Origin of the sequence: Aeromonas diversa CDC 2478-85, assembly GCF_000819805.1 — a bacterium.
GTDB classification, from domain to species: Bacteria; Pseudomonadota; Gammaproteobacteria; order Enterobacterales; family Aeromonadaceae; genus Aeromonas; species Aeromonas diversa.
Genome location: NZ_CDCE01000021.1, coordinates 113539 through 171209, shown reverse-complemented (window position 1 = coordinate 171209; position 57671 = coordinate 113539). Strand labels below are relative to the sequence as shown.

General features: G+C 62.1%; 54 protein-coding genes and 1 riboswitch (2 of these 55 only partly in view). Of the genes, 23 read left to right on the top strand and 31 right to left on the bottom strand.

Translation table 11 applies throughout. The features are described from left to right. Positions 1–505: the 5' portion of a LysR family transcriptional regulator gene (locus BN1121_RS07890; RefSeq protein WP_005355693.1), read on the bottom strand. It extends 371 nt beyond the left edge of the window; the window shows 505 of its 876 coding nt (coding positions 1–505); its start codon is at positions 503–505; its stop codon lies off the left edge, out of view. 92 nt (positions 506–597) lie between these two features. Here BN1121_RS07890 and BN1121_RS07885 point away from each other — a divergent pair, with 92 nt between their 5' ends. Further along, the gene (locus BN1121_RS07885) at positions 598–1812 is read left to right on the top strand and encodes an MFS transporter (RefSeq protein ID WP_005355694.1); all 1215 of its coding nucleotides are present in this window, start codon (positions 598–600) and stop codon (positions 1810–1812) included. On the opposite strand, the gene BN1121_RS07880 is transcribed toward BN1121_RS07885, so the two are convergent. The 6 genes from BN1121_RS07880 to BN1121_RS07860 form a co-directional block, all read right to left on the bottom strand. After that, a complete protein-coding gene (locus BN1121_RS07880; RefSeq protein ID WP_005355695.1) occupies positions 1800–2336 on the bottom strand; it encodes a VOC family protein in 537 nt (178 codons plus the stop codon). The two genes, BN1121_RS07885 and BN1121_RS07880, sit on opposite strands and share 13 nt — an antisense overlap. A gap of 3 nt (positions 2337–2339) precedes the next feature. Then, entirely contained in the window at positions 2340–3104 is a 765-nt protein-coding gene (locus BN1121_RS07875; protein ID WP_005355698.1) for a hypothetical protein, read from the bottom strand. A 129-nt stretch (positions 3105–3233) separates the two neighbouring features. Continuing rightward, positions 3234–3959, bottom strand: coding sequence for an oxygen-insensitive NADPH nitroreductase (gene nfsA, locus BN1121_RS07870; protein WP_005355701.1), 726 nt, complete (start codon positions 3957–3959; stop codon positions 3234–3236). A gap of 72 nt (positions 3960–4031) precedes the next feature. Further along, positions 4032–5012 carry an AbgT family transporter gene (locus BN1121_RS07865; RefSeq protein WP_268744123.1) on the bottom strand — a complete coding sequence of 327 codons (981 nt, stop codon included), beginning with the start codon at positions 5010–5012 and terminating at the stop codon, positions 4032–4034. Next, positions 4910–5593, bottom strand: a complete 684-nt coding sequence (locus BN1121_RS20255; RefSeq protein ID WP_268744124.1) for an AbgT family transporter — start codon at positions 5591–5593, stop codon at positions 4910–4912. Before BN1121_RS20255 ends, BN1121_RS07865 begins: the two co-directional genes overlap by 103 nt. Before the next feature lie 138 nt (positions 5594–5731). Continuing rightward, entirely contained in the window at positions 5732–7681 is a 1950-nt protein-coding gene (locus tag BN1121_RS07860; RefSeq protein ID WP_043157766.1) for a putative bifunctional diguanylate cyclase/phosphodiesterase, read from the bottom strand. 140 nt (positions 7682–7821) lie between these two features. Here BN1121_RS07860 and BN1121_RS07855 point away from each other — a divergent pair, with 140 nt between their 5' ends. From BN1121_RS07855 to BN1121_RS07840, 4 genes are all read left to right on the top strand, one after another. Further along, positions 7822–8505, top strand: coding sequence for a DUF2982 domain-containing protein (locus tag BN1121_RS07855; protein WP_043597560.1), 684 nt, complete (start codon positions 7822–7824; stop codon positions 8503–8505). A 75-nt stretch (positions 8506–8580) separates the two neighbouring features. Further along, on the top strand, positions 8581–9474 hold the full coding sequence (locus BN1121_RS07850) for a LysR family transcriptional regulator (RefSeq protein ID WP_005355709.1): 894 nt from the start codon (positions 8581–8583) through the stop codon (positions 9472–9474). A 70-nt stretch (positions 9475–9544) separates the two neighbouring features. Beyond that, positions 9545–10567, top strand: coding sequence for a response regulator (locus BN1121_RS07845; protein WP_005355711.1), 1023 nt, complete (start codon positions 9545–9547; stop codon positions 10565–10567). A gap of 8 nt (positions 10568–10575) precedes the next feature. Then, a complete protein-coding gene (locus BN1121_RS07840) occupies positions 10576–10998 on the top strand; it encodes a PAS domain-containing protein (RefSeq protein ID WP_005355714.1) in 423 nt (140 codons plus the stop codon). A gap of 28 nt (positions 10999–11026) precedes the next feature. On the opposite strand, the gene ltaE is transcribed toward BN1121_RS07840, so the two are convergent. The 7 genes from ltaE to BN1121_RS07805 all read right to left on the bottom strand — a co-directional run bounded on the left by ltaE (position 11027) and on the right by BN1121_RS07805 (position 17479). After that, positions 11027–12037 (bottom strand): low-specificity L-threonine aldolase, encoded by a 1011-nt coding sequence (gene ltaE / locus BN1121_RS07835; protein ID WP_005355717.1) that lies wholly within the window; start codon positions 12035–12037, stop codon positions 11027–11029. Between the two features lie 123 nt (positions 12038–12160). Continuing rightward, complete coding sequence (maiA, locus tag BN1121_RS07830) at positions 12161–12796, bottom strand: maleylacetoacetate isomerase (protein ID WP_005355720.1); 636 nt, start codon at positions 12794–12796, stop codon at positions 12161–12163. 31 nt (positions 12797–12827) lie between these two features. Beyond that, complete coding sequence (locus BN1121_RS07825) at positions 12828–13817, bottom strand: fumarylacetoacetate hydrolase family protein (protein ID WP_005355721.1); 990 nt, start codon at positions 13815–13817, stop codon at positions 12828–12830. Then, a complete protein-coding gene (locus BN1121_RS07820) occupies positions 13818–14963 on the bottom strand; it encodes a homogentisate 1,2-dioxygenase (RefSeq protein WP_005355722.1) in 1146 nt (381 codons plus the stop codon). Then, positions 14956–16029 (bottom strand): 4-hydroxyphenylpyruvate dioxygenase, encoded by a 1074-nt coding sequence (gene hppD / locus BN1121_RS07815; RefSeq protein WP_005355723.1) that lies wholly within the window; start codon positions 16027–16029, stop codon positions 14956–14958. The genes BN1121_RS07820 and hppD overlap by 8 nt, the downstream gene beginning before the upstream one ends. Before the next feature lie 182 nt (positions 16030–16211). Then, positions 16212–16838 carry a haloacid dehalogenase-like hydrolase gene (locus BN1121_RS07810; protein WP_005355724.1) on the bottom strand — a complete coding sequence of 209 codons (627 nt, stop codon included), beginning with the start codon at positions 16836–16838 and terminating at the stop codon, positions 16212–16214. Continuing rightward, positions 16835–17479, bottom strand: a complete 645-nt coding sequence (locus tag BN1121_RS07805; protein ID WP_005355725.1) for a TIGR01621 family pseudouridine synthase — start codon at positions 17477–17479, stop codon at positions 16835–16837. Before BN1121_RS07805 ends, BN1121_RS07810 begins: the two co-directional genes overlap by 4 nt. A 141-nt stretch (positions 17480–17620) precedes the next feature. On the opposite strand from BN1121_RS07805, the gene BN1121_RS07800 reads away from it, so the two are divergent. The 3 genes from BN1121_RS07800 (at position 17621) to BN1121_RS07790 (ending at position 21479) form a co-directional block, all read left to right on the top strand. Beyond that, a complete protein-coding gene (locus BN1121_RS07800; RefSeq protein WP_005355727.1) occupies positions 17621–18571 on the top strand; it encodes a hypothetical protein in 951 nt (316 codons plus the stop codon). A 171-nt stretch (positions 18572–18742) separates the two neighbouring features. Then, the gene (locus BN1121_RS07795; protein WP_005355729.1) at positions 18743–19933 is read left to right on the top strand and encodes an amino acid aminotransferase; all 1191 of its coding nucleotides are present in this window, start codon (positions 18743–18745) and stop codon (positions 19931–19933) included. 112 nt (positions 19934–20045) lie between these two features. Beyond that, complete coding sequence (locus BN1121_RS07790) at positions 20046–21479, top strand: NAD(P)/FAD-dependent oxidoreductase (RefSeq protein WP_005355731.1); 1434 nt, start codon at positions 20046–20048, stop codon at positions 21477–21479. 63 nt (positions 21480–21542) lie between these two features. On the opposite strand, the gene befA is transcribed toward BN1121_RS07790, so the two are convergent. From befA to BN1121_RS07760, 6 genes are all read right to left on the bottom strand, one after another. After that, entirely contained in the window at positions 21543–22316 is a 774-nt protein-coding gene (befA, locus tag BN1121_RS07785; RefSeq protein WP_005355733.1) for a beta cell expansion factor BefA, read from the bottom strand. A 287-nt stretch (positions 22317–22603) separates the two neighbouring features. Continuing rightward, entirely contained in the window at positions 22604–23029 is a 426-nt protein-coding gene (arsC, locus tag BN1121_RS07780) for a glutaredoxin-dependent arsenate reductase (RefSeq protein WP_005355735.1), read from the bottom strand. A gap of 14 nt (positions 23030–23043) precedes the next feature. Continuing rightward, complete coding sequence (gene arsB, locus BN1121_RS07775; protein ID WP_005355737.1) at positions 23044–24084, bottom strand: ACR3 family arsenite efflux transporter; 1041 nt, start codon at positions 24082–24084, stop codon at positions 23044–23046. 42 nt (positions 24085–24126) lie between these two features. Then, the gene (gene arsA / locus BN1121_RS07770; protein ID WP_043597558.1) at positions 24127–25869 is read right to left on the bottom strand and encodes an arsenical pump-driving ATPase; all 1743 of its coding nucleotides are present in this window, start codon (positions 25867–25869) and stop codon (positions 24127–24129) included. Positions 25870–25878: 9 nt separating this feature from the next. Next, the gene (arsD, locus tag BN1121_RS07765; protein ID WP_043158075.1) at positions 25879–26241 is read right to left on the bottom strand and encodes an arsenite efflux transporter metallochaperone ArsD; all 363 of its coding nucleotides are present in this window, start codon (positions 26239–26241) and stop codon (positions 25879–25881) included. Position 26242: 1 nt separating this feature from the next. After that, positions 26243–26608, bottom strand: a complete 366-nt coding sequence (locus tag BN1121_RS07760; RefSeq protein WP_005359327.1) for an ArsR/SmtB family transcription factor — start codon at positions 26606–26608, stop codon at positions 26243–26245. Positions 26609–26808: 200 nt separating this feature from the next. Between BN1121_RS07760 and BN1121_RS07755 the strand changes: the two genes are divergently transcribed. Continuing rightward, complete coding sequence (locus BN1121_RS07755; protein ID WP_005359321.1) at positions 26809–28263, top strand: SulP family inorganic anion transporter; 1455 nt, start codon at positions 26809–26811, stop codon at positions 28261–28263. Positions 28264–28340: 77 nt separating this feature from the next. Here BN1121_RS07755 and icd read toward each other — a convergent pair whose 3' ends face one another. Beyond that, complete coding sequence (icd, locus tag BN1121_RS07750) at positions 28341–29594, bottom strand: NADP-dependent isocitrate dehydrogenase (protein ID WP_005359319.1); 1254 nt, start codon at positions 29592–29594, stop codon at positions 28341–28343. 188 nt (positions 29595–29782) lie between these two features. On the opposite strand from icd, the gene BN1121_RS07745 reads away from it, so the two are divergent. From BN1121_RS07745 to BN1121_RS07715, 7 genes are all read left to right on the top strand, one after another. Further along, positions 29783–30583 (top strand): pseudouridine synthase, encoded by an 801-nt coding sequence (locus tag BN1121_RS07745; RefSeq protein ID WP_152424736.1) that lies wholly within the window; start codon positions 29783–29785, stop codon positions 30581–30583. A 4-nt stretch (positions 30584–30587) separates the two neighbouring features. Beyond that, a complete protein-coding gene (locus tag BN1121_RS07740) occupies positions 30588–31037 on the top strand; it encodes an NUDIX domain-containing protein (RefSeq protein WP_005359315.1) in 450 nt (149 codons plus the stop codon). A gap of 97 nt (positions 31038–31134) precedes the next feature. Further along, on the top strand, positions 31135–32238 hold the full coding sequence (gene mnmA / locus BN1121_RS07735) for a tRNA 2-thiouridine(34) synthase MnmA (protein ID WP_005359313.1): 1104 nt from the start codon (positions 31135–31137) through the stop codon (positions 32236–32238). Positions 32239–32262: 24 nt separating this feature from the next. Then, entirely contained in the window at positions 32263–32877 is a 615-nt protein-coding gene (gene hflD / locus BN1121_RS07730; protein WP_005359312.1) for a high frequency lysogenization protein HflD, read from the top strand. 35 nt (positions 32878–32912) lie between these two features. Then, positions 32913–34283, top strand: coding sequence for an adenylosuccinate lyase (gene purB / locus BN1121_RS07725; RefSeq protein WP_005359311.1), 1371 nt, complete (start codon positions 32913–32915; stop codon positions 34281–34283). A gap of 63 nt (positions 34284–34346) precedes the next feature. Further along, entirely contained in the window at positions 34347–35477 is a 1131-nt protein-coding gene (locus BN1121_RS07720; protein ID WP_043597555.1) for a ribosomal protein uL16 3-hydroxylase, read from the top strand. Between the two features lie 137 nt (positions 35478–35614). Continuing rightward, the gene (locus tag BN1121_RS07715) at positions 35615–35998 is read left to right on the top strand and encodes a hypothetical protein (protein WP_005359309.1); all 384 of its coding nucleotides are present in this window, start codon (positions 35615–35617) and stop codon (positions 35996–35998) included. Between the two features lie 80 nt (positions 35999–36078). On the opposite strand, the gene tyrA is transcribed toward BN1121_RS07715, so the two are convergent. From tyrA to glpT, 6 genes are all read right to left on the bottom strand, one after another. Further along, positions 36079–37206 (bottom strand): bifunctional chorismate mutase/prephenate dehydrogenase, encoded by a 1128-nt coding sequence (tyrA, locus tag BN1121_RS07710; RefSeq protein ID WP_005359305.1) that lies wholly within the window; start codon positions 37204–37206, stop codon positions 36079–36081. Between the two features lie 57 nt (positions 37207–37263). Beyond that, positions 37264–38340 carry a 3-deoxy-7-phosphoheptulonate synthase gene (locus tag BN1121_RS07705; protein ID WP_005359303.1) on the bottom strand — a complete coding sequence of 359 codons (1077 nt, stop codon included), beginning with the start codon at positions 38338–38340 and terminating at the stop codon, positions 37264–37266. Between the two features lie 258 nt (positions 38341–38598). Beyond that, the gene (gene glpQ, locus BN1121_RS07700; RefSeq protein ID WP_043158068.1) at positions 38599–39675 is read right to left on the bottom strand and encodes a glycerophosphodiester phosphodiesterase; all 1077 of its coding nucleotides are present in this window, start codon (positions 39673–39675) and stop codon (positions 38599–38601) included. A 77-nt stretch (positions 39676–39752) separates the two neighbouring features. After that, positions 39753–41240 (bottom strand): glycerol-3-phosphate dehydrogenase, encoded by a 1488-nt coding sequence (glpD, locus tag BN1121_RS07695; RefSeq protein ID WP_005359299.1) that lies wholly within the window; start codon positions 41238–41240, stop codon positions 39753–39755. Between the two features lie 221 nt (positions 41241–41461). Next, complete coding sequence (locus BN1121_RS07690) at positions 41462–42220, bottom strand: DeoR/GlpR family transcriptional regulator (protein WP_005359294.1); 759 nt, start codon at positions 42218–42220, stop codon at positions 41462–41464. Positions 42221–42317: 97 nt separating this feature from the next. Further along, the gene (glpT, locus tag BN1121_RS07685; RefSeq protein WP_005359288.1) at positions 42318–43658 is read right to left on the bottom strand and encodes a glycerol-3-phosphate transporter; all 1341 of its coding nucleotides are present in this window, start codon (positions 43656–43658) and stop codon (positions 42318–42320) included. A 466-nt stretch (positions 43659–44124) separates the two neighbouring features. On the opposite strand from glpT, the gene BN1121_RS07680 reads away from it, so the two are divergent. Further along, positions 44125–44973 carry an MIP/aquaporin family protein gene (locus BN1121_RS07680; protein WP_005359286.1) on the top strand — a complete coding sequence of 283 codons (849 nt, stop codon included), beginning with the start codon at positions 44125–44127 and terminating at the stop codon, positions 44971–44973. A 38-nt stretch (positions 44974–45011) separates the two neighbouring features. Then, positions 45012–46514: a glycerol kinase GlpK gene (glpK, locus tag BN1121_RS07675; RefSeq protein WP_005359284.1), complete on the top strand. Its 1503-nt coding sequence runs from the start codon at positions 45012–45014 to the stop codon at positions 46512–46514. 52 nt (positions 46515–46566) lie between these two features. On the opposite strand, the gene BN1121_RS07670 is transcribed toward glpK, so the two are convergent. Next, the gene (locus BN1121_RS07670; RefSeq protein WP_005359282.1) at positions 46567–47373 is read right to left on the bottom strand and encodes a DUF2726 domain-containing protein; all 807 of its coding nucleotides are present in this window, start codon (positions 47371–47373) and stop codon (positions 46567–46569) included. A gap of 186 nt (positions 47374–47559) precedes the next feature. On the opposite strand from BN1121_RS07670, the gene BN1121_RS07665 reads away from it, so the two are divergent. From BN1121_RS07665 to ppx, 3 genes are all read left to right on the top strand, one after another. Beyond that, positions 47560–48072: a glycine cleavage system transcriptional repressor gene (locus BN1121_RS07665; protein ID WP_005359279.1), complete on the top strand. Its 513-nt coding sequence runs from the start codon at positions 47560–47562 to the stop codon at positions 48070–48072. A gap of 65 nt (positions 48073–48137) precedes the next feature. Continuing rightward, positions 48138–50210 (top strand): polyphosphate kinase 1, encoded by a 2073-nt coding sequence (gene ppk1, locus BN1121_RS07660; protein ID WP_043597552.1) that lies wholly within the window; start codon positions 48138–48140, stop codon positions 50208–50210. Continuing rightward, positions 50200–51690 (top strand): exopolyphosphatase, encoded by a 1491-nt coding sequence (gene ppx, locus BN1121_RS07655; protein WP_005358997.1) that lies wholly within the window; start codon positions 50200–50202, stop codon positions 51688–51690. The genes ppk1 and ppx overlap by 11 nt, the downstream gene beginning before the upstream one ends. A gap of 60 nt (positions 51691–51750) precedes the next feature. Here ppx and mgtE read toward each other — a convergent pair whose 3' ends face one another. Further along, positions 51751–53094 (bottom strand): magnesium transporter, encoded by a 1344-nt coding sequence (gene mgtE / locus BN1121_RS07650; RefSeq protein ID WP_005358993.1) that lies wholly within the window; start codon positions 53092–53094, stop codon positions 51751–51753. A gap of 115 nt (positions 53095–53209) precedes the next feature. Continuing rightward, positions 53210–53379: riboswitch (M-box (ykoK) riboswitch) on the bottom strand. 308 nt (positions 53380–53687) lie between these two features. Between mgtE and pseB the strand changes: the two genes are divergently transcribed. Next, positions 53688–54692, top strand: a complete 1005-nt coding sequence (pseB, locus tag BN1121_RS07645) for a UDP-N-acetylglucosamine 4,6-dehydratase (inverting) (RefSeq protein ID WP_005358990.1) — start codon at positions 53688–53690, stop codon at positions 54690–54692. Then, the gene (gene pseC, locus BN1121_RS07640; RefSeq protein WP_005358988.1) at positions 54689–55828 is read left to right on the top strand and encodes a UDP-4-amino-4,6-dideoxy-N-acetyl-beta-L-altrosamine transaminase; all 1140 of its coding nucleotides are present in this window, start codon (positions 54689–54691) and stop codon (positions 55826–55828) included. Before pseB ends, pseC begins: the two co-directional genes overlap by 4 nt. Positions 55829–55993: 165 nt before the next feature. Here the strand turns inward: pseC and BN1121_RS07635 are convergent, their stop codons facing one another. Further along, positions 55994–57160 carry a nucleotide sugar dehydrogenase gene (locus BN1121_RS07635; protein WP_043597549.1) on the bottom strand — a complete coding sequence of 389 codons (1167 nt, stop codon included), beginning with the start codon at positions 57158–57160 and terminating at the stop codon, positions 55994–55996. A gap of 11 nt (positions 57161–57171) precedes the next feature. Then, positions 57172–57671 carry the end of an NAD-dependent epimerase gene (locus BN1121_RS07630; RefSeq protein ID WP_043597546.1) on the bottom strand. 514 nt of this gene lie beyond the right edge of the window, so only the last 500 of its 1014 coding nucleotides appear in the window; the start codon falls outside the window, past its right edge — the gene reads right to left on this strand; it ends in the stop codon at positions 57172–57174.

Sequence of the window (57671 nt, the reverse complement as noted above, 5' to 3'; positions counted from 1 at the left end):
CCACGGCGACCATCTCCTCACGCACCAGCCGGGCGCCCACCAACTCGGCGGGCAGGTCGGAGGCGATCAGGATCGCCAAGTCCAACTCCCCGGTCGCCATGCGTGACAGCAGATCCCGGGTTCCGGCCTCGTCCACCTCGATGCGTAGCCCGGGGAAGCGATGTTTGAATGCCATCAGGATGGGAGGGAAAAAATAAGAACCCATCATGAAGGGGATGCCGATACGCACCTCACCCCGCACCAGACTCTTGAGCTCCTCCATCTCCCGCTCGGCACGCTCGGCTTGCTGCAACAGTCGCCTGGCATGGGTCAGCAGTACCTCCCCCTCCGGGGTGATGCGCACCCGGCGATCCTGGCGCTCGAACAGCTTGAGCTCGAGGCGCTGCTCCAGGCGGGCGATGGCCATGCTGACAGCAGATTGAGCCACGTGATGGCGCTGGGCCGCGGCGGTAAAGGAGCCGGTATCGGCCACGGCGACCAGATAGGTGAGTTGCTTCAGATCCATCCATCACATCCTGTGATGATTAACATCATTTAAATATATTATTTTTATGACGACGTGCCCACTACCCTGTGCACAGCGACAGGAGACATCACATGATCGATCAAGGAACTCGGCACTGGTGGCGCGCCACCCTCGCCCTCGGGCTGGGCTCGTTTCTCGTTTTTCTCAATCTCTACCAGGCTCACCCCTTACTCCCCTTACTGGCCGCCCAGTTCACCATCCCCCCCCTCGAGGCGGGAGCGGCCCTCTCGGCCACCACGGCGGGTCTGGCACTCGGTCTACTGCCCATGGCCAGGATCGCCGATCGTCACGGGCGACGCCTCGTGATGCTGGCCACGCTCTCTGGCGCCATCACACTCTCTATGCTGATCTCCTCGCTCGACAACTTCAGCTGGTTGCTGCTGCTGCGTTTTGTCCAAGGGATCCTGTTGGCCGGCCTGCCCGCGACGGCAGTCGCCTATATGGGTGAGGAGTTCAGTAAACGCGCACTGATCAGCGCGGTGGGGATCTACATAGCCGCCAACTCCCTTGGAGGCATTGCCGGCCGGGTGGTGGCGGGTCTACTGGCAGGCGCGCTGGGAAGCTGGCAGCAAGCCTTTCTCGGGATTGGCCTCATCAGCCTGCTGCTTCTGCCTCTGGTCTATTGGTTATTGCCACCCCAACAGGGCTTTCGTCCAGCCAGTGCACGCCCGGGCGAGCTGGTCATGGCGCTGCGCCAACACCTTGGCTCACCGCTACTGGTGGGGGCCTATCTGATTGGCGGCCTCAACTTCATGGTCTTTCTCAACCAATACAGTTACCTCACCTTTATGCTCAGCCACCCCCCCTTTAGCTTGCCAACCCAGTGGCTTGGTCTGCTCTTTCTGACCTACCTGAGCGGCACCCTGGCCTCTTCTCTGAGCGGGCGCATCAACCGCCAGCTAGGTACGGCGCACACCATGGCCGGCGGCATCATCATCATGATAAGTGGCGCTCTGCTCCTGCTATTGGGCTCTCTGGCGGGGATCCTGGGTGGACTGCTGGTGGCCAGCTTCGGCTTTTTCTTGACCCATGCCAGCGCCAGCAGCTGGGTAGGACAGCACGTGAGGGAGCATCGTGCCATCGCCTCCTCTCTCTACCTTATCGCCTACTACCTGGGGGCCAGTCTGGGTGGGCTCTACCTCCACCCCTTCTGGGAATGGGGTGGGCTCAGGGGCATGGTCATCGGCATGGTGCTGGTGTTGCTGCTGACGCTGGGGAGCAGCCTCTTTCTTGGCCGCTACAAGCCCGAGGCGCCCGCTTCCCATCCCAAGCCTCAGCCCCAATAGGCCTCGGGCACAGGGACCACCTCCCCCCGAGCCACCTCGTCGGCGATCACCGAATCCAGCGCTTGCAGATGGAATTTCACCTGCCCTCCCCCAAGGGTCAGCGCTATGTCGGGGTTACGAAGGCTGTGCTGATTATCGGTGCGAAACGCACACTGAGGATGGGTTGCGATCAAGCCCTCAAGCGAGGGAACCACCAGCTCGATATGTTCGAGACCGCTCTGATGACAGCGACCCGGCTTGGGGGCGGCCAACTCGATACAGGGCACAGTGACAGCCCCGGCCAGCACGGGTTGATGGTATCGATAGGTGGCAATCGGGCGCCCACCTATCATGCCCTCCACCAACAGCGTGCCCTCCTGCTTGAGTAAGGCTCGCAGATGCAGGTACTCCTGATTGCTGGCGGCGCGATAGCAGAGGTGATCGACCGGGTAAGCCGCCTCTATACCCAGCTCGGCGAGCTGCGCGAGGAGCAGAGAAACAAAGGGGCCTTGCGGCCCCAGAGTAGCATCGAGAGGATGAGACATGGACTACCACTTCTTCTTGGGTTGAAACAGAACATCGAGCTCGTCGGCCTCTTTGTCCTTGATATTTTGCAGCTCTTTCTGGCTTTCGCTTTGCAGCATGTTGTCCAAGTCCTGGATCGCCTGGCGCATGTCCTCTTCCCGAGCGATCAGATAGGCGTCCTTGTCTGACACATTGCCCAGCACAGTCAACCCCTTGAGCAGCATTTGGCGGCAGGAGCCAAACTGCCCGTTCGCCTGGGCTTCGCGCGCTCTCTGGGTCAGGTTGGCGATATTCACCTTCAGCTGCATCAACTCGAGACGGCGATCTTCTTGTGCAAATCCCTGAGGGTCTATCTTCCCCTTGTTGTGCTCCACCCTCAATACCGCCCGCATCTTCTTGACCGTCTGCAACATCTGAATGGCCTGGCGATCCGAATCAGGGGCCCGGAAGGAGTCATCCGGCGTGCGATAGTTCTCCTGCACATTGTTGATCTGGCTCTGGGTATCGGCGATACGCTGCTTGATCTGGGCATGGCCAGGAGAGGCCTGTGCAATGGCGCGGTAGGCATCGAGAATGCGATGTTGCAGGATCAGCACCAGCGCCTTGGTAAACGGGAGCAGATTGACGTTGAGCAAAATAGCCTCAGTCTCATCGGCGATAGCCTTGTAGCGAGCTATGGTGGCACGCTTGTCGGACTCGACCTTCTGTTTGTACTGCTGTACCACGTTGTAGGCGATCACCAGAAACAGCAGTGCGCCTATCGACAGCAGTACCAAGGTTAAAATCATGACGTTCCTCGTTCAGACTTTGTCCTAATCATTTGATCCTACAACATGAAGTCTGCTTTCGGTAGCCCGGTCTAACCAGGTGGAGAGAAGACCCTTCTCTCCATCGGCTCCAATCGCCCGCTTCTTGAGTCACTTGAGTAAAAAACCCTGCTTTTGCAAGCTGGCCTGCATAAATGGGCGCGACTCCTTACCCAATATGCTGCGGATCTGTCCACTCCAGCTCTGGCTCTTCTGGTTGCGGCTTCGACTCTGATAGTAGGCCACCATGTCAGCATCGTATTGGGCCAACAGCGCCTCATCGAGCCGGGCGGGATAACGGTTCTCATGGACCACCAGGGCGCGAGGCAGGCGCGGCTTGCGCTCGGGCTGCTGGGCCGGATGACCAAGACAGAGCCCAAAGAGAGGAAACACCTCCTGTGGCAGGGCCAACGCCTCGACCACGTGATCCGGATGATTACGCAGTCCACCGATATAGACACCGCCTAACCCCATCGACTGGGCAGCCAACAGGGCATTCTGCGCCATAAGAGCCCCGTCGATGGCCCCGATCAGCAGCTGCTCGGTAAACCCCGTCTTGGCCTCGGGGGCCACGACACGATGGCGATGATAGTCGACGCAGAAGACCAGAAACTCGGCCGCATCGGCCACATAGGGCTGCTCACCGGCCAAGGTGGCCAACCGGGCACGCAACGCGGGGTCTGTGATGCGCAATATCGTGGTGGTCTGCAGAAAACTGGAGCTGGCAGCGCTTTGAGCCGCGGCAAGAATCTCGTCGAGCTGGGTCGGGGAAATCGCCTCGCCGGTAAACTTGCGAATGGAGCGATGGTTGAGAATGAGTTCGACAACGGAATTCATGATGGTCTCCTGAAGGCGTCACGCCACTCTACCCAAAAAAACGGGGAGACCCAAGTCTCCCCGTCTGCCGCATCAGGGTGCGGGATAGGTGTAGGGTGCCTGTAATCCCAGCGGGAAGCCCAGCGCCCAGTAAGTCAGCAGGAACAGAGTCCAGCTCACCAGGAAGGCAATGGAGTACGGCAGCATCATGGAGACCAGGGTGCCAATGCCGGTGCTCTTCACATAGCGCTGGCAATAGACCACCACCAGGGGGAAGAAGACCATCAGGGGGGTGATGATGTTGGTGGAGGAGTCACCGACGCGATAGGCCGCCTGGGTCAGCTCGGGGGAGATACCCACCGCCATCAGCATGGGAACCAGGATCGGGCTGATGAGCGCCCACTTGGCAGAAGCCGAGCCTACCACCAGATTGACGCACGCAGTCAACAGGATCATGCCCACTATGGTCACCTGGCCGGGCAGCGCCATGGCCTGCAGCACCTCGGCACCGGCCAAGGCCAGCAGGGTCCCCAGATTGGAATCCCCAAACGCCTTGATAAAGAGCGCGCAGAAGAAGGCCATTACCATGTAGGAGCCCATCTTGTTCATGGTGGCCGACATGGCATCGATCACATCCTTGCTCTGCTTGAACGTGCCGGCGGCAAAGCCGTAGACGATCCCCGGCAGCACAAACAGCAGGAAGATAAGGGGCACGATGGACTTCATCACAGGGGCGGCAAAGGTCGTCAGGGAGCCATCGGCCGCACGCAGGGGAGAATCGGCAGGCCAGAGGGCGGCAACCAACACCAGCAGGCCCATCAACATGGCCAGACCGGCACGGTTAAAGGCGCGGCTCTCCTGCTCGCTAAAGCGCCCCATATCGGCACCGCTCTCGAGATCCTCATCGAGTTTCACCGACTGCAGACGCGGTTCGACGATCCGCTCGGTGACGTACCAGCCGACCAGAATGATCAGCAGGGAAGAGGCCCCGGTGAAGATGATGTTACACAGGGTATTGACCATGTAATTGGGGTCAAGCAGCTGGGCCGCCGTCTGGGTGAAGCCTTGCAGCAACGCATCCCCCCCGAGGGGAGGAAGTTGGCGGCGAACCCGCCAGAGACGCCGGCAAAGGCCGCGGCTATGCCTGCGAGGGGATGACGTCCCGCCGCGTGGAAGATGATGCCGCCGATGGGAATGACCAACACATAACCCGCATCCGCCGCCGTATGGCTGACGATGGCCACCAGGATCAGCATGGGGGTCAGCAGGCGCGCCGGCGTAACCCGCAGCAACTTCTTAAGACCTGTGTCGATAAAGCCGGATTGCTCGGCCACACCGACCCCCAGCATGGCCACCAGCACGATACCGAGCGGTGCAAAGCTGGTGAAGGTGGTCACCATGTTGGCCAGAAAATCGGCCAGCGCCGCACCGGTCAACAGGTTGTTGACCACCACGGCCTCACTGGTGCGCGGGTTGACCAGATCAAACTGAAACTGGGCGAGGATGGCTGAGGCGACCCAGACCAACCCCAGCGCGTAGATGAAGAGCATGGCCGGGTCGGGCAGCTTGTTACCGGCTCGCTCAATTCCATTGAGAAAGCGGTTCAGCCACCCCTTGGGGGAGGATGAGAGGGAACTAACCTCGGTGTGTTGCATCGATCCTTACTCCATGACGATGTGAAACAAATAAAGGAGCAGGGAGAGTACCAATTTCAATCCATGATTAATAATGATAACGCTCAAATCAGTGCAATATTACGATACAAAAAACCACTATTGTGACAAAAGACAGGCTTAACACCCATTGAAAGCGTCGATGGTGAAGTTGCCGGCATCGCTCTCAACCATGAACCCCTTCGCCTCAAGCTCTGCCGCCGTGAGCGGATGGCTGATGAGATAACCCTGAATACGGTGACATCCCTGAGCCCTGAGCTCGACCAACTCTTCATCGGTTTCGACCCCTTCCGCTATGATATCCAGCCCCAGACTCGCCGCCATGGCGGCCGTCGCCCGGATCACCGGCAGATTGAGGCCAACCACGAAGGAGCGATCCAGCTTGATCTCGTTGATGGGCAGGCAGTTGAGGTAGGACAGGGAGGAGTAACCGGTACCAAAATCATCGATGGAGATGTTAACGCCCAACTCGCCCAGCGCTTCGAACACCTTGCGCGTCCCCTCCATGTCCACCATCAACACGGTTTCGGTCAACTCCAGCGTCAGCAGTTGGGGGGCGATGCCGTGGCGTGCCAACTCGGCCGCCACCCAGGCCGGCAGATCGGCAGAAATCTGCATGCCCGATAGGTTGACCGCCAGCGGCATGGCCAGACCGAATCGCTCGCGCCAGCTCACCATCTGGGACAAGGCCGAACGCAGCACCCACTCTCCCAGCTCCCGGATCAGCCCCATCTCCTCGGCCAGCGGGATAAACTCGGCCGGCGAGACCTGGCCCAGAATGGGACTGTGCCAGCGCAGCAATACCTCACATCCGATGACCCGCGACGAGCGCAGATCGACCTTGGGCTGAAAGGCCAGGGAGAGCTCCCCTCGCCCGGCCGCCTTGGCCAGAAACTGTTTGACGGTCAGTTTGCGATGCAGCGAATGCTGCAGGTTAGGCGTAAAGCGCTGCCAGGTGAAGCGGCCGAGGTGCTTGGCCTGATACATGGCCATATCGGCGCGCGTGATGAGGTTATCCCCATCATCGGCGTCGTCGGGGTAGAGGGCTATGCCGATACTCCCCCCGATCGTCACCTCGGGCAAACCACTCAGGCTAAAGGGCCTGGCCATCTGCTCCAGCATGAGGTCGGCGAAGCGGTGCGCGCGCTCGGTGTCGCCTCCCAGCGGCACCAGCGCCGTAAACTCGTCTCCCCCGAGGCGCGCCAGCTCTACATCGGAGGGGCAGATCTCCTTGAGGCGACCCGCCACCCGCTCCAGCAGGCGATCTCCGGCACGATGACCGAAGTTGTCGTTGACCAGCTTGAAGTTGTCGAGATCCATGAAGAGCAGAGCAAAACGCGCGCCCATGCTGCAGTTGACCTCCAGGGACTTCATCAACCCATAGCGGTTGAGCAGGCCTGTCATGTAGTCATGTCGGGCGAGATGGCGATGCTCCAGCTCTTCGAGCTTGCGGGCGGTAATGTCGCGCAGGGTGAGCAGGATCTGTGAGCGTTGCTGCACATACCTAAACTGCAATTGGAACCAACGCATCCCTTTGGCCGTCCGCGCCTCCCCCTCACACACCAGCTCCTCCTTAAGCCTCAGCTTACGGTAGAAGTGCTCGTCGCCCCCCCCGTACAGCTGATTGAGCTCGCGGATCTGGGTGCCGAAACACTTCTGGAAGTAGTGGTTGGCGCTGATGAGCTCTCCCCTGTCGTCAAACAGGCAGGCGAGGGTGTCTCCCTGCACCATGGCCGCCTCGTGACTCAGGGTTTCAGCATCGAGCACCGCCTCACCGACCATCATCAGCCGTTCGGCAATCTCGATGCCCGAGAGACGCAGATAGACCTTTTTACTGATCCCCTTGGGGGAGATGCTCCACCACTCGCAGAAACTGCGTCCACTCTGGAACTCACGCAGATAGCGCTGCAACAGGAGGTCAACGGCGGGAGCCATTTCAAGGGAGAAATCGCGCTGCTGGAGCTCGGCGAGGGAGTCGGCCTCCCAGACCGCAAGCGCCGCCTGATTGGCCCAAAAAATACGGTGTTCCTGAATGTCATAGATCCAGATTGGCGTATGCAGCAGATCCAGCGTGCTCAAACTTCTTTCGTCAAACGGCATTATCGATGTGTCATGTAAGTCGGCGCCAGCACAGTGGGATAGGTCCCCATGTCTGGCACATGGGGCAATCACGCATTAGTGTTTAGATACCTGGTAGAAAGAGGTCTGCCATGACGACCCTACACATTTCCCCCCTGACGAAGCGAAACGGGATCTCTTTGACCCTGCTTGGTCTGCTCGTTACCAGCATCATGATTTTTATACTTTTTTTTCTCGAAGAACAACTTATTGTGGCCGTTATCAGCCTGTTACTGGTCGGTGTATGCTGCACATTCATCGGTCTTCTCAAGTTGCTCGAGCCCAGAGTGAGCCTCTCTTTGTGCCACGATTGCCTGCAATATCACCATAAATGGGGTGGATGGGTACTCAAATGGCGAAACATTCAACGCTTTGACCGCCCGTCGGTTAGAAAAGGGCTTACATGGCACCCTCTTCCTTATATCGGCATTCGCATTCACAATTATGACGAATTTTTGACGTGGGTCACACCCAGGCTTGCCGTGCACCTGCTGACCGAGCAGCGCTCGCTGCTCATCGCGTTACTCCATCACGAGCAGGAATGTGACAGCGGCGGATGCTTGCTCGAGGAGGAGTTGTTTGAAGATAGCCACTACCGCTCCGCCAACGGGCGCCTCTATCACGGGGTAGTGGCCATGTTTGCCAACCGCATGGCCCGGCTAAGGATCCTCACCGGCCTCGATCTGCTGCTCCCAGAAGGCAGCCTGGATCGGGAGCCGGACGACTTCCTCCGGTTGCTGCGCGACTACCAGCGCACCCTTCCCCAGATCAATTAAAAGCCAGTTAATGCTTGCCAAGGGTAACCTGAAAACCTAGATTCAGCCGTTTGGTGCATTTGATTGTTGTTGCCCATGAAGCACATCGAAGAGTTTTATCTGTTCGTCAAGGTCATTCAGGAGGGAGGCTTCTCCCATGCGGCCGCCGCCCTGGATATCCCGACCGCGACCATCAGTCGTCGTATTACCCAGTTGGAAGAGCAGTTGGGCACACCACTGCTGCATCGCTCCACGCGCAAGCTGCGTCTGACCGACGAGGGCCTCCATTACTATCAGCGATTGTGCGGCCCGCTGCAGCAGCTGGAGCAGGCCACGGGCGAGATCCACTGCAACAAGCAGGAGCTGGGGGGGCTTATCAAGCTCGCCGCCCCTATCTCGGTCTCCAATACCCTGCTCATCGACTTGCTGGCCGAATTCAGCCGGGCCTATCCCCAGATCCGCTTCGAGCTGGAGCAGACCAACGACCACCAGCAGCTCTTCGACAGCCAGTGGGATCTGGTGCTCTTCAGTGGTGATCTGCCCAAACGGGTCGCCCATGCCCGCAGCCTCGGCAAGATCCAGTATGCCCTCTATGCCTCGCCGCTCTATCTGGAGCAGCATGGCACCCCGAGCCATCCCCATCAGCTGATCGATCACGCCCTGATCTACTGCTGGCCCTACTCCACTTGGCAGCTGCGCCACAGCGATGGCGAGACGGTCGACATCAATCAACCGGGCCGCCTCTCGGTCAGCCAGTCCCAGGCGGCCGTGCTGGCTGCCTGCAACCACCTGGGGATCATCAATGCGCCACGGCATTCGGCACAAAATCGCCTCAAGCGCGGGCAGCTGGTACCTGTATTACCCGACTGGCGCGCCGGAGAGCGAGCCTTCCACCTGCTGGTCAACAACCCTGACTTCGCTCCTCTGCGGGTACGCCTGCTCGAGGAGTTCATCCACAAGCGGGCACTGCGCTATAACCAACCCGTCTGATCCGGGTTGCGCCCCGGCGATGGCTGGCCACACTAATATAACGCCCCCTCTCCGCCAATCAGGGATAACCATGAATGTATTGATTTGTGACGACTCGGGGTTCGCCCGCAAGCAGATGGCCCGGGCACTCCCCCCGGACTGGCCGGTGACAGTGCACTTTGCCGAGCACGGTGTGGCCGGGGTGGAGCAGATATTGATGGGGCACGGTGAGGTGATCTTTCTCGACCTCACCATGCCCGAGCTCGACGGGTATGGCGTGTTGGAGGCCCTCAAGCGCGAGGGGATCAAGTCCAAGGTGATCGTGGTCTCGGGTGATATTCAACCCGAGGCGCACCAGAAGGTGATGAGCCTGGGTGCCATCGACTTTATCAAGAAACCGGCGACGGCCGAGCAGATAGCGGCCCTGCTTCGCCAGCACGGTCTGTGGCAACCGGGCGGCCAGCCCCCCGCCCCCGCAGTGGTACAAGAGGAAGCGAGGCCTCAAGAGAGTAGCGGCCTGCTGTTGGGTCCCGAGACACGGGACGCCTATCAGGAGATCGCCAACGTGGCCATGGGTCAGGCGGCAGACCTGCTGGCGCGCCTGCTCGACGCTTTCATCGTGCTCCCCATCCCCAACGTCAACGTCCTGGAAGTGTCGGAACTGCACATGGCGCTCAATGCGGCTGCCGATCAAGACACCCTCTCCGCCGTCTGCCAGGGCTTTATCGGGGCCGGTATCGCCGGTGAGGCGCTGCTCCTGTTCCACGACTCCAGCTTCAACGACCTGGCCCGGCTGATGAAGATGGAGGGAGCGCTGGATCGCCGCGCCGAGCTGGAGCTGCTGATGGACACCGCCAACGTGCTGATTGGGGCCTTCTTGCGGGGGTATGCCGAGCAGCTCGACACCCCCTTCAGCCAGGGCCATCCCGTGGTACTGGGCCAGCACAGGCCCATCAAGGAGCTCATCCACACCAACCAGAGCCGTTGGCGCCGTACCCTGGCCATCGAGATCAACTATCGGGTGGAAGGGTACGCCGTCCAGTGTGACCTGCTGCTGCTGTTCACCGAGGATTCCATCACCACCATGAACAACAAGATCATGCACATGCTGTAGGAGCCGCCATGGATATCAGGGAATTTCACTGGTTGATGAACATTGTCCAGAATCTGGATGTGGGCCTGGTGGTGCTGGACCGCGACTTCAAGATCCAGGTATGGAACGGCTTTATGGAGAGTCACAGCGGCCGCTTCACCCACGAGGTGCGCGACGGCAACCTGTTCGAGCTGTTCCCCGAAGTGGACCGCAAGTGGCTCGAACGCAAGGCCAACATGGTCTTCAAGCTCAACAACCGCGCCTTCAGCACCTGGGAGCAGAAACCCTACCTGCTGCGTTTCTCCAACTACCGCCCCATCACCGGGGCGGCGCCGCACATGTTCCAGAATCTGACGCTGGTACCGCTCGCCGACTTCGGTGGTCAGGTGAGCCACATCGCCATCATGATCTACGACGTCACCGACGAGGCCATGCTGGCCAGCCAACAATAGAAAGGGGCGCCATCGGCGCCCCTCCTCTTTACCCCTCCAGCAACTCGGTGAAGGCGTCGATCACCTCCTCCACATCGTCGTCGCTGATCTGCAGATGGGTCACCAGCCGCAAGAGCCCATACCCCGAACAGAGGATGCCGCGCTCGCGCATAAAGGCGCTCACCTCGGCCAGATCGCGCCCGGCGATGCGCAGGAACAGCATATTGGTCTGGGCACTCTCCACCTCGACACCGGGGATCGCCGCCAGCCCCTCGGCCAACCGTGCGGCGCGGCGGTGATCGTCCGCCAGCCGCGCCACATGGTGCTCGAGCGCGAACTGACCCGCCGCCGCCAGCATACCGGCCTGGCGCATGCCACCCCCGACCATCTTGCGCAGGCGGCGCGCCCGGGCGATCAGCGCCTGCGACCCCACCAGCACGGAGCCCACGGGGGCACCCAACCCCTTGGAGAGGCAGATAGAGACAGAATCGAAAGGCGCGGCTATCTCGCGCGCCGAGCGGCCGCTGGCGACGGCCGCATTGAACAGGCGTGCGCCGTCCAGATGCAGCGAGAGCCCCTGCCCTTTAGCCCAGGCGGTCACCTCGGCGAGATAGTCCGCCGACAGCACGCGTCCGTTGTGGGTGTTCTCGAGGCACACCAGGCGCGCCTGAGCGAAGTGGGCATCGTCAGGCGCCACCGCCGCCTGCAGGGCCGCCAACGGCAGCTGGCCATCTGCCTGCATGGCAATGGCCTGCAACACCACAGAGCCGAGCACGGCACTGCCGCCCGCCTCATAGCGGTGGATGTGGGCATGACTACCGACCAGCGCCGCCTCACCGCGCTGACAGTGGCTCATGACGCCGAGCAAGTTGGACATGGTGCCGCTCGGCACGAACAGGGCAGCCTCCTTGCCGAGCAGCTCGGCGGCATAGACTTCCAGCTGGTTGACGCTTGGATCCTCCCCGTAGACATCATCTCCCACAGGGGCATGGAGCATCACCCGACGCATGTCGTCGGTGGGCTGGGTGACCGTATCACTTCGTAAATCGATAAAACGCATAGATCCCTCCTTGCTGGCGCAACGACGTTACAAAGAGAGGAGCCCACTGGCAAGGGGCGAACGGCGGGAATGTGAGATAAAACGGCGGGGCCCTATGGCCCCGCTCGCGTGAAAGTGCACTCATTACTGGGCGTCTGGCTGCCGCTCGGGGGCGGCGTCGGCGAACGCCTGCAGGGCCATGCAGTTATCATGGATCCGCTGGATATTGGGAAACTCGGAGATATCCATGTTGTAGCGACGGGCATTGTAGACCTGGGGCACCAGCATGCAATCCGCCAGGGTCACCTCGTCACCCACACAATAGATACCGCTGCAGGCCGACAGCATCTGCTCGAGGGCGTGGAAGGTCTCGCGGATCCAGTGAAGGTACCAGGTCTCCTGCTGCGGTGGGCGCACCCCGAGCTCGCTCTCGAGGTAGTTGAGCACCCGCAGGTTATTGAGGGGGTGCACGTCACAGGCGATCATGCCGACAATCTGGCGTACCCGCGCCCGCTCCTGCGGGAGCGAGGGGAGCAGCGGATAGGCCGGATAGGTCTCGTCCAGATACTCCATGATGGCCACCGACTGGCCCAGACCCCAGTCTCCGTCCACCAGAAAGGGCACCAGCCCCTGAGGATTGAGACGGCGGTAGCTCTTCTCTCCCTGCTCCCCCGTCCGCAGATTCACAGGAATCTGTTCATAGGCAATCCCCTTGAGCCCCAACACGATCCGCACCCGGAACGAGGCAGACGAGCGCCAATATCCATACAGCTTCAACATAAGATACCTCAATGTCGCGGGCTACCCCGCCCTAGCGCGGCTCATAGGGCCGCACCTCCTGCTCGATGCGACCGAAGATCTCCTCGCCGGACTCGTTTCGCATCGCGATGGCAACTTTATCACCAAAGCGAAGGAAAGGCGTAGAAGCCGCACCTGAATCCATGATCTCGAGCATCCTTCGCTCGGCGATGCACGACGCGCCGGCGCTGCGATCGTAGTTGGAGACAGTCCCGGAGCCGATGATGGCCCCGGCTCCCAATGGTCGGGTGCGGGCGGCATGCGCAAGCAGGGTGGGGAACCCGAACGTCATGTCGACACCGGCGTCGGGGGCGCCAAACAAGGCGTTGTTGAGCCAGGTCTCGAGCTTGAGGTGCACCTTGCCCCCCTGCCAGGCATCCCCCAACTCGTCCGGGGTCACCGCCACCGGCGAGAAGGCGCTCGACGGCTTGGACTGGAAGAAGCCAAATCCCTTGGCGAGCTCTCCGGGAATGAGGTTTCTCAGGCTCACGTCGTTAACCAGCATCAGCAGCTTGATGTGGCCGAGGGCCGCCGCCTCGCTCACCCCCATGGGCACGTCGTCTGTGATGACCGCCACCTCGGACTCGAAGTCGATGCCCCAGGCTTCGTCGGCCATCAGGATGGGATCGCGCGGGGCGATGAAGCTGTCGCTCCCCCCCTGGTACATCAGGGGATCGTGCCAGAAGCTCTCGGGCATCTCGGCGCCGCGGGCCTTTCGCACCAGCTCCACATGGTTGACATAGGCACTGCCGTCCGCCCACTGATAGGCGCGCGGCAGGGGGGAGAGGCACTGGGCCTCGTCAAACGCAAAGGCATCGGCCACGGCGCCGTCACACAGGGCGCGATAGACCTGCTCCAGACGCGGGGCCAGGATGGCCCAGTCGTCGAGGGCCGCCTGCAGGGTCGGGACGATCGCACCCACCCGGCAGGCACGGCGCAGATCCCGGCTCACCACCACCAGCTCCCCATCACGACGGCCATTTTTCAGTGTCGCCAGTTTCATTTATTTCTCCTTGCTCTGGCGCTGCCAGCTGTTGACGTATTCCCGGTTCTCAACCCGCTCGCACACCTCGCCCAGCATCAGGGCATCCCGGGTGTCGAGCATCACGGCCACCTCGTCGGTGAACTTCTTGGCATAGGCCTGCCCCGCGGCGAAGGCCTTGGGATGGGGACCATGGGTGAAGCCGGCCGGGTGGAAGGTGAGCATGCCCTTCTCGATGTTGTCGCGGCTGAAGAAATCCCCCGCGTGGTAGAAGAGCACCTCATCGAAGTCATCGTTGTTGTGGTAGAAGGGCACCTTGAGGGCCCCCGGATCGCTTTCGATGGGGCGCGGCACGAAGGTGCAGACCACGAAGCGGCTCGCCACGAAGGTGGTGTGAGCCGACGGCGGCAGGTGATAACGGTGGCTCATCAGGGGACGAATATCGCGCCAGTTGAGGCGCACCACGCAGAGATCCCCGTGCCAACCGATGGCGTCGAGCGGGTTGAAGGGCCAGGTGACGACCGAGACCTGGCTGTGGCGCTTTATTTGCAGCGACCAGGACTCCTCGCTCTGCTGGGCGAGGAAGGCGTCGTCGATGGCCGGCACCCCGAGCGCAGCGGGATCGAAGATGGCGTGGTTACCCACCAGCCCCTTCTCCGGCAGCTGGAAGCTGTCGTTGGTCGCCTCTATCATCAGCACAAACAGGGGGGCGCTCGGCTCGAGACGCCACATGGTGCCGCGCGGGATCAGCAGGTAGTCCCCTTCCGAGAAGCTTAAGTGCCCATAGTCGCAATAGAGATCCCCCGCGCCTTCGTGGATGAAGAGCAGCTCGTCCCCATCGGCGTTACGCACCAGAAACGGCATGGGCTCGGCGAGGCGCCAGACTCGCATCTTGCAGTGGGGGTTGCTGAGGATATCCGGCACCACCCAGGGAGAGAGGGCGCGGCTCTCTTCCTTGAGACCATTGAGGTCGAGCAGGCGCGGGCGCAGGGGGCCCTCCCAGCTCACCCAGTCGGTCGGGGCGTGGCGATGGTGGATGTGGGAGGCGGGCCCGAAGAAACCGCCGCGCCCCAGCTCCCGCTCGTAGATCCCCTCCTCGGGAAAGTCGGCGTGGGCCTGGCGTGAGCAGACCCCCTCACGGTGGGGGAAACTAATCCATTTACGCATCGCTCAGTACCCCGCGGCGGATCTGGTCCAGCTCAATCGATTCAAACAGGGCCTTGAAGTTGCCCTCACCGAATCCCTCGTTGCCCTTGCGCTGGATGATCTCGAAGAAGACCGGACCGATGACGGTGTCGGTGAAGATCTGCAGCAGGATGCCATCCTTCTCGGGTGCCCCGTCGATGAGGATGCGCAGCTCGCGCAAGGCGTCCAGGGGTTCACCGTGGCCCGCCACCCGCTCGTCCACCTGCTCGTAGTAGGTCTCCGGGGTCGGCATAAAGCCGGTGCCACGGCCGCGCAGGGTGCGAATGGTGTGGTAGATGTCGCGAGTGCCGAGGGCGATGTGCTGGATCCCCTCTCCCTTGTACTGGCGCAAGTACTCCTCGATCTGGGACTTGTCGTCCGCCGACTCGTTGATGGGGATGCGGATCTTGCCGCACGGAGCCGTCATGGCGCGCGAATGCAGGCCCGTCAGCTTGCCTTCGATGTCGAAGTAGCGGATCTCGCGAAAGTTGCCGACTCGCTCGTAGAACTGGGCCCACAAGTCCATGTTGCCGCGATAGACGTTGTGGGTCAGGTGGTCGATCTCGGTCAGCCCCGCATCCACAGCGGCCATGCGCGCCTGCCAGTCCGGGTAGAAGACAAAATCCACCTCGTAGATGGAGCCCTTATCCCCGTAGCGATCCACAAAGGCCAGGGTACTCTCGCCGATGCCGTAGATGGCCGGGATGTTGAGCTCCATCGGCCCTATCTTGCCGACAAACGGCTTGGCCCCCTGGGCTAGGGCATGGCGCTGGGCCTTGCCGGCATCGGCCACCCGAAACGCCATGCCGCACACGCTCGGACCATGCTGCTCGGCGAAGGCCTCGGCCTGGGAGTGGGGCTCGGCGTTGATGACGAAGTTGATGTCGCCCTGGCGATAGAGCCAGCACTGCTTGTTGCGATGCTTGGCGACTTCGGCAAAGCCCAGAGAGGCAAACAGCTGCTTCAAGGCATCGATGCCGGCGGCCGAGGGGGCCGTGTATTCCACATACTCGAACCCGTCGGTTCCCAGGGGGTTGTAATCAGTCATGGGTGGCTCCTCTTCCCTATGTTAACGGTTTGTTTCATTAGACCGTCATCATCGGGAAAAGGAAGAGCAGGGCATGCCACTCTGACTGGCAGCGGCCCCTCAAGATGTAAAGAAGATGTTACTTTGGCCCGCGATAACGCCATCACCCGCGGTTATCCTGTCAGCATTTGATGACAGAGGGCTCAACGCCAGTGACGCGCCGCCAGGCGGGGCAGCCGCTTGCACCCGCGCGCCAAGCGCCCCGGCGAGGGGTTGATGAGCCAGGCCTCACGCCCCAGGGCGAGCAGGGGGAGATCCGAGAGGGCATCGGAGAGCGCCAGTTCGGCGCAGCCACTCTTCATGCCCGGCAGCAGATCCCGTTTGGCCACCCCGAAACTGTAGTGGCGCGGCACTATGGCCCCGAGAGAGAACCCCATGCGACTGCCGAGCACCCGCCCCACCCGAAGGCCGCCAAGCTGATGACAGAGCCTGCGCCGCACCAGGGCGCGCGGTGAGGCACTCACCACCCAGACCCTCCCTCCCTCTCGGGCGAGCAACTCCCTGGCCTCGGTAAAGAGCGGCGCCTCGCGCCGGGCATAATCCGCCACCCAGCGCCGCCAGGCTCTCCCGTCGGCCCCCAGGGTGGTACACCACCAGAGCAGCCACACCGCCTTGGGGCGGGAAAGCAGCCCGAGCAGCAAGAGCAGGGGGCAGAGCAACAGCACCAGGAGCAGGGGCCAGCACCGGGTGAGGAGGATGTGGCGCAGCAGGGCCCCATGGCTGTCCCCCGCCGTCAGGGTGCCGTCATAGTCGGCCAGGATCAGGTTCACGGGGCGAGAGCCTCGATGGCGGCGCGGGTCTCGGGCAGCAAGAAGAGTTCACCCCACTCGGGGGACGAGACGAAGTCAAAGGTTTCACCGCCGTGCTCGAACCCCAGGCGCCAGGCGTGCAGATAGCCGCGATCGGCGGGGGTGCCGCCGTAGCGCTCGTCGCCGAGGATGGGGGCGCCGACGCTTTTCAGGGCGACCCGGATCTGGTGGGTCTTGCCGGTCTCGGGGCGGATGCGAAACAGGCGCAGCCCCTCGCGCACCAGGGTCGAGTCGAAACGGCTGATGGCGGGATTATCCAGGGTGCGGGTCAGCATCCAGCTGCCGCCTCTCCCCTTCTTCATGTCCCCCCTGATGAGCCCCTGCTTCTTCAAGGGGCGCCGATCGGAGAGGGCCAGGTACTGCTTTTTCATGCGCCGCTCGGCAAACCCCTGACTCAGGGCACGGTTGGCCTGTGGGTGGCGGGCCAGCAGCAGCAGCCCCGAGGTCATCTTGTCGAGTCGGTGCACCGGGTAGAGCTCGAGCCCGGTCGCCTCGCGCACCAGGGTGACGATGCCGGGGGCGCCGTCCTCCTCGTGCATGCCGATCCCGGGCCCCTTGTCGATGAGCAAAAAGTCGGGGTGGCGGATCAGTTCACGAAACATACGGACTCCGAAATGGCGGAAAAAAGGGATTGTACGGGGAAGGTGCGGCGGCCACAAATCGGCGCCGGATCACGCACTGGCCGCCTCCCCCTTGCGTCCCGAAGAGGGGTCAGTAGAGTAGTGCGCTGGTTTGGAGGGACTATGACCAACATCGACTTCTCTTCCGGCATGCTCAAGGAGGTGGCCGAGCAGCTGATGGCCCAACCGGCCGTGCTGATCCGCTCGCGCAACCTGCAGCCACTGGTGAGCCTGATGCTGGAAAACGGCCTGCTGCTGACCCACTCACCCCACCGCTACGGGCTGACCGAGGCGGGCCGGCGCTACCTCACCCGGGCCCTGGCCCTGGGGCAACTCGAGCAGGCCCCTCAGGATCCGGAGGAGTGGCTCCACGAGCAGGGGCTCACCCTGCCCACCCCGGTCAATCTGCGCCTGCTGGCCGCCCTCTATCGGCGCCAGGGGCGTCATCCCCTCTTTACCCCTGACGAGCAGGTTCGCCTGGCCGAGCGGGGGGTCGAGACCAGCCAGGACAGGGTGGTGCGCCTGCGCGCCTCCCTCCCCTTGAGCCTCTTCTTCGCGGGAGGGCGCCTGGTCGATGGCGCCCCCCTACTTGAAACCCTGGGCGAGATCGCCCTGCCCGAGCGCACCCTGCCAGGCTTGGGCAAGCTCATCAGCAACGGGGAGCCCATGGCGCGCCTCATCACCACGGACAGAACCGGCGTCTTCACCACCCTGCCCCTGCCGCCGGCCACCCTGCTCGCCTGGTTGCCTCCGGGTGGACAGGATCTGATGGAGCACCTGTGCGCCGCCCTGCCCGCCGCCGTGAGCTGGAGCCACCTCACCGACCTCGATCCGGCCGGGCTCGAGCGCACCCGCACCCTGGCCGAGCGCACTGGCCGTCCGCTGGCCTGCTGGCTACCCACCGACCTGAGCGCGCACCTGCGCCACTACGGCAAGCCGCTGGAGGGCGCCAGCTGGGAGCCCAGCCGCCTGCCGCGCCCCCTGCTGGCGCGACTCACCCCCCTCATCGAGCAGGGACTCACCCTGCCTGCCGAGCTGCTCGCCCTGGCCCGTCACTGGGACGCCGTCGGCTAATCCGGATTAGTTTCAAGGCGCCCCACGCACGGGCGCCGTACAGCGCTTTTCCCCCTACTTCGGCAGTGGTATAAAGAAGCGACCGAGGCGTCCGCACGGCAGTTGGGGCGGGCGCCTCTGTTTGCCTCCAAGGACCGCCCCCACTACCACAACAGAATTACAGGGATCATCATGTTTGAAAAGGTTGTAGCCGCCCCCGCAGACCCCATTCTTGGCCTCACCGAAGCGTTTCGCAGCGACGAGCGTGAGCACAAGATCAATCTGGGTGTCGGCATCTACAAGGACGAATCGGGAGCCACCCCCATCCTCAAGTGCGTCAAGCAGGCCGAACAGAAACTGCTGACCGACGAGAAGACCAAAAACTACCTCGGCATCGAGGGCAACCAGGAGTACGCCCGCATCGTGCAGGGGCTGCTGTTTGGCAAGGGGGCCGAGCTCATCGCCTCGGGCCGCGCCAAGACCGCCCAGGCACCGGGCGGCACCGGTGCCCTGCGCATCGCCGCCGAGTTCATCGCGCGCAACCAGCTCGCCAAGACCGTCTGGATCTCCGACCCCACCTGGGCCAACCACGTCAGCGTGTTCCAGGCCGCCGGGCTCGAGGTGAAGTGGTACAAGTACTACGACGCCGCCAGCAAGGATCTCGACTTCGCCGCCATGCAGGCCTCCCTGCGCGAGGTCGAGCGCGGTGACGTGGTGCTGCTGCACGGCTGCTGCCACAACCCGACCGGCATCGATCCCACCACCGCCCAGTGGGAGGCCCTGGCCGAGCAGAGCGCCGCCGCCGGCTGGCTGCCCCTGTTCGACTTCGCCTACCAGGGCTTCGCCCGCGGCATCGAAGAGGACGCCGAGGGGCTGCGCATCTTCGCCCGCTCCCACGGCGAGCTGCTGGTCGCCAGCTCCTTCTCCAAGAACTTCGGTCTCTACAACGAGCGGGTCGGCGCCTTCACCCTGGTTGCCGCCAGCAAGGCCGTGGCCGACACCGCCTTCACCCAGGTCAAGACCGTCATCCGCGCCAACTACTCCAACCCGCCCTCTCACGGTGCCGCCGTGGTGACCACCGTGGTCAATGATCCCGCCCTCTACGCGCTGTGGGTCAGCGAAGTGGCCGAGATGCGCGAGCGCATCCGCGAGATGCGCGAACTGCTGGTGGCCAAGCTGGCCGAGCGCGGCGTGAGCCAGGACTTCTCCTTTATCGCCCGCCAGAACGGCATGTTCTCCTTCTCCGGTCTCTCCAAGGAGCAGGTGGCCCGCCTGAAGGAAGAGTTTGCCATCTACATCGTCGGCTCCGGCCGGATCAGCGTGGCTGGCATCACCCGCGCCAACATCGATCCCCTCTGCGACGCCATCGCCAAGGTGCTGTAAGCCCCCCAAGATGAGCCAAGCAGGTCCGCCCGGTGCGGACCTGCTTTTTTTGCTTGGTCCGGGTCTCCCCTCCCAGTAGGGTGATGCAAACAGTCGAAACGGAGTTCGCTGCATGTCCCACACCCTGGCTGACACCCTCTGGGCCCACACCCTGGGGGAGCCCCTCACCCCTCGCCCCCCTCTCACCCGGGATCTCCACGTCGACATCGCCATCATAGGTGCCGGTTACTCGGGTCTGTGGAGCGCCTTGCGGCTCAAACGGCGAGATCCCTCCCTGCGCATCGCCCTGCTTGAGGCCGGGATCGCCGGCGAAGGCGCCTCGGGACGCAACGGGGGCTGGCTCATGGGCGGCTTCTCGGGCGATCTGAGCTATCTGGCCATGCTCGACGGGGAGCGGCGCGAGCAGGCACGGCGCCTCATTACCGGTACCGTGGCCAGGGCGGCAGCCGAGATCGCAGAGCTCGGGATCGAGTGCAGTCTCGTGCACGGGGGCAACCTGCATGTGGCCGCCCGCTACCCCGAGCAGCGCCTGCGCCTCGAGGAGGAGCTGGCCACCCTGCGCCAGGCCGGTTTCGGGGAGGAGGATGTGCGGCGCCTCGAGGGCGCTCAGGCGCGAGAGGCGCTCGAGCTGCCGGGCGGCGATCTCGCCCTCTACACCCCTCACTGCGCCCGAGTCCATCCCCTCAAGCTGGTGCGGGGCCTGGCAAGGGCGGTGGAGGCGGCCGGCGTCTCCCTCTACGAGCAGAGTCCGGTGTTAGGCCTCTCCCCGGGGAGAGTGCATCTCAAGGAACATACGGTACGCGCCGGGGTGATCGTCTCGGCACTGGAGGGGTATCAGCGGCTGCTTGGGCTCGATGAGGGCGCCACCCTGCCGGTGCAGAGCCTGCTGCTCGCCACCGAGCCCCTGAGCGAGTCCCAGTGGCAACGCATTGGCCTGCATCGCCATGAGACCTTTGCCGACGCCTCGCGCCTTATCACCTATGGCCAGCGCAGCGCCGATGGGCGCCTGGTGTTTGGTGCCCGCGGCGGTTATCGCTTCGGGGGCCGAGTCAGGACCCGTTTTCCCTTCACGCCGAGGCACCTTGGCGACGCGCCCAAGGGGGATGAGTTCGATCTGCGCGCGGATCTGCTGGCCGCCCTCTTCCCCCACCTCGCCGGGGTGGCCATCACCCATGGCTGGGGGGGAACCCTGGGAATGGCACGCCGCTTTCGCCCCCACGCCCTGTTCGACCCCCGCCTCGGGCTCGCCACCCTCGGCGGCTACGGGGGCGAAGGCGTGGGCGCCAGCCTGCTCTTCGCCGACACCTTGAGCGAGCTGATCCTGGGCGGCGACGGCTCGCTCGCCACCCAACCCTGGGCCTATCGCGGTGCCCTCACCACCCATCTCAGACGCTGGGAGGCCGAGCCCATCCCCTGGCTCGGCTACGGTGCCATCTCGGGGCTGTTCCAACTCGAGGAGCGGCTGCTGCGCCGTCCAGTCAGGCCCTCCCTGCCCCTCAAGCTGGTCACCCCCCTGGCCGATGCCCTGGAGGCACTGATGCAGTAGCATCGAGGGCGATGGCAACAGGCCCTGTGCAAGTCGAGAGGGCGGCCATGGCCGCCCTCCTGCTTAACGAGTGAGATCCTTGTCCACCCAATATTTGGAGCCCGAGATGTTGGCATCGAGCAGCAGCCCCTTCTCCCCGATCTGGTAGATGGCCATGCCGCCATTGTACTTGCCCTTGAGCTCGGCACTCTCCTTGCCCGCCACCACCCCCACCTCGGAGGTCGCCTCCCACCCCTGGGTGACGAAGCGCTCGAAGGTCTCGCGGCTCTCGAACAGGATCACCTGCTGATAGAACTTGCCGCCAAAGCCGGCGGCGAGCCCGGCGCCAAACATCTTCATGTAGGTGTGTTTGCCACTGTGGCGATCGACCGCCACCCCGGCCCCCTGATTGGTGTGCAGCATCAGGGAAAACTTGCGCGAGTCGAACACCGCATAACCATAGGCCTTGTCAAACAGCAGCTTGGCCGAGGGCTGCTCGTTGAAGAGGCGCACCAGGGCGGTGTCGGCCATGGTGTCGAGGGCCGTGCGCGCCTGCTCGGGGGTCTTGGGCTCGAGCATCTCGTCGAGCTTCTTGTCCGCCACCGTCAGCCACTCCTTGCCCTTGGCGACGCTCTGATCGGTCCACTCACCGGCCTGGTTGTAGGCGCTGGCGCCCCAGCTCGAGATGGAGGCCCAGGTCTGTTTGGAAAAATCCGAGACGTTTTGCCACGCCTCCTTGCCGGTCTCGCTCAGGGCGTCGCCGAGCTGGCCCGCCGCCGACTTGATCTTGTCCCAGTCCGCATGGCCCGGTGTCGCCACCAGCGCCATCAGCAGCAGGGTCAGGGTGCGCATCTTCATGGCTCTCTCCGTGTCAGTTGCCCGCAAGGGCGAAAGGGGTCACGCTCTCCAGCATACACGCCGCTGGGGGCTCGCCCCAGCCAAAGCGGTCTCTTATGATGCCCGGCCAACCGGTTTCGCGAGGAAGATCCCCTGCTCACCTTTCGCGGCCGCGAACCTGCGCTTATTGTCGCCAGGTTTCCTGTCTCAGCCCTGAACCGGGAGCCCCTCTCGCCGGTCTTTTTGCGCCATGCGCCCGCCGCCAAAAAAGAGGGAGGCCCATGCCTCCCTCGCGCTTCCCGTGTTGCCTACTTCAGGCGCTTGCCGTGCGCATCGACCACCTGCTCGCCGTCCTCCTTGGCGAAGGCCCCTTTTTGCTGATCGGGGAGCAGATCGAGCACCCGCTCGGAGGGACGGCACAGGCGCGTTCCGAGCGGGGTGACCACGATCGGGCGGTTGATGAGGAGGGGGTGGGCCAGCATGGCGTCGATCAACTCGTCGTCGCTGAAGCGATCCTCGGCCAGTCCGAGCGCCTCGAAGGGGGGCACATTCTGGCGCAGCAGGGCGCGCACCGGGATCCCCATGGCGGCAATCAGCCCCACCAGGGTGGCGCGATCGGGCGGGGTCTCCAGGTAGTGGATGACGGTCGGCTCGACGCCGCTGTTGCGGATCATCTCGAGGGTGTTGCGCGAGGTGCCGCACTCGGGGTTGTGATAGATGGTGATGGATGTCATGACAGGAGTCTCAGTTAACGGGATTGTTCGTACCAGGCCTTGCTGCGATTGACGATGCGCACCACCAGCAACATGACCGGCACCTCGATGAGGACGCCGACCACGGTGGCGAGCGCCGCCCCGGAGTGAAAGCCAAACAGGCTGATGGCCGCGGCCACCGCCAGCTCAAAGAAGTTCGACGCCCCGATAAGGGCCGAGGGGCCGGCCACCGCGTGCTGCTCACCGACGGCGCGATTGAGCCAGTAGGCGAGCCCTGCGTTGAACAAGACCTGGATAAGGATAGGCACGGCCAGCAGCGCGATCACCAGGGGCTGGGCCAGGATCTGCTCCCCCTGGAAGGCAAACAGCAGCACCAGGGTGAGCAGCAGGGCGGCCATGCTCCAGGGCTGGATCCGGGTTAGCAGGGGCTCCAGGGTGCCGCGAGCCAGGGCGCGTCGGCGCAGCCACTGGGCCAGGATCACCGGCACCACGATATAGAGCAGCACAGAGGTGAGCAGGGTATCCCACGGCACAGTGATGCTGGAGACACCGAGCAGCAGCGCCACCAGAGGGGCAAAGGCCACCACCATGATGAGATCGTTGAGCGCCACCTGGGAGAGGGTGAAGTAGGGGTTGCCGTTCACCAACCGGCTCCAGACAAACACCATGGCGGTGCAGGGGGCGGCGGCGAGCAGGATCAGCCCCGCCACATAGCTGTCCTGCTGATCCGCCGGCAGCAGATCGGCAAACAGGCCGCGAATGAAGAGCCAGCCCAGCAAGGCCATGGAGAAGGGCTTGACCAGCCAGTTGATGACGAGCGTCACCCCGATCCCCTTCACGTGCTCGCGCACCTGGTGCAGGGCCGCGAAGTCGATCTTGATGAGCATGGGGATGATCATCACCCAGATGAGCAGGCCGACCGGCAGGTTGACCCGGGCCACCTCGAGGGCGCCGATGGCCTTGAAGAGCGTGGGCAGCCCCTGACCCAGGGCGATGCCGACCAGGATGCAGAGGGCCACCCAGGCGGTGAGGTAGCGCTCGAAAAAGCCGATGGGGCTGGCAGAGGGGTGAGACATACAGACTCCGTATTGAGGGGGGGATCCCCCCTGGACTTAGGGTTAAGTAAGGGCAAGCAGGGCCGCAGTGCCAACCGGCTCGGCCACCTGCAGCGGCACGCTGGCCGCACGCTGGCTCTGGGCCGTGACCGCCGCCAGTTGCGGCCGCTGGGCGCATGCGCGCAGCCGCAGCAGGGGCGCGCTCACCGTGGCCGGCAGCACCTGATTGACCAGCCAGCCCCAGGGCTCGATGCCGGCGCGGCGCAGGTCGGCCTGCAAGGCGGCCGCCTCCAGCACCGGGGTGGGCTCGGGCAGGGTCACGATCAGCACCTTGGTACGCGCCGGGTCCTGCAACTGCATCATGGGGGTGGTGAAGTGCAGCCCCTTGCTGCCCATCTGGCGCGCCACCTCCCTGTGGTAGGCGCCGGTGGCGTCGAGCAGCAGCAGGGTGTGGCCGGTCGGGGCCGTGTCCATCACCACGAACTGGCGCCCCGCCTCGCGGATGATGCGTGAAAACGCCTGGAACACGGCGATCTCGGCGGTGCAGGGGGAGCGTAGATCCTCTTCCAGCAGGGCGCGGCCGGCGGCATCGAGACCGGCCCCCTTGCTCGCCAACACCTGCTCGCGATAGCGGGCCGTCTCTGCCTCGGGATCGATCCGGCTGACGGTCAGCGTCTGTGACTCCCCCGCCAGGGTCTCGCTCAGGTGCCCCGCCGGATCCGAGGTCGACAGGTGCACCCGATGACCACGGCGCGCCAGCTCCAGGGCGACGGCGGCGGCCAGGGTGGTCTTGCCCACCCCGCCCTTGCCCATCAGCATGATGAGGCCATGCCCCTCCCCCTCGAGGGAGTCCACCAGCGAGCTCAAGGGCGGCAGCGGTGAGGGCGCCACCTCGACCGCTGCCGACGCGCCACTCCCCTGCCCTGCCAGCAGGGCGCGCAGGGCACCGACCCCGACCAGGTTGGTGTCGAGCAGCGGTAGCCGGCTCTGGGGCAGGGTGGCGAGATCGTCCGGCAGTTGGGCGAGGGCCTCTTGCTCGCGCCGCCACAGGGCGGCGGCCAGGGGATCCCCGGCGATGGCCGACTCGGGGAAGAGGCCGTTGAGCACCAGATGGGGATGGGTGATACCCAGGGCCGCCAGCTCCTTGCCGGTGCGGGCCACCTCGCGCAGGGTCGCCCCCTGGGCGCGGGCCACCAGCACCAGCCGGGTCTGCATTCCGTCACACAGGGCTTCCACGGCGGCGCGGTAGCGGTGGCGCTGCTTGTCGAGGCCGGCCAGGGGGCCGAGGCAGGAGGCATCCCCCTTGCCCTGCTCGAGAAACTCGCTCCAGGCGCCGGGCAGTTGCAGCAGGCGCAGGGTGTGGCCGGTCGGCGCCGTGTCAAACAGTATGTGGTCGTACTCGGCGCGCAGGGCCGGGTCGGTGAGCAGGGCGGTGAACTCATCGAAGGCGGCGATCTCGGTGGTGCAGGCGCCGGAGAGCTGCTCCTCGATGCGGTGCACCACCGCCTCGGGCAGACGGCCGCGCACCGGGCCGACGATCCGCTCGCGATAGTCGCGCGCGGCGGCATGGGGATCGATCTCGAGGGCGCACAGCCCCGGCACCGATCCTATGGTCGTGATCCGGTTGCCGATGGGGGTCTCGAACACCTGCGCCACGTTGCTGGCGGGATCCGTACTCACCAGCAGCACCCGCCGCCCGCGCCCGGTCAGGGCGATGGCGCAGGCACAGGCGAGCGAGGTCTTGCCCACCCCCCCCTTGCCGGTGAAGAAGAGATAGGGGGGCGCATCGTGCAAAAAGGCCAGCATGGTCTCTCCTTAGCAGCAGCCGCTGCCGGGCTGACAGGGTTTGACGATCCCCTTGATCGGGGAAGGGGCGGCCAGGCCGGCGAAGCGGGCCAGCTCGCGCCGGCTCGGGTAGCGCCCGGTCAGCACCACCTGACCATCGACCAGAGTGAGCGGCAGCCCCTCCTCGCCCGCCAGGGCCAGGAAGGCGCTCACCGCCGGGGTGTCGGCAAACATCATGGGCTGCTGGGCCAGGTTGTAGCGCTCAAAGGCCACCCCCTGCTCGCGCAGCCAGGCCAGATCGGCGGCGAAGGCGACCAGGGCCGGGTCGACCTCGGTGCCGCAGACGCCACTGGCGCAGCAGAGCGCCGGATCGAAGAGTTGGATCGTCATCAGATCACTCCTTGTTGCAACAGGTGGGGGGCAGCACGGCCGGGGAGCAGCCGGCATCGGCGCGCAAAGACTCGCACGCCTCGGGGTGACCGGCGCAGCACTCCTCGGTGAGATAACCGATGAGCCCAAGCATCAGGGGGATGTTGGCGCGATAACGCAAGAACCGCCCCTCCTGCTCGACGCTCAGCAAGTTGGCGCCCAGCATGGCCTTCAAGTGAAACGAGAGGGTGTTGGGGGCCACCTCGAGCGCCGTGGCCAGCTCCCCGGCCACCATGCCATCGAGCCCGGCCCGCACCAGCTGGCGCCAGGCGGCCAGCCGCACCGGTGAGGCGAGGGATTCGAGCACCCTGACGGCGCTCTCGGAAGGCATGGGTTGTGACATGTGATCTCCTCGATTCGCTTCAACACTTCAACTATACAAGAAATATTGAAACGATCAATTCACCATCACCTGATTCCCCTGTCGCCTTGCCCCTGCCCCTCCCCTTTGTTAGAGTCGCGCGCCGCGCGGCCACCGCGCCCATAACGACAACACGCGCCCAGAGCGCCAGCAACGAGCGAGAACAATCCATGCGTGAGCGCATCAGACAAGAGTGGTTTGGCAACGTCAGGGGGGATCTGCTGTCGGGCACGGTCGTGGCCCTGGCCCTGATCCCGGAGGCCATCGCCTTCTCCATCATCGCCGGCGTCGATCCCAAGGTGGGGCTCTACGCCTCCTTCTGCATCGCCGTCATCATCGCCTTCACCGGCGGCCGCCCGGCCATGATCTCCGCCGCCACCGGCGCCATGGCCCTGCTGATGGTGACCCTGGTGCGCGAGCACGGCCTGCAATACCTGATGGCTGCCACCCTGCTCACCGGCCTGCTGCAGATCCTGGCCGGCTACCTGCGCCTCGGCGCCCTGATGCGCTTCGTCTCGCGCTCGGTGGTGACCGGCTTTGTCAACGCTCTGGCCATCCTCATCTTCATGGCCCAGTTGCCGGAGCTGACCAACGTCAGCTGGCAGGTCTACGCCATGACCGCAGCCGGGCTTGGCATCATCTACCTGTTCCCGCGCCTGCCGCGCATCGGCAGCCTGCTCCCCTCGCCGCTGCTGTGCATCGTGCTGCTCACCGCGGTGAGCGTCGGCCTCGGCCTCGAGGTGCGCACGGTCGGCGACATGGGCGCCCTGCCGGACACCCTGCCGGTCTTCATGTGGCCCGAGGTGCCCCTCAATCTCGAGACCCTGGCCATCATCTTCCCCTACTCCGCCGCCCTGGCCGTGGTGGGGCTGCTCGAATCCCTGATGACCGCCGCCATCGTCGACGAGATGACCGGCACCCGCAGCGATCGCCACCGCGAGTGCAAGGGCCAGGGGCTGGCCAACATCGCCGCCGGCCTGATGGGCGGCATGGCGGGCTGCGCCATGATCGGCCAGTCGGTCATCAACGTGAAATCCGGTGGCCGCGGCCGCCTCTCCACCCTGGTGGCGGGGGCCCTGCTCATCGTCATGGTGGTGTTCCTGGACGAGTGGATCCGCCAGATCCCCATGGCCGCCCTGGTGGCGGTGATGATCATGGTATCCATCGGCACCTTCTCCTGGGGCTCAGTCCTGCGCATGCACAAGATACCCCTGGCCACCAACCTGGTGATGCTGAGCACGGTGGCCGTGGTGGTAGTGACCCACAACCTGGCCCTCGGGGTACTGACCGGGGTGCTGCTGGCCTGCCTCTTCTTCGCCCACAAGGTGGCGCGTACCCTGCTGGTGCACAGCGACAGCGAGCGCCACGGCGCCACCCGCACCTACCGGGTGCACGGCCAGGTCTTCTTCGCCAGCACAGAGCAGTTCTGCGCCGGCTTTGACACCGGCGAATCCCTCGAGCGGGTGGTGATCGACTTAAGTGACGCCCACTTCTGGGATCTCAGTTCCGCCGAGGCCCTGAGCACGGTGCGCCGCCGCTTCGAGGCAGCCGGCACCGAGGTGCAGCTGACGGGGGTGAGCGACGCCAGCGCCGCCCTGCTCGGCCGCTTCGCCCCGGCGACCTGACCGAACGCCGCTTCAGGCGCCACACGCCCATAAAAAAGGCCAGCCCCCTGGGGCTGGCCTTTTGCATCTTCACAGACTTACATCTGGTCGACCATGTCCTGGGCGAACTGGGAGCAGGAGCGCAGGGTGGCACCTTCCATCAGACGCTCGAAGTCATAGGTGACGGTCTTGTTGCGGATCGCCGCTTCCATCCCCTTGATGATGAGGTCGGCCGCCTCAACCCAGCCCATGTGGCGCAGCATCATCTCGGCAGAGAGGATCAGGGAACCCGGGTTGACCTTGTCTTGACCGGCGTATTTCGGCGCGGTGCCGTGGGTTGCTTCGAACAGGGCCACGCCGTCGCCGATGTTGGCACCCGGCGCGATGCCGATGCCGCCCACCTGGGCCGCCAGCGCGTCGGAGATGTAGTCGCCGTTCAAGTTCATGCAGGCGATGACGTCATACTCGGCCGGACGCAGCAGGATCTGTTGCAGGAAGGCGTCGGCGATGACGTCCTTGACGACGATGGTCTTGCCGGTTTTCGGGTTCTTGAAGGAGCACCAGGGGCCGCCGTCGATGAGCTGGGCATCGTACTCTTTCTGGGCCAGGGCGTAGCCCCAATCCTTGAAGGCACCTTCGGTGAACTTCATGATGTTGCCCTTGTGCACCAGGGTCACGGAGTCGCGATCGTTGTCGATGGCATACTCGATGGCGGCACGGACCAGACGCTCGGTACCGGCCTTGGACATGGGCTTGATGCCGATGCCGCAGGTCTCGGGGAAGCGAATTTTCTTCACGCCCATCTCGTTTTGCAGGAAGGCGATCACCTTCTTGGCTTCGTCGCTGTCGGCTTTCCACTCGATGCCGGCGTAGATGTCTTCGGCGTTCTCGCGGAAGATCACCATGTCGGTCAGATCAGGACGCTTGACCGGGCTCGGGGTGCCCTCGTAGTAACGGACCGGACGCAGGCAGATGTAGAGATCCAGCTCCTGGCGCAGAGCCACGTTGAGGGAGCGAATACCGCCGCCGACCGGGGTGGTCAGCGGGCCCTTGATGGCCACGCAGTATTCACGAATGAAATCCAGGGTTTCGGCCGGCAGCCAGGCACCTTCGCCATAGACATGAGTCGACTTCTCGCCGGTGTAGATCTCCATCCAGGCGATCTTGCGCTCGCCTTTGTAGGCTTTCTCGACCGCGGCATCGACCACCTTGAGCATGGCCGGGGTCACATCGACACCGATGCCGTCACCCTCGATGTAGGGGATGATGGGGTTGTTCGGTACATTCAGCTTGCCGCCGGCGGCGACGGTGATCTTCTGACCCTGGGAGGGGATAACTACTTTGCTTTCCATCGGCATCTCCTAACATCCGATTGTTATCATTGTGTAAGTAGAGCGGGGCCATCTTAGCCCGTCCCTCCCTGAAAAGAAATGGCGCCGTCGGCCTTTGTGACTCATCGGATTTGCCCCGATTGGCCCGGCCCCGACCTCTTCTGCTACACTGCGCGCCATTGTTTTACTGCCCCCAGGTCGGCTCGCCCATGGCCCCGTTTAAACCCGTCCGCTCCCGCCCCACCGGGCCTCACCCCACCCGCCCGGGCAACGCCGCGCCGCGCGCCGCCAACCGTCCGGCGCAGCCCCAACGGCCGGCCCCAACGGCGCGCCAGATGGTGCTGTTCAACAAGCCCTACATGGTGCTGTGCCAATTCACCGACGAGGCGGGGCGCGAGACCCTCAAGGACTACATCAAGGAGCCCGGCATCTATGCCGCCGGCCGGCTCGACAGGGACAGCGAGGGGCTCTTGCTGCTCACAAGCGACGGCATCTTGCAGGCGCGCCTGACCCAGCCGGGCGAGAAGCAGCCCAAGACCTACTGGGTGCAGGTAGAAGGGGAGCCCACTGACGAGGCGATCCAGGCCCTGTGCGCCGGGGTGACCCTCAACGACGGCCCGACCCTGCCGGCCCGGGTGCGCCGCATGGCGCCGCCCGCCGTGTGGGAGCGTACGCCCCCCATCCGCGAGCGCAAGGCGATCCCCACCAGCTGGCTCGAGATCACCATCGTCGAGGGACGCAACCGCCAGGTGCGGCGCATGACAGCCCACATCGGCCATCCGACCCTGCGCCTCATCCGCTACGCCATCGGCGAGTGGACGTTGGGCGATCTGGCACCGGGTGAGTATCGCGCCGTGCCGGCCCCCGCCTTGCCCGGTGGCAAGGCGCCGCAGCAACCGCCGGGCAAGCCCAGAGCCAGAGGGCATGCCCCCGCCCCCCAGGGCACCCGTCCGGCCGGCAAGGGACGTGGCACGGCCCGCCGTCCCGCCCGCAACAAGCAAGGAGAGTGATCCCATGGAGACCCGACTCACGGTCGCCGCCCTGGTCCACTGGCAGGGGCGTTTTCTGATGGTGGAGGAGGAGATAGGGGGCGAGCGCCGCTTCAACCAACCCGCCGGCCACGTGGAAGAGGGGGAGACCCTGATCGAGGCGGTGTGCCGGGAGCTGCGCGAAGAGAGCGGCCTGGTGGCCAGCCCAAGCGCCTGGCTCGGCACCAGCCTGTTTCGCCCCCGCGATGGCGCCGCCACCTTTGTGCGGGTCGCCTTCGTGTTCGATCTTGAAAACCCACCCGGCGACCACCATCCAGAGGATCCCGACGGCGATGTGCTCGCCTGCCACTGGTGGAGCATCAGCGAGCTCGCCGCCCACCGCGCTGCGCTGCGCAGCCCCCTGGTGTGGCAAACCGTCGAAAACTACCTGGCCGGCACCCGCCTGCCGCTGCACGCCCTGCAGGCTCATTTATGAGCGCGGCGCGGGCCGCGACCGGGTGCAGCCCAATGTGACCCGGGGCGCGAATTTCTGGTAGAATGCGCCCCGTCAATTTCAAGGATTTTCACAACTGATGACAGACAACAGCCAAATCAAGGTGATCGTCGGCATGTCCGGCGGCGTGGACTCTTCCGTCTCGGCCTACCTGCTCAAACAGCAGGGCTACCAGGTCGAAGGCCTGTTCATGAAGAACTGGGAAGAGGACGACACGGACGAGTACTGCTCTGCCGCCCAGGATTTGGCTGATGCCAAGGCCGTCTGCGACAAGCTCGGCATCGAACTGCACACCATCAACTTCGCCGCCGAGTACTGGGACAACGTCTTCGAGCACTTCCTCGAGGAGTACAAGGCCGGCCGCACGCCGAACCCGGACATCCTGTGCAACAAGGAGATCAAGTTCAAGGCGTTCCTGGAGTTTGCCGCCGAGGAGCTGGGGGCCACCTACATCGCCACCGGCCACTATGTGCGCCGCGACGACAGCACAGGCCGCCCGCGCCTGCTGCGCGGCCTCGACGGCAACAAGGATCAGAGCTACTTCCTCTACACCTTGAGCGAAGCCCAGGTCGGCCAGAGCCTGTTCCCGGTCGGCGACCTGGAAAAGCCCGAGGTGCGCCGCATCGCCGAAGAGCTGGATCTGGTCACCGCCAAGAAGAAGGATTCCACCGGGATCTGCTTCATCGGCGAGCGCAAGTTCAAGGACTTCCTGGCCCAGTATCTGCCGGCCAAGCCGGGCCCCATTGAAACCGTGGATGGCAAGATCATCGGCGAGCATCAGGGGCTCATGTACCATACCCTGGGTCAGCGCAAGGGGCTGGGGATCGGCGGTCTGAAAGACGCCGGCGAAGAGCCCTGGTACGTGGTCGACAAGGAGGTGGCGCGCAACACGCTGGTGGTGGCACAAGGGGAGCACCCGCGTCTCTACTCCGACGGCCTCATCGCGAGCCAGTTGCACTGGGTCGATCGCACCCCGATCCGCGAGCCCCGCCGTGCGACCGTCAAGACCCGCTATCGCCAGCAGGACATCCCCTGCCTCATCGAGCCCATCGACGATCTGACCATCCGCGTCACCTTCGATGAGCCGGTGGCCGCCGTCACCCCGGGCCAGTCTGCCGTCTTCTACGACGGGGAAGAGTGCCTCGGCGGCGGCGTGATCGAGCAGCGTTTCCGCCACTCCTGATCGCACAACAATAAGGGACGACACGTGAGCGACAAGTATCAAGACAGAACCATGGCGTTCGCCGGCATCTGCCAGGCGGCCGCCCTGGTGCAGCAGGTGGCCCGTAACGGCTCCTGTGATGAGGTGGCTCTGCGCGAGAGCCTCTCCAGCATTCTGGTGACCAACCCGAGCCACCCACTCGAGGTCTACAACAACACCCATCTGGCCATTCGCGACGGTTACCGCGCCCTGGTCGAGCAGCTCGGCGCCGACGGCAACCAGAAGAATGCCGAGCTGACCCGTTACGTGGTCAGCCTGATCGCGTTGGAGCGCAAGCTGGCCAAGCGCAAGGATCTGCTGGGCATGCTGAGTGAACGGATCGGTCAGATCGACCGACAGCTGCAGCACTTCGATCTGCTCGACGAGCAGATCGTCTCCAACATGGCAAGCATCTACAGCGACCTCATCAGCCCGATAGGCCCGCGCATCCAGGTGGCAGGCACCCCGCTGTATCTGCAGCAGCCCATGGTGCAGCACAAGGTGCGCGCCCTGCTGCTGGCCGGCATCCGCGCCGTGGTGCTGTGGCGCCAGGTCGGCGGCAGCCGGACCCAGATCATCTTCGCCCGCAAGAAGATGGTGGAGCTCGCCAAGCGATACTGATTTACCCCCCACACAAACCATCAGGAGTTCACCACATGGAACTGTCAGCGCTGACTGCTGTTTCCCCGATCGATGGCCGTTACGGCGACAAGGCGGCCGAGCTGCGCCCCCTGTTTTCCGAATACGGTCTGCTGCGTTTTCGCGTTGAAGTGGAAGTGCGCTGGCTGCAAAAGCTGGCCAGTCACGCCGGTATTCCGGAAGTACCCGCCTTCAGCCGCGACGCCAACGCACTGCTCGACGGGATCGTCAGTGGCTTTTGTGAGACTGATGCCGCCCGCATCAAGGAGATCGAGCGCACCACCAATCACGACGTGAAGGCGGTCGAGTACTTCCTGAAGGAAAAAGTGTCGCAGCTGCCGGAGTTGGAGGCCGTCTCCGAGTTCATCCACTTCGCCTGCACCTCCGAAGACATCAACAACAACTCCCACGGCCTGATGCTCAGCACCGCCCGTGACACCGTCATCAAGCCCTACTGCGAGAAGCTGATTGGCGAGATCAAGCGCCTGGCACACGAATACCGTGACCTGCCGCTGCTGTCACGCACCCACGGTCAGCCGGCCACCCCGAGCACCATGGGTAAGGAGATGGCCAACGTCGCCTATCGCCTGGAGCGCCAGTTCAAGCAGATCATGGCGGTCGAGATCCTCGGCAAGATCAACGGCGCCGTGGGTAACTACAACGCCCACATCAGCGCCTACCCGGAGGTGGACTGGCACCAGTTCTCCGAGGAGTTCGTCACGTCTCTGGGCCTCACCTGGAACCCTTACACCACCCAGATCGAGCCGCACGACTACATCGCCGAGCTGTTCGACGCCCTGGCTCGCTTTAACACCATCCTGATCGACTTCGATCGCGACGTGTGGGGCTACATCTCACTGGGCCACTTCAAGCAGCGCACCGTGGCGGGCGAGATCGGCTCCTCCACCATGCCGCACAAGGTCAACCCGATCGACTTCGAGAACTCCGAAGGCAATCTCGGCCTGGCCAACGCCGTGTTCCAGCACCTGGCCTCCAAGCTGCCCATCTCCCGCTGGCAGCGAGACCTCACCGACTCGACCGTACTGCGCAACCTGGGCGTGGCCGTGGGCTACTCCCTGATTGCCTACCAGGCGACCCTCAAGGGGATCTCCAAGCTGGAAGCCAACGGCGCCGCCATGGCCGCCGATCTGGACGCCAACTGGGAAGTGCTGGCCGAGCCGATCCAGACCGTGATGCGCCGCTACGGCATCGAGAAGCCCTACGAGAAGCTCAAGGAGCTGACCCGTGGCCGCCGCGTCGACGCCGAAGGGATGCGCACCTTTATCGATACGCTCGAGCTGCCCGAGGCCGTGAAGGTGGAGCTCAAGAAGCTGACGCCTGCCAACTACATAGGCGCCGCCCAGCGCCTGGTGGACGAGCTCAAGTAAGCGTCCATTATCCTAAAGGGGCCCTGTGGGCCCCTTTGCCATAGACCAATCTGAAGAGACACCATGTACGAACTCAATCTCGACATCGCCCACTTTCTTGAGCACTACTGGCAGAAGCGCCCGCTCCTCATCAAGGGCGGTTTCAAGGACTTTGCCGACCCCATCACCCCGGACGAGCTGGCGGGCCTGGCCATGGAGCAGGAGGTGGAATCCCGCCTGGTGACCCGTTTCGACGGCAAGTGGCACGCCGAGCACGGCCCCTTCGAAGCCTATGACCACCTGGGCGAGGAGAACTGGACCGTGCTGGTGCAGGCGTGCAACCACTGGGCCCCCGAGGTGAACGAGCTGGCCATCCCGTTCCAGTTCATTCCCGGTTGGCGTTTTGACGACGTCATGGTGAGCTTCTCCACCCCGGGGGGCGGTGTCGGCCCCCACATCGACAACTACGACGTCTTCATCACCCAGGGGGTGGGCCGCCGCCACTGGCGGGTCGGTGACGCCCTGGCCCTGAGCGAGTTCGCCGCTCACGGCGCCTTGCGCCACTGCGAGGCGTTCGACGCCATCATCGATGCGGTGCTGGAGCCGGGCGACATCCTCTACATCCCGCCCGGATTCCCCCACGAGGGCTATGCGGTCGAGCCCGCCATGAACTACTCGGTGGGTTTTCGTGCCCCCGATGCGCGCGATCTGCTCTCCCTGTTTGCCGATCACCTGATCGACAATGAAATCACCACCGAGCGTTACACCGACCCCGACCTCAAGGCCCGCGAGCGCCACGGGGAGATCCAGCCCCATGAGCTGCACCGCCTGCGCGAGCTGATGCAGCACGCCCTGGACGACGACGCCCTGTTCAAGGAGTGGTTCGGCGCCATGATCTCCGACGCCAAGCACGATCTCGACGTGGTACCGGTCGACCCGGACTACAGCGAAGAGGAGGTGGCCAACCTGCTGGCTGCCGGCGAACCCGCTATCCGGGTGCCGGGCCTGCGCTGCGTCTGGTTCAGCGGCGCCACCGACACCTGCTACATCGACGGCGAGGCCTGGACCCTGCCGAGCGCAGACCCGGCCGCCATCGCCCTCCTGTGCGATCGGGACGTAGTAACCCAGAGCGACATGGTGACCCTGGAGGATCAGGCCGGCTTCCTGACCCTCTTCACCCGCCTGGTCAACCGCGGTTACTGGTTCTTCGACTAAGTACAGCGATGCAACAAGGGCGCCAGATGGCGCCTTTTTTTCTTCTGGCAAGCTGAACCCGGCCTTGCCGGCGAGCTCGTTGCCGCTGGCCCGTGAGCTTAAGAATCGTACAATGGGTTCCTCACAAGGAGACGCCCATGCCGATCACCCCTCTCCCCCAGCCGGTTCCCTCTCTGACGCCCGAGCAGCGTAACCGCGTCGAAAATCAGGCCCTCGACAAGCGAGCCGAGCAACAGGCCGCAGCCAGTGCCAAGCAAGAGACCCAGCGCACCCTGGCGGTGGACTACACGGAGCAGCGCCAGAGCAGGGCGGCCATGGCGCGCTATCTGGAAACAAGCGGCAACACCAGCACCACGTCGCCTGCGCCCGAGCCTGTCGATATCTATCAGGCAAGCCGGCAGTTTCAGCGCCAGGAGCGGCTGAGTCAGGCAGTCAGCACCGCCCAGTCGAGCCTGGGTGAGCGCATCATCGACCTCTATCAGGGGCGCCCCGAGCCCGCCCTCATCGATACCCAGGTCTAAACACCCCCTCGAATTCAAACCAGAAAGGGCGCCGTGAGGCGCCCTTTTGCTGGTCCACAGCACACTGCGGAGTCATCACCTTAGCCGAGGTGCCGCCGGTCATTGGCCTGGGCCAGTAGCTGCTTGCTCTCGCGAAGGAACTGGCCGGCGTGCTCGCCAAAGTAGTCGGCCACCTGGTTAAAGGCCGCGACGAATCCCTCTCGCTGCCCCTGCTCGAGCAGGGCCAGCGAGCGGCCAAACTCTTCGTAGTAGCGACGGATCATGGCCAGATTCTGGGGTGATGAGAGGATGATGTCCGCATAGAGCGCCGGATCTTGCGCAAACAGCCGTCCCACCATGGCCAGCTCCAACCGGTAGATGGGGGAGCTCAGGCGCAGCAACTGCTCCAGATCCGCCCCCTCCTCGGCCAGATGGCGGCCATAGGCGAAGGTAGCGAAGTGGCGCAAGGCCTGGATCAGGGTCATGGCCTTGTCGTGCTCGGCGGCGCTTACCGCCACCAGGCGCGCCCCCCAGATGGTCATCTGCTGGCAGAGCCACTCGCTCGCCGCAGGATCACGCCCGACGCAGCAGACGATCACCTGCTTGGCCAGACTCGCCACATCGGGGCCGAACATGGGATGCAGACCGAGGACCGGCCCCTTGTGGGCCGCCAGCATGGCGGCCATAGGCCCCTGCTTGACGCTGGTGAGATCCACCAGCAGGCAGTCGTCCGGCAGCTGGCCAAGGCGAGCAATCACAACCTCGGTCACGTCGATAGGCACCGCCACCAGCACCATGCCGGCCCCCGAGAGCAGGGCGTCGGCCTGTTCCCAGTCGGCTTTTTCCAACACCTCGACCCGGTAGCCGGAGAGACGCAACATGTGCACAAACAGCCCCCCCAGGGCGCCGTTTCCGCCGACCACCACCACGTGGCGCAAGGCCGGATTGATGCACTTGAAGCCGGTTTCCTTCTCGCTGGCGTAGGACTCGCGCATGATGCGCCGCAGCACATCCTCGATAAGATCCCCGGGCACCCCGTGGGCCTCGGCCTCCTCCCGGCGGCGCGCCAGCATGGCCGCCTCCCGATCCGGGGCATAGATGGGCAGACCGTGGCGGCTCTTGACCTCTCCCACCTCCCCCACCAGCGCCAGGCGGCGGGCCAGCAGGGTCACCAGCTCCCTGTCCACCTCGTCAATCTTGTCCCGCAGGACATCCAGTTCTTTGGCCATGATCCCTTCTCTATCAGCAAGCGGGCCGCCCCGTGGCGACCCGGCCATTATTCAATGTCAGACCGGCTGGCGTCGAGACTTAAGGGCCTCTCTCAGCTCCCGATAGGCGCGAGCCAGCAGCTCATCTGTGGTCTCCCAACCGATGCAGGCATCGGTAATCGAGACCCCGTAGCGCATGCACTCACGCGGCTGTTCGGAAGACTGGCTCCCCTCCTCCAGATGGGACTCGAGCATCAGACCAATGATGGAGCGGTTCCCCTCCTGGATCTGGTGGATGACGTTATCGGCCACCCTGGGTTGCAGGCGGTAATCCTTGTTGGAGTTGCCGTGACTGCAGTCGACCACCAGCCCGGGAGTCAGCCCGGCCTGATCCATCGCCTCCTCGGCCAGGGAGACATTGACCGAGTCGTAGTTGGGGTGCTTGCCGCCGCGCAGGATCACATGACCGTCCGGATTGCCCTGGGTCTGCAGCAGGGCCACCTGCCCTTGCTGGTTGATCCCCATGAAGGCGTGAGGGGTCGCGGCAGAGCGCATGGCGTTGATGGCGGTGCCGAGATTACCGTCGGTGCCATTCTTGAAGCCTACCGGCATGGAGAGGCCGGAGGCCATCTCCCTGTGGGTCTGGGATTCGGTAGTGCGGGCGCCGATGGCCGACCAGGAGAAGAGCTCCGCCAGGTATTGCGGGCTGATGGGGTCGAGCGCCTCGGTGGCCAGCGGCAGCTCCAGCTCGGCGAGCCAGCAGAGCAGCTCACGGGCCCGGTGCAGGCCCAGCTCCACGTCGAAGGTGCCATCCAGATTGGGATCGTTGATAAACCCCTTCCAGCCCACTGTGGTTCGCGGCTTCTCGAAGTAGACCCGCATCACGATATAGAGAGAGTCACGATAGGCATCATGCAAGGCCTTGAGTCGGGTTGCGTACTCCTTGGCGGCCTCCATGTCGTGAATTGAGCAGGGACCGCAGATGACCAGCAGGCGGTGATCCCGACGATGGATGATATCAGAGATGGTCTGGCGCGCCCCCTGAACGAAGGCCAGGGCGTGATCGGAGATGGGCAGCCGGCGTTTGAGCTCGGCCGGGGTGATCATCACCTGCTCGGAGTGAATATGAACGTTGTTGAGGGGATCTTTTTGCATGAGTGGACTCTCTCTTTCATGTAAACCACCGCGGCAAGCTGTAAACATTAAATTACAAAAACTCACTCACGACGACGCAACCGGAGTCCACATTAACAATCAAACGAGAGATGGCAAGATTAAATTCAATAAAACAGCCTGATTGCTTGCTTTTTGCACCGCCACTATTCAGGAAAGACTGTAAAAACCACTCAAAACCAAATCACTGTATTTATTTGTTTACGAAATAAGAAGCGGGGCCCGCAGGCCCCGCTCGACTCATGACTTCATCTCATGCGCCCGGATCACCTCGACCGCCTTGTCGGGGAAGTCGCTGAACACCCCGTCCACATTGGCCTGATAGAGGAAGATCTTCAGCAGATCGGTGAAATCGTTGGCATAGGCCGGCACCTGCCCCTCATCCTTACGGAAGGTGTAGGGGTGGACCTTCAGACCGCTGGCATGAGCCTCCTTGACCAGATTGGTGAAGGTGGGCTTACCCGGGGTGCCCGGCTCAGGCACTATCATCGGCTTCCACGGACCCACCCCCTCGGCATAGGTGGCGATCTCTTTCATGGCGCCCGGCTTGAACATCCAGTCGTAGTTGTAGGGAGTAGCCTGACCCTTGGCGTCATAGACCATGGTCTCGTTCCAGTCGGTCTCGGCCATCAGCTGCACCAACTTGAGATCCATGCCCATGGCCGGCATCAGTTCACTGTTGATGCGCTTGAGCTCATTGGTATCGAAGCACTGCAGATAGACCTTGTCGCCCTTGCCGGTGTAACCGTACTCCTTGAGCACCTTCAACACCGCCTTGGAGATGTCTTTGCCCTCGTGGCGGAACAGCCAGGGGGCCTTGATCTCGGGGTAGATGCCGACGTTCTTGCCGGTGCTCTTGTTCATGCCCTGGATCATCTCGATCTCTTCCTGGAAGGTGTGGATCTTGAAGTCAGACTTCCACAGGGGGAAGCGGGCCGGATAGACGTGCTGCTGTTTGCCATCGACCACCTGGAACGGCTCTGTCATGCGCAGGGAGCGGATCTCCGCCAGGGTAAAGTCGACCACATAGTAGCGACCGTCGGGACGGGCACGGCCGGGGAAACGCTCGGCCACGTCTGTGATGCCGTCGAGGAAGTGATCGTGCATCACCACCAGCTGGTCATCCTTGGTCATCACCAGATCTTGCTCGAGGTAGTCCACCCCCATGGCATAGGCCATGGCCTTGGACTCCAGGGTGTGCTCGGGCAGATAGCCGGAGGCGCCGCGGTGGGCGATGACTATCTTGCCTTCGTCGGCGGCCAAAGCGGGGAAGGTTAGCGCACTGCCCAGCGCGAGGGCGATCAATGTTCTCTTCATTGTTATGGCTCTTCTTGTTGTGGTTGCTTGCAGGATAACGAGGATATGTGACGGCCCGACGGGGCCGTCACCGGGTATTAACTCGCCCTGGGCAGGGCATGGTGATGTTCATCCAGCCACTGGCCAAGACGGGCCTGCTGGCTGGCATCGAGACGCAGACCGAGCTTGCTGCGACGCCACAAGATGTCTTCCAGGGTATGGGCCCATTCACGCTCCATGAGATAGCGCACCTCGGCCTCACACAGACCGGCACCAAACACTTCGCCACGGGGCTGACCGAGCCAGAGGCGGGCGTTGGCGCCATAGGCCTCGGCGATGCGCAGGGCGCTGCGGTCGTCCAACCAGTCGAACTCCAGGGCGAAGGCGCGAGCGAGTTCGCGCACCGGGCTGTCGAACTCACCGCCCGGCAGACGGGTGGTGGCGGTCCAGTCGCCGCGCATCTGGGGGAACCAGGGCAGCAACTTGTGACAGGCGGCCTGGGCCAGCTTGCGGTAGGTGGTGAGCTTGCCCCCAAACACCGACAACAGCGGCGCCTCCTGCTCGTCGCCACTCACCTCCAGGGTGTAGTCGCGGGTCACCGCCTGAGGCGAATCAGACTCGTCGTCACACAGGGGGCGTACGCCGGCATAGGTCCAGACCACATCGTCCGGGCTCACCTGCCTGGTGAAGTGGGCATTGACCACGTTGCACAGATAACGGATCTCCTCGTCGCTCATGCGCGCCTCGCGCGGGCTGCCCTTGTGCTCCACGTCTGTGGTGCCGATGAGCGAGAAGTCCTGCTGATAGGGAATGACGAAGACGATACGCTTGTCCTCGTTTTGCAGTATGTAGGCCTCGTCGCGCTCGTGAATGCGCGGCACCACCATGTGGCTGCCCTTGATGAGGCGGATCCCGCGCGGGGACTTCTCATGCAGCCCCTCGTCATAGAATTGCTTGACCCAGGGGCCAGCGGCGTTGACCAGACAGCGAGCGGTCACGGTGAAGCGCTCTCCCCCCTCCCGCTCCAGGGTGACCCGCCACTCGCGGCCCTGGCGCTTGGCCTCGACACAGGCGGTGCGGGTCTCGATGCGAGCGCCCTTGTCCCGCGCCATCATGGCATTGAGCACCACCAGGCGGGCGTCGTCGACCCAGGCGTCTGAATACTCGAATCCCTTGCGGATCTCCGCCTTGAGGCCGTCATTGGGGGCAAAGCGCAGGCCAATGCTCCCCTTGAGGCGATCGCGTTTGGCCAGGTTGTCATAGAGGAAGAGGCCGGCACGGATCATCCAGGCCGGGCGAAGATGGGGCCGGTGCGGCAAACGAAAGCGCATGGGGCGAGCGATATGGGGCGCCATACCGAGCAGGACTTCGCGCTCGGCCAGGGCCTCTTTCACCAGACGGAACTCGTAATGCTCGAGGTAACGCAGGCCACCGTGGATCAGCTTGCTGGAGTTGGACGAGGTGGCCGAGGCGAGATCCCGCGCCTCGAACAGGGCAACCTTGAGCCCCCTCCCTGCGGCATCGGCGGCGATGCCGACCCCGTTGATGCCGCCGCCGACGACGACCAGATCATAGTGCTCGTTCATGTTCACCTTCATTTCGTTTTTATGATTTGACGCATACCCGCGTTTGATTTCGCTCATTTTAGAACACAAAGGAAAATCAAACGAACATTATTGCGCGAAAATGTGATCGAAATGGGGGTGTCGTTTGCCAGGATGCAACAGAGTATCAACGCAAGGAGGAAACAGCAGGAAGGGAAGCGGAGGGAAGGAAGAAGCCAGGGGCATAGCCCCCGGCCAAGAGATCAGCAGAGATGGCACTCGACTTGGTGGCTGGCGAGGATGCGGGCCAGCTTGTCGGGCGGCGGTTGGTCGGTAAAGAGGGCATGCACCTGGCTGATGTTGCCGAGGTTGACCATGGCATTGCGGCCAAACTTGGTGTGGTCGGCGGCGAGCAACACCTCACGGGAATACTGGATGATGGCCTGAGCGATCTTCACCTCGTGGTAGTCGAAATCGAGCAGAGAGCCGTCGAGATCGATGCCCGAGATGCCGATCACGCCGTAGTCCATGCGAAACTGGCCAATGAAGTCCCGGGTCGCCTCCCCGACGATGCCGCCATCCCGGTTGCGGATCTCGCCCCCGGCGATGATGACGGTGAAGTCGTCCTTGGCCGTCAGTATGCTGGCCACATTGAGGTTATTGGTGACGATACGCAGCTCTCTGTGTCCGAGCAGGGCGCGAGCGACCGCCTCCGTGGTGGTCCCGATGTCGATAAAGAGCGACGAACCGTCGGGAATGTGGGCAGCCACGGCCTGGGCGATGCGCTCTTTCTCCTTGAGTTGCATTACCTTACGGGTGGTATAGGCGGTGTTGACGGTACTGGAGTGGAGCGAGGCCCCACCGTGATGACGACGGATCTTGTTCTGCTCGGCCAGATCGTTGAGGTCACGCCGGATGGTCTGGGGGCTGACATCGAAATGCGTTACCAGATCCTCGGTCGAGACAAAGCCCTGCCGGGTGAGGACATCCAAGATTTCCTGATGTCGTTGTGTTTGCTTCACCTGGATCCTCCCATGTGATCGAAAAAGGCCCCGCACACGGCGGGGCCTTTGCAGTCTACCCCAACCCGAGTGGGCGAGGTAAGCCAACCATCACGTTTTATGCCTTCTGGGCCATCATCTCATTATCGTGCTTGAGGGTCAGGCCGATGAACAGGATGGAGAGTACGCAGGAGGCGGTCAGCAAGACGAAGCCGCCATCCCAGCCGAAGTGGTCAACGGTGTAACCCAGCACGGCGTTGGCCGCCACGGCGCCACCCAGGTAACCGAACAGGCCGGTGAAGCCAGCGGCGGTACCGGCAGCCTTCTTCGGCGCCAGCTCCAGGGCGTGCAGGCCGATCAGCATGACGGGACCATAGATGAGGAAGCCGATGGCCACCAGCGCCAGCATGTCGACGGTCGGATTGCCAGCCGGGTTGAACCAGTAGACCAGCACGGCCACGGTGACCAGGCTCATGAACAGGATACCGGCCGGGGCACGACGACCCTGGAAGAATTTATCCGACATCCAGCCACACAGCAGGGTGCCCGGGATCCCCGCCCACTCGTAGAGGAAGTAAGCCCAGGAGGTCTTGTCCACGGAGAAGTCCTTGGCTTCCTTCAGGTAGGTGGGCGCCCAGTCCAGCACACCGTAGCGGATCAGGTACACGAAGGCGTTGGCAATGGCGATGTACCACAGCAGCTTGTTGTTGAAGACGTACTTCATGAAGATCTCCTTGGCGGAGAGCTCCTTTTCGTGCTCGGCGCTGTAGTCGGCCGGGTAGTCGTTCTTGTACTCCTCAACCGGGGGCAGACCGACCGATTGCGGGGTATCGCGCATCACGAAGAAGGCGATCACGGCGATGGCCGCCGCAGCAGCAGCAGGCACATAGAAGGCACTGCGCCAGTCGTTGAACCAGCCCATGCCAAGAATAAAGAGCGGGCCAATCATGCCGCCACCCACGTTGTGGGCCACGTTCCACACCGATACGATGCCGCCACGCTCCTTGTGCGACCACCAGTGCACCATGGTACGACCGCAGGGAGGCCAACCCATGCCCTGAGCCCAGCCGTTGAGGAACAGCAGGACAAACATGATGGCAATGCTGGAGGTGGCCCAGTGCATGGTCCCCATACAGAACATGATGGCGGCCGAGAGCAGCAGACCCGCAGAGAGGAAGTAACGGGCGTTGGATCTGTCCGACACGTTCCCCATCAGGAACTTGGAGAGGCCGTAGGCGATGGACACCCCGGAGAGCGCCAGACCCAGATCGCCGCGGGAGAAACCCTGCTCGATGAGATAAGGCATGGCCAGGCTGAAGTTCTTGCGAACCAGGTAGTAGCCAGCATAACCGAAGAAAATACCGAGAAAGATCTGCCAGCGCATCCGTTTATAGAAGGGGTCGACCTTGTCGGCAGGCAACCTGGCAATGTGCGGTGCCGGCCTGAAGAGACTGAGCATGTTGAGCTTCCTGTTTGTTGTTGTGATTGAGGGTAGAGGCTAATCCGACACGAGCGGACCTTACCGATTCGAATTCGCGCTCATTATGCTCATAAAGGAACATTAATTCTGTGACGCACGATGAATTATTACAGTTTCATTACTCCGATGAGTCCATTATCAATAACAACAACCCCGCTGAAGACCGCATAAACACTGGGACTTATACCCCTTAATAGATACATGGCTACCCCGTCATTTGCGTATGGTCACATTTTGTTAGCATTCTGTGCGATCTCGAGCACACTTCCTCTCAGAACACTCTGACAACGGTACCAGCGAGGGAGTAAGGTTAGCGCATCCCGAATACGCGCATAAAAGAACACGCAAGATTGCGCATTAAACCAACAACGAAAAAACGTTTTCGGGTCCGAAAGAGAGCAAGACACACGATCAATAAAGGAAAACGTCTGGTGGAGAACCGTCTATGAGCATACAGAAACCGAGTACCCTCTCCGGCGAACTGTTCGCCGAGTTTATTGGCACTGCCCTGCTTATCTTCTTTGGGGTAGGCTGCGTGGCAGCACTGAAGTTGGCCGGCGCCAGCTTCGGCCTGTGGGAGATATCCATCACCTGGGGCATGGGATGTGCCATCGCTATCTACGTGGCTGGCGGCATCTCGGGGGCCCATATCAACCCGGCCGTCACCATCGCCCTGGCCGCCTTCTGCGGCTTTGACAAGCGTAAAGTCGTCCCCTACATCATCGCCCAGGTTGCCGGCGCCTTCGCCTCGGCCGCCCTGGTCTACTTCCTCTACAGCAGCCTCTTCATCGAGTGGGAAACCACCCACAACGTGATCCGCGGCAGCCAGGAGAGCCTGACGCTGGCCGGCACCTTCTCGACCTACCCGAATGCCGCCCTCTCCAACCTGCAGGCCTTCTTCGTCGAGTTCTTCATCACCGCCGTGCTGATGCTGGCCATCCTGGCCATCGGCGATCCCAACAACGGTGCCCCCAAAGGCTTTGCCGGTGCCCTGCTGATCGGCATCCTGATCGCCGTGATCGGCGCCTCCTTCGGCCCTCTCACCGGCTTTGCCATGAACCCGGCTCGTGATTTTGGTCCCAAGCTGTTCGCCTTCGTGGCCGGCTGGGGTGACATCGCCCTCACCGGTGGCCGCGATAACCCCTACTTCTGGGTCCCCATCCTCGGCCCCATCTGTGGAGCCCTCTCGGGCGCCGCCCTCTATGTGAAGGTGCTGGCCCCCTGCGTACCGGGTAACCGCGTCGCCGCCGAAGAGGCTGCCAAGCTGTCTAATAACGAAGAGGCCGCTGCCTAAGCGGGCGGCCCCACAACAAGTCGAAAGTGGAGAACATCATGACTGTTCAACAGAAATACGTCGTCGCTCTGGATCAGGGAACCACCTCATCACGCGCCATCGTCTTCGATCAGGATGCCAACATCGTCGGCACTTCCCAGCGCGAATTCACCCAGCACTACCCGAAGGCGGGCTGGGTAGAGCACGACCCGATGGAGATCTGGGCCACCCAGTCCTCCGTCTTCACCGAAGTGCTGGCCAAGACTGGCCTGCACAGCGATGAGATCGCCGCCATCGGCATCACCAACCAGCGTGAAACCACAGTGGTGTGGGAGAAAGCCACCGGCAAACCCATCTACAACGCCATCGTCTGGCAGTGCCGCCGCACCGCGGCCATCTGTGAAGAGCTGAAAGCCCGCGGCCTGGAAGAGTACGTGCGCGAAAACACCGGCCTGGTGTTGGACGCCTACTTCTCGGGCACCAAGGTGAAGTGGATCCTCGACAACGTCGAGGGTGCCCGCGAGAAGGCGATGAATGGCGAGCTCTTGTTCGGCACCATCGACACCTGGCTGGTGTGGAAGATGACCAACGGCGAGGTGCACGTCACCGATCCGACCAACGCCTCGCGCACCATGCTCTATAACATCCGCGACCTGAAGTGGGATGAGAAGATGCTCGACGAGCTCGGCATCCCCCTCTCCATGATGCCGGAGGTGAAGCCCTCCTCCTCCATCTATGGTCACACCACCCGTGGCGGCGGTACCCGTATCCCCATCGCCGGCATCGCCGGTGACCAGCAGGCCGCCCTGTTTGGCCAGCTCTGCTTCGAGAAGGGGATGGCCAAGAACACCTACGGCACCGGCTGCTTCCTGCTGATGAACACCGGCACCGAGCCGGTCCGCTCCCACAACGGCCTGTTGACCACGGTCGCCGTCGGTCCCAAGGGCGAAGTGAACTATGCCCTGGAAGGGGCGGTGTTCATGGGCGGCGCCACCATCCAGTGGTTGCGCGACGAGCTCAAGATCATCCACGATGCCCGCGACACCGACTACTTCGCCTCCAAGGTGGGTGACACCAACGGCGTCTACCTGGTACCGGCCTTCGTCGGCTTGGGCGCCCCCTACTGGGACCCGTATGCCCGCGGCACCATGGTCGGCCTCACCCGCGGCGCCAACCGCAACCACATCATCCGTGCGGCGCTGGAATCCATTGCCTACCAGAGCCGTGACGTGCTGGACGCCATGCAGCAGGACTCCGGCATCAAGCTGGCGGCCCTCAAGGTGGACGGCGGCGCCGTGGCCAACGACTTCCTGATGCAGTTCCAGTCCGACATGATGCACACCCCTGTGGTGCGCCCGACCCGGATCGAGACCACCGCCATGGGCGCCGCCTTCCTGGCTGGCCTCGCCGTCGGCTTCTGGGAGAGCAGCGACGAGCTGAAGAACAAGTTCAGCGTGGACAGAGAGTTCATCCCGCAGATGGATCAGGAAGCGCGCGACAAGCTCTATCGTGGCTGGCAGAAGGCGGTCGATCGTTCCCGCCGCTGGGCAGAAGAGGAATAAGTAAAATAGGGTGAAAAACCAAGAGGGAGGCGCTATGCCTCCCTCTGTTATTTCACCCCTGTCGGCCGGTCAGCGCCGCATAGCGGCACTCGGGGAAGCGGGTACAGGTCATGAAGTAATGACCCGCCTTGGGTCCCTTGCGCGCCAGCCGCTCCACCAGCGGGGCATCACAGCGCGGGCAGGTCTGCTCGATACGGGTGATGGTCGGTGCACGCTCTTCGCGGGTATCGCCAATCAACTCGGGGTTGAGGGTCGGCTCGCGGCGCCCACCGGTATCGATGCCGTCGAGCAGCAGTGGGCCAAATTGCGGCTCGTCAGCAAACTCCCGCTCATGATGGGTACCCAGGGGGGCCATCGTCGCCGCTTCTGGCTCCTCTTCTTCACCCAAGCCCAACTCTGGCTCCAGGTAGTAATAGATCTGGCTACGCAGCCGCGCCACGTCGTACTCGTCGGCCAGCGGGATCGCCAGCAACGCAAGACCGGCCGCCTTGCAGGCGAGGCGCCGAAAGTCCGCTGCGTGTCCCTCTTCTTCTTCGATGACGATGCCGCACAGGGGAGTCCCCTCCTCCCGGTCGATCAGCACATAGTCGAGATCCCAACAGGTGAGCTCATCGCTGGCCCGCTGCCACTTGCGCGCATTGAGGCGCTCGCTCGGGGCCAGTACGTTGGCCAGATTGACCTTGCACAGCACGCGCGCATCCTGCCCGACCGCCTCTTCGAGGGCATCGAGCAGCGCCAGCTCGTCAGCCTCGAGCACCCCATCCTGACGCTGATAATCCGACGGTGCGCCGCCACGGCGCATCCACCATAGCAGTCCCGCGACCAGTAACATCAGCATCGCTAACCAGACCAAGCCCATGACTCCTCCTGCCTTCACGGCGATTGGGCTAAAAAAACGGGCGATACTCTAGCATGCACCCGTGAGCCTGTCAGTGACTGACGCACGGCGTCCACCACGCCATGACCGCCACTTTTTATGGTGGCAGTGCTTCATATGGCGCGCCCCCACAGGCACAATGAGACTATTCACGACAAGGAGGAGCGTATGAACAAGCAACTGGTTATCACCGTAATAGGCCCGGACCGCCCGGGGATCGTCGAATCTCTCGCCAAGGCCGTCAAAGAGGTCGGTGGAAGCTGGCAGGCCAGCTCCATGAGTGAGCTGGCCGGACAGTTTGCGGGCATCTTGCAGATCATCCTGCCTCAGGAGGGCGTGACACCGCTGCGTACCGCCCTGGCGGCCCTGCCGAGTCTGCAGATCACCCTGGTCGAGGGTGAAGAGCATGCCCAGCCCCAGCAGCAGTTGATGATGACGGTCACCGGTAATGATCGCCCCGGTATCGTCGAAGAGCTGGCCGCGACTCTGCACCGCCTATCGGTCAACGTGATCGATCTCACCACAGGCTGTGAGCCCGCCCCTCACTCGGGTGCCCCCCTCTTCTTTGCCCACACCCTGGTGGCCCTGCCCGAGACCCTGGATCAGGAGACACTGATCGAAGCGCTCGAGTCCCTTTCCGATGACCTCATGATCGACATCGATCAGGATGAGGAAGCGTGATTTCATAAAAATGCAACACGATTGTCATACAAAAAGCAGCCCGAACGGTACTTCAGAGGCAGAGAATGAGCACGGATCAGTCGTTTGTAGATAAAGAACTCAGCTGGCTTGCGTTCAACGAGCGGGTGCTTCAGGAGGCGATGGACAAGACGGTCCCCCTCATCGAGCGGGTTCGCTTCTTGGGGATCTTCTCCTCCAATCAGGATGAGTTCTTCAAGGTACGGGTATCGGATGTAAAACGCCGCATCCTCATCAACGAGGAGCACGGGGGGGATGAGGCGGCCAAACTGCTGCTGCGCGCCATCCAGCAGAAGGTGCTGACCCTGGGCGAGGCGTTCGATGCCACCTACCGCGAGTTGCTGCTGCAGCTCGCCCGCCACAGCATCTTTCTGGTCAATGAGAACCAGCTATCGGAAGCCACTGTGGAGTGGATGCGCAGCTTCTTCCGTGAGAAGGTGCTGCGCCACATTACCCCCATCCTCCTCAACAAGGAGGTCAACCCGGCCAAGTTTCTCAAAGACGAGCGCACCTATCTGGCCGTCGAGATGAAGAAGCAGGGGCAGGTGATCCAGTATGCCCTGGTCGAAGTGCCCACCGACGATCTGCCGCGCTTCTTCCAACTCCCGCCCGAAGGCTCGCGCCGCAAGAAGCAGATCATCTTGCTCGACAACATCATCCGCCTCAACCTCGATGCCATCTTCAAGGGCTTCTTCGACTACGACGAGATCGCCGCCTACGCGGTCAAGCTGACCCGCGACGCCGAGTATGACCTCTCGGATCAGCTCGATTTGAGCCTGGTGGACAAGATGAGTGACGGCCTCAAGCAGCGGATCACTGCCATGCCGGTGCGCTTCGTCTATGAGCGGGAGATGCCGGCGGCCATGATAAGCTTCCTCAAGCTCAAGCTACAGATCAGCTCCTACGACGCCATCATCCCCGGCGGGCGCTATCACAACTTCAAGGATTTCATCGGCTTCCCTAATGTCGGTCGGGATTATCTGGAGAACCCCAAGCTGCCGGCGCTGGATTGCCGCGACTTCGATGGCTTCGTCAACGCCTTCGATGCCATCCGCGAGAAGGATATCCTGCTCTACTATCCCTATCACAAGTTCCACCACTTCACCGAGCTGGTGCGCCAGGCGGCCTTCGACCCTGCGGTCACCGCCATTCGCATCAACATCTATCGGGTGGCCAAGAAGTCGCGCATCATTCACTCTCTCATCGACGCGGCCAACAACGGCAAGAAGGTGACCGTGGTGGTCGAGCTGCGCGCCCGCTTCGATGAGGCGGCCAACATCGACTGGGCCAACATCTTGACCGATGCGGGGGTCAGGGTGGTGTTTGGGGTGCCCAGCCTCAAGATCCACTCCAAACTCTGCCTCATCACCCGGATAGAGAACGGGGCGCCGGTGCGCTACGCCCATATCGGCACCGGTAACTTCAACGAGAAGACCGCCAAGATTTACACCGATTTCTCCCTGATGACGGCCCATCCCGAGATCACCGCCGAGGTAGAGAGCGTCTTCGAGTACATCGAATACCCCTATCGGCGCTACAAGTTCAACCACCTGCTGGTCTCCCCCATCAACAGCCGGCGTCAGCTGTTTCGTCTCATCGACAACGAGCTGGCCAACGCCAAGGCGGGCCTGCCCTCCGGCATCTTCCTCAAGATCAATAACCTGGTGGACAGGGATCTCATCAACCGCCTCTATGCCGCGGGCCAGGCCGGGGTACCCATCCAGATGATCATCCGGGGCATGTGCGCCCTCAAGCCAGGGGTACCAGGCCTGAGCGAGAATATCAAGGTGATCAGCATCATCGATCGCTTCCTCGAGCACCCCCGCGTCATGGTCTTCCATAACAAGGGCGCCTCTCAGCTCTATATCTCCAGCGCCGACTGGATGAGCCGCAACATCGATGGCCGTATCGAGGTGGGGACCCCGGTCTACGACGATCGCCTCAAGCAGCGCATCCTCGATATCCTGGATCTGCAGTGGAACGACACCACCAAGGCCCGCGTCATCGACGCCGAGCAGAAGAACGAGTATGTGAAGCGGGGGAACCGGCGCAAGCTGCGCAGCCAGGTGGCCATCTATGAATACCTGAAACAATGCGAGGAGAAACAAGGTGGACAATAGCCTCTATGCCGCCGTGGATCTTGGCTCCAACAGTTTTCACATGATCATCGCCCACCTCAGTGAGGGGCGCTTTCGCATCGTGGATCGCATCAAGGAGCGCGTGCGCCTGGCCGAGGGGATGGATGAGCACAAGCGGATCAGTCCCGAGGCGATGCAGCGGGGCCTCGACTGCCTCGCCCTGTTTGCCGAGCGGCTCACCAACCTCCACCCGGAGCACGTGCGTATCGCTGGCACCTACACCCTGCGCCGCGCCAGCAATGCCCACGAGTTTGTGCAGCAGGCCAGCCGCCTGCTGCACCACCCTATCGATGTGATCAGTGGTCAGGAGGAGGCGCGCCTCATCTATCAAGGGGTCGCCCATACCCAGCATGTGGAGGGGCAGGTACTGGTGGTGGACATCGGCGGGGGGAGCACAGAGCTCATCATCGGCGAGGGCTTCACACCGCACGCCCTGACCAGCCGCAAGATGGGATGCGTCAGCTTTACCCAGCACTTCTTCTCCGACGGCAAGCTCGGTGAACGCCAGTTTACCGCCGCCATGCTCGAGGCCCAGCATCAGCTCGACCCGATCCGCGAGCAGTACCACACCCTGGGCTGGCAACGCTGCCTCGGCAGCTCGGGCTCCATTCGCACCGTGCACGATGTGCTGGTACAAGAGGGGCTGAGTGAGGGGGGGATCACCCTGGGCGCCCTCGAACTGCTGCGCCAGAAGATGATAGAGAGCAAGAAGTGCAGCAACCTCAAGCTGGCGGGACTCCCCGAGGAGCGGCGCGAGGTGCTGGCCGCCGCGGTCGCCATCTTGCTGGCGCTGTTCCACACCCTCAAGATAGAGCGGATGGACTACTCGGACGGCGCCCTGCGCGAGGGGCTGCTCTACGAATTTGAGGAGCGATTGCAGCACCACGATATTCGTGAGCGCACCGCTGAGGCGCTCAGCCGTCACTATCGCCTCGATGTGCGCCAGGCGAGCCGGGTCGAGCAGACCGCCCTCACCCTGTTCGATGCGGTACAGGGTGAGTGGCAGCTGCAACACTCCCCCTATCGGGCGCTGCTCGGCTGGGCGGCGCGGCTGCATGAGATAGGCATGGCCATCAACTACAGCGGCATTCATCGCCATTCGGCTTACATACTGCAACACACGGATCTGCCCGGTTTCAGTCAAGAAGATCAGACCCTGCTGGCGGCCTGGGTGCGCTTTCAGCGTAAAGCCCTACGCCTGGAGGAGATGCCCCCCCTGCCGAGCCACGACACCATGACGGTGCTGCGCTGTATCCGTCTGCTGCGCCTTGCGGTTGCCCTGCACCATCGCCGCCAGGATGATCTGCTCCCCCCTCTCGAGGTACAGGTGAGTGAAGAGGCCCTCACCTTGCGTCTGCCGGCGACCTGGTGTGAGGCCAATCGCCTCTTGATGCAAAACCTGGAGAAAGAGCAGCGCTACGGCCGGGAGGCCGGTTGGCCCCTGATCCTGGAGGCGGTGTAACCGCTCACCCTGCGGAAATAGCGGCGGGGCGGCCCATGGCCGCCCCGCACTTTCTGAGCCTCACTGCAACTCGGGCAGGATCAGCTTGGCGATTTCGAAATAGATGATGAGACCGGTCCCATCCACCAGGGTCGCGATGAAGGGCGCCGACACCACGGCAGGATCGATCCGAAGGCGGCGCAGCACCATAGGGATCACCGAAGAGACAGTCGCGCTCCAGAGCACGATGGCGAGGATGGTGAGGGTCACCACCAGACCAATCTGGGGACCAACTCCCAACGTCCAGGCCCGTACCCAGGCGGCCAGGGCGATCGCCACCGAGATAAAGGAGGCCGTGGATAGCTCTTTTTTCAGCACGGTGCCGAGGTTACGCAGACCCACCTCCCCCACCGCCATCGCACGCACGATCGTGGTGGTGATCTGGGTGCCGCTGTTACCGCCGGTACCAATGAGCAGCGGGATGAAGAAGGCCAGGGCGATGGCCGCCTCGAGCTGCTCTTCAAACGCCCGCAGCACGGTGCCGGTATAGGCCTCGGCCACAAACAGAGCCAGCAACCAAGGGGTACGCTTGCGCCACAACTCCCACGCAGAGGTCTCAAGGTAGGGTTTGTCGAGCGGCAGAGAGCCTCCCTGCATCTCCGCATCCTCGGTTGATTCGGACTCAAGAATGTCGGCCGCATCATCCACGTGCAGCACTCCGACCAATCGCCCCTCATGCTCGACCGGCAGGATGGAGAGATCCCGCTCGATGAGCAGCCGCGCCGCCACCTCTTGATCCGCCATCGCCTCAATCCGGGCGATGTCGGGGGTCATCAGATCGCCTATCGGAGCGCCGGGCTCGGCCACCATCAGGGTTCGCAACGAGATGGCGCCACACAGCAACCCCTCTGTGTTCACCACGAAGATGTCACGGGTGCTCACCGCCTGGTCCCACAGATCGTGCACCTGCCGCTTGGCACGCTCGACGCTGCAGTCCCGGTGCAGGGCCAGATAGTCGAGCCGCATGTGGGCGCCGACCGTCTCGGGAGGCCACTTGAGCAGGAGGCGCAGCGCCCCCTGCTGCTCTTCCCGGATGGCGGCGATCAACTGATCCTGCTGCGCACGCCCAAGCGGGCGCAACAGCTCGAGTAGTTGAGCCAGGCTCAGCCAGTTGAGCAGAGGCGTCATGACGCTCATGTGAAGGCGCAATAGCAGGCGCCCTGCCGTCGCCCCCGGCAGGGAGATAAGCAGGGACTCACTATCTTCTAACGGCAGGGTGTCGAAGACGCAGTTGAGCTCTTCGGGGCGCAGGGCCATCAACTGATCGGCGCGGCGCACCGGATTGGTGTTATGGGCCAGCCACCCTTGCAGGGAGGCACGATCGAGCAGTTGATGGGTGTTGAGTAACAGGTGTGTTTTCTTCATCACAGAGTTCTCGTGTGATCCAGGCCAGCCTGGAGGTGCGCGACGCGCAGATGAGAGAAAACAGCCCTTGATGGACGAGCAAGAGATCGGCAGGAAAAGGGTCGCTCACGCGAGACCCGCATCCCCACGTTCCAGCTTTAGCACTGCATAACGTATCCGGGTACCCGGAAGCCACTTGGGTTAACACCTTAATCCGATGAAAACTGTCCTGATCTTGGGCGTCTCTGGACGTCGTGAGATCAGTGGCCTGTGTTTATGCAGGAGCCTCGCCTAACGAGATGCTGCAGACAGAGCCCCGGTGACGGGGCGGCGCCATGATGGGCGCCAGGAGACGGCGGGTCAACCCTGTTAACAAGTCTAGCAATATGTGCTTACACATTGAGAGGAGCGCGAGAGTCTGGAGCCTGCCTCGCATTTCCCTCAAGGAAAGTGTGCGCGATCGGGCAAAGTGGAGTTATGATCTAACAATTCGACGGAAAATCATTGGGTTATCCGTCGGTTCCTGTGCTAAATATCGGGCAGGCTAGTACGGTTGTATCCATATATATGGAACGAAGATTGCTTGAGAATAGGCTCAGCAGAGAGAGATGACTATGTTTGACAACAAGACCCTATTGATTACCGGTGGCACCGGCTCGTTTGGCAAGATGCTGGTCAAGACCATATTGGCCCGCTATCAACCCAAGCGTCTTATCATCTACTCTCGCGACGAGCTCAAGCAATTCGAGATGCAGCAGGTGTTTGACGCCCCCTGCATGCGTTATTTCATCGGTGACGTGCGCGATGCCAACCGCCTGACCATGGCCATGCGCGGTGTCGACTATGTGGTTCACGCCGCCGCGCTCAAACAGGTGCCAGCCGCCGAATATAACCCCATGGAGTGCATCAAGACCAATATTCACGGGGCCGAGAACGTGATCCAGGCCGCCCTGTTCAACCAGGTGAAGAAGGTGATCGCCCTCTCTACCGACAAGGCCGCCAACCCCATCAACCTCTATGGGGCCACCAAGCTTGCCTCCGACAAGTTGTTTGTCGCCGCCAACAACATCGCCGGACAGGACCCAACTCGCTTCGCCGTGGTGCGCTACGGTAACGTCGTCGGCTCACGCGGCTCCGTGGTGCCCTTCTTCCAGAAATTGATCGACCAGGGTGCCGACGCCCTGCCTATCACCCACGAGGAGATGACTCGCTTTTGGATCACCCTGCAGCAGGGGGTAGACTTTGTGTTGCGTAACTTCGAACGCATGAAGGGAGGCGAGATCTTCGTGCCCAAGCTCCCGTCGGTACGCATCACGGATCTGGCTCGCGCCATGGCGCCGAACCTGCCCCACAAGATCGTCGGCATCCGCCCCGGTGAGAAGATGCATGAGGTGATGTGTCCGGCCGACGACTCGTACCACACCTTCGAGTTCGACGACTTTTTCGTCATTGGTCCCACCATCAACTTCAACAATCGCAACAACGACTTCTCGAAGACGGCATCAGGCGAGAAGGGTCGCATGGTCGAATCCGGATTTGAGTACAACTCCAAGAGCAACCCCCACTATCTCACCATCGAGGCGCTCAAGCTGCTCAATCAAGAGGTCACATTCGAATGATCCCATACGGTCGTCAGTCCATCAGTCAAGCCGACATCGATGCGGTGGTTGAGGTATTAAAATCTGACTTCTTGACGCAGGGGCCGGCCGTCCCACGCTTCGAGCAGGCGGTCGCCGATTATTGCGATGCCACATTTGGAGTCGCGGTCAACTCGGGCACAGCAGCATTACACATTGCCTGTCTCGCGCTAGGGGTCGGCCCTGGAGACTGGGTCTGGACCTCCCCCATCAGCTTCGTGGCATCGGCCAATTGTGCCCTCTATTGCGGCGCCCAGGTGGACTTCGTCGACATCGAGCCCGATACCGGCAATATGTGCGCGCTGGAGCTCGAGCGGAAACTGTTCGCCGCCAAGGCGGAAGGCAAGCTGCCCAAGGTGGTGATCCCGGTGCACTTCGCCGGCCTGCCCTGCGATATGAAAGAGATCCACCGCCTAGGCCAAGAGTATGGTTTTCGCATCATAGAGGATGCATGTCACGCCCTCGGCGCCCGCTATCATGGCGAGCCGATCGGCAACGGCCGTTACAGCGATATCGCCGTTTTCAGCTTCCACCCGGTGAAGATCATCACCACCGGCGAAGGGGGCATGGCCATGACCAATGATCCCCAACTGGCCAAGACCATGCACATGCTACGCAGCCATGGCATCACCCGCGAGCCGGAAGACTTTATCAACGAGCCCGATGGCCCCTGGTACTACGAGCAACAGATGCTGGGCTTTAACTACCGCATGACAGATATCCAGGCTGCTCTGGGATTGAGTCAGATGGCTAACTTAGAAACATGGATTGAAAAACGGGGCGAGCTGGCCCGTCGCTACTTCGAAGCCCTGGCGCCCGACCTTCTCCCCCGCTACTTCAATACGGAACGGCGCAGCGCTTTTCATCTCTATGTGCACCATGTCGAATCCGAGAAACGGGCAGCTATTTTCCTACAACTGAGAGAACTGGGTATAGGTGCCAACGTGCATTATATCCCAATTTATCATCAACCAATGCACCAGACTGTGGGCTGCGCACGACACTGCCCTCAAGCGGAAAGGTTTTATGCCGGAGCCATCACCCTGCCGTTATACCCGAAATTGCCAATCATCAGTCAGCATAAAATATTTAAGTCTCTTTCCTATGAGTGCCCCTGATTTCGACAAACCGTTACAATTGTTATTCGGGATAATCGGTATAAATTGGTGATGTACAGATCTAGTTATCACCTGACACCGGCGTCAAACCGGTGTCAGATGATAATTAGATCTTTAAAACCGGTGTCGATCATAAATAAATTGCTCTGCTTAATCCCACTTGAGCTAGTCACAACCGAAAAGATCTCGCGTATACACCTTCTCTTTTACATCAAAGAGTTCAGGATGCATGCGATTAGCGAGAATGATGTCGCACATACCTTTAAATGATTCAATATCAGTGATAACTTTCGAGCGATAAAATTCCTGATTTGTCAATGCGGGCTCATAAACAACGACCTCAATACCTTTTGCTTTGATTCTTTTCATAACACCTTGCACAGCTGATGCCCTGAAGTTATCTGAGCCAGATTTCATAACAAGCCGATAAATACCCACTCGCTTTGGGTTAGTAACAATCACCGAGTCAGCAATAAAATCCTTTCTGGTTGTATTAGAATCAACAATGGCCCTTATTAGGTTACTGGGAACTTTATTGAAGTTTGCTAAGAGCTGTTTTGTATCCTTTGGTAAGCAATAGCCACCATAGCCGAAAGATGGGTTGTTATAATGATCACCTATTCTTGGATCTAAACAAACGCCATCTATTATATTTTTTGTAACAAGCCCATTCTTGTCAGCATATGTATCTAGCTCATTAAAAAAGGCAATTCTCATGGCTAGATATGTATTTGAAAATAATTTTATTGCCTCTGCCTCAGAGTTTCCAGTAAAAAGTACAGGAACATCTTTTTTTTCCGCGGCTTCGACCAAGAGCTTCGCAAAGTAACGAGCCTCATAGATATCAGACCCAATTATTATTCGCGAAGGATATAGATTATCATACAATGCCCTTCCCTCACGTAAAAACTCGGGAGAAAAAAATATTTTGTCATTACAGTACTTTGCTATTAGTTTTTCAGTAAAACCGACAGGAACTGTTGATTTAATAACTATGGCTGATGTCGGGGAAATATCAATAATATCTTGAACGACACTCTCTACAGATGTGGTGTTAAAAAAGTTAGTTTCCGGATCATAATCCGTGGGCGTTGCAATAATAACGTAATCGGCATTTTCATAGGCATTATACTTGTCTGCAGTGGCGTAAATGTTCAATACCTTTTCTTTGAAATAAATGTCTATCTCTGGGTCAATGATTGGAGACTCACGGCGATTAATTTTATCTACTTTTCCACTATCCAAGTCTAAAGCAATTACTTGATTATTCTTCGATAGTAAAACCGCATTCGATAGCCCAACATAACCTATACCGACAACAGTAATTTTCATAACCATCCTTTTTAATTGGGAAAATGATAAAAACTCCGGTACCAATTCACAAAGAGTTGAACGCCCTGCTCAATTGTAACTTGTGGCCGGTAGTTTATCGCATGGTACAAGTCTTCTGTGTCAGACCATGTAGCATAGACATCGCCAGACTGCACCGGCTTCATTATTTTTAATGCATTAACACCTAACGATTTTTCTAACGCCTTTATAAACTCCAATATTTGTATTGGCCGACCAGAGCCTATATTGAAAACTTGATAGGGAGCACGGCTATTTGCTGGTGAGCCTGTAGAACTAGACCATGCTGCATCACGGATTGGCACAACATCAGCAATCCGAATGACACCCTCAACAATGTCGTCGATATAAGTAAAGTCCCGGCTCAACAGCCCATTACCATATACATCTATAGGCAAACCAGACAAAATATTTTTTGTAAATTTGAATAATGCCATATCGGGTCTTCCCCAAGGCCCGTACACGGTAAAAAAACGTAATCCGGTAGTTGGCA

Bases quoted from the DNA above. Each gene is read 5' to 3' on its own strand.
- BN1121_RS07800 (WP_005355727.1), top strand. From the start codon at position 17,621: ATGACCAACATCGACTTCTCTTCCGGCATGCTCAAGGAGGTGGCCGAG.
- BN1121_RS07665 (WP_005359279.1), top strand. From the start codon at position 47,560: ATGAACAAGCAACTGGTTATCACCGTAATAGGCCCGGACCGCCCGGGG.
- BN1121_RS07755 (WP_005359321.1), top strand. From the start codon at position 26,809: ATGCGTGAGCGCATCAGACAAGAGTGGTTTGGCAACGTCAGGGGGGAT.
- arsC (WP_005355735.1), bottom strand. From the start codon at position 23,029: ATGACATCCATCACCATCTATCACAACCCCGAGTGCGGCACCTCGCGC.
- BN1121_RS07680 (WP_005359286.1), top strand. From the start codon at position 44,125: ATGAGCATACAGAAACCGAGTACCCTCTCCGGCGAACTGTTCGCCGAG.
- BN1121_RS07670 (WP_005359282.1), bottom strand. From the start codon at position 47,373: ATGGGCTTGGTCTGGTTAGCGATGCTGATGTTACTGGTCGCGGGACTG.
- BN1121_RS07825 (WP_005355721.1), bottom strand. From the start codon at position 13,817: ATGAAACTGGCGACACTGAAAAATGGCCGTCGTGATGGGGAGCTGGTG.
- BN1121_RS07635 (WP_043597549.1), bottom strand. From the start codon at position 57,160: ATGAAAATTACTGTTGTCGGTATAGGTTATGTTGGGCTATCGAATGCG.
- glpK (WP_005359284.1), top strand. From the start codon at position 45,012: ATGACTGTTCAACAGAAATACGTCGTCGCTCTGGATCAGGGAACCACC.
- BN1121_RS07875 (WP_005355698.1), bottom strand. From the start codon at position 3,104: ATGATTTTAACCTTGGTACTGCTGTCGATAGGCGCACTGCTGTTTCTG.
- BN1121_RS07720 (WP_043597555.1), top strand. From the start codon at position 34,347: ATGTACGAACTCAATCTCGACATCGCCCACTTTCTTGAGCACTACTGG.
- maiA (WP_005355720.1), bottom strand. From the start codon at position 12,796: ATGTTGAAGCTGTATGGATATTGGCGCTCGTCTGCCTCGTTCCGGGTG.
- BN1121_RS07705 (WP_005359303.1), bottom strand. From the start codon at position 38,340: ATGCAAAAAGATCCCCTCAACAACGTTCATATTCACTCCGAGCAGGTG.
- befA (WP_005355733.1), bottom strand. From the start codon at position 22,316: ATGAAGATGCGCACCCTGACCCTGCTGCTGATGGCGCTGGTGGCGACA.
- mnmA (WP_005359313.1), top strand. From the start codon at position 31,135: ATGACAGACAACAGCCAAATCAAGGTGATCGTCGGCATGTCCGGCGGC.
- glpD (WP_005359299.1), bottom strand. From the start codon at position 41,240: ATGAACGAGCACTATGATCTGGTCGTCGTCGGCGGCGGCATCAACGGG.
- arsA (WP_043597558.1), bottom strand. From the start codon at position 25,869: ATGCTGGCCTTTTTGCACGATGCGCCCCCCTATCTCTTCTTCACCGGC.
- BN1121_RS07805 (WP_005355725.1), bottom strand. From the start codon at position 17,479: ATGTTTCGTGAACTGATCCGCCACCCCGACTTTTTGCTCATCGACAAG.
- glpQ (WP_043158068.1), bottom strand. From the start codon at position 39,675: ATGAAGAGAACATTGATCGCCCTCGCGCTGGGCAGTGCGCTAACCTTC.
- BN1121_RS07740 (WP_005359315.1), top strand. From the start codon at position 30,588: ATGGAGACCCGACTCACGGTCGCCGCCCTGGTCCACTGGCAGGGGCGT.
- nfsA (WP_005355701.1), bottom strand. From the start codon at position 3,959: ATGAATTCCGTTGTCGAACTCATTCTCAACCATCGCTCCATTCGCAAG.
- BN1121_RS07795 (WP_005355729.1), top strand. From the start codon at position 18,743: ATGTTTGAAAAGGTTGTAGCCGCCCCCGCAGACCCCATTCTTGGCCTC.
- BN1121_RS07880 (WP_005355695.1), bottom strand. From the start codon at position 2,336: ATGTCTCATCCTCTCGATGCTACTCTGGGGCCGCAAGGCCCCTTTGTT.
- BN1121_RS07840 (WP_005355714.1), top strand. From the start codon at position 10,576: ATGGATATCAGGGAATTTCACTGGTTGATGAACATTGTCCAGAATCTG.
- ltaE (WP_005355717.1), bottom strand. From the start codon at position 12,037: ATGCGTTTTATCGATTTACGAAGTGATACGGTCACCCAGCCCACCGAC.
- icd (WP_005359319.1), bottom strand. From the start codon at position 29,594: ATGGAAAGCAAAGTAGTTATCCCCTCCCAGGGTCAGAAGATCACCGTC.
- BN1121_RS07885 (WP_005355694.1), top strand. From the start codon at position 598: ATGATCGATCAAGGAACTCGGCACTGGTGGCGCGCCACCCTCGCCCTC.
- BN1121_RS07850 (WP_005355709.1), top strand. From the start codon at position 8,581: ATGAAGCACATCGAAGAGTTTTATCTGTTCGTCAAGGTCATTCAGGAG.
- BN1121_RS07820 (WP_005355722.1), bottom strand. From the start codon at position 14,963: ATGCGTAAATGGATTAGTTTCCCCCACCGTGAGGGGGTCTGCTCACGC.
- pseC (WP_005358988.1), top strand. From the start codon at position 54,689: ATGATCCCATACGGTCGTCAGTCCATCAGTCAAGCCGACATCGATGCG.
- BN1121_RS07855 (WP_043597560.1), top strand. From the start codon at position 7,822: ATGACGACCCTACACATTTCCCCCCTGACGAAGCGAAACGGGATCTCT.
- arsB (WP_005355737.1), bottom strand. From the start codon at position 24,084: ATGTCTCACCCCTCTGCCAGCCCCATCGGCTTTTTCGAGCGCTACCTC.
- purB (WP_005359311.1), top strand. From the start codon at position 32,913: ATGGAACTGTCAGCGCTGACTGCTGTTTCCCCGATCGATGGCCGTTAC.
- mgtE (WP_005358993.1), bottom strand. From the start codon at position 53,094: ATGAAGAAAACACACCTGTTACTCAACACCCATCAACTGCTCGATCGT.
- ppk1 (WP_043597552.1), top strand. From the start codon at position 48,138: ATGAGCACGGATCAGTCGTTTGTAGATAAAGAACTCAGCTGGCTTGCG.
- BN1121_RS07715 (WP_005359309.1), top strand. From the start codon at position 35,615: ATGCCGATCACCCCTCTCCCCCAGCCGGTTCCCTCTCTGACGCCCGAG.
- tyrA (WP_005359305.1), bottom strand. From the start codon at position 37,206: ATGGCCAAAGAACTGGATGTCCTGCGGGACAAGATTGACGAGGTGGAC.
- BN1121_RS07745 (WP_152424736.1), top strand. From the start codon at position 29,783: ATGGCCCCGTTTAAACCCGTCCGCTCCCGCCCCACCGGGCCTCACCCC.
- BN1121_RS07760 (WP_005359327.1), bottom strand. From the start codon at position 26,608: ATGCCTTCCGAGAGCGCCGTCAGGGTGCTCGAATCCCTCGCCTCACCG.
- BN1121_RS07790 (WP_005355731.1), top strand. From the start codon at position 20,046: ATGTCCCACACCCTGGCTGACACCCTCTGGGCCCACACCCTGGGGGAG.
- hppD (WP_005355723.1), bottom strand. From the start codon at position 16,029: ATGACTGATTACAACCCCCTGGGAACCGACGGGTTCGAGTATGTGGAA.
- BN1121_RS20255 (WP_268744124.1), bottom strand. From the start codon at position 5,593: ATGCAACACACCGAGGTTAGTTCCCTCTCATCCTCCCCCAAGGGGTGG.
- BN1121_RS07845 (WP_005355711.1), top strand. From the start codon at position 9,545: ATGAATGTATTGATTTGTGACGACTCGGGGTTCGCCCGCAAGCAGATG.
- pseB (WP_005358990.1), top strand. From the start codon at position 53,688: ATGTTTGACAACAAGACCCTATTGATTACCGGTGGCACCGGCTCGTTT.
- glpT (WP_005359288.1), bottom strand. From the start codon at position 43,658: ATGCTCAGTCTCTTCAGGCCGGCACCGCACATTGCCAGGTTGCCTGCC.